The organism is Nonomuraea sp. NPDC049028 (genome assembly GCF_043197735.1).
Taxonomy (GTDB): domain Bacteria; phylum Actinomycetota; class Actinomycetes; order Streptosporangiales; family Streptosporangiaceae; genus Nonomuraea.
This window is the reverse complement of record NZ_JBICTR010000011.1, coordinates 1-56,739: the sequence shown is the minus strand read 5'-3', so window position 1 is coordinate 56,739 and position 56,739 is coordinate 1. Positions and strand designations below refer to the sequence as shown.

At 68.2% G+C, this 56,739-nt stretch carries 48 protein-coding genes, 1 other RNA gene and 5 pseudogenes (1 of these 54 only partly in view); 31 read left to right on the top strand and 23 right to left on the bottom strand.

The genetic code is table 11. From position 1 onward, the window contains the following. On the top strand, positions 1-1,554 hold the 3' portion of the coding sequence (locus ACGFJ2_RS39245) for an acetoacetate--CoA ligase (RefSeq protein WP_393477247.1). 408 nt of this gene lie to the left of the window's left edge; the window shows 1,554 of its 1,962 coding nt (coding positions 409-1,962); its start codon lies off the left edge, out of view; the stop codon is at positions 1,552-1,554. Positions 1,555-1,579: 25 nt separating this feature from the next. On the opposite strand, the gene ACGFJ2_RS39240 is transcribed toward ACGFJ2_RS39245, so the two are convergent. Further along, on the bottom strand, positions 1,580-2,140 hold the full coding sequence (locus ACGFJ2_RS39240) for an NADPH-dependent FMN reductase (RefSeq protein ID WP_393477244.1): 561 nt from the start codon (positions 2,138-2,140) through the stop codon (positions 1,580-1,582). Beyond that, the gene (locus ACGFJ2_RS39235) at positions 2,140-3,057 is read right to left on the bottom strand and encodes an NADP-dependent oxidoreductase (protein ID WP_358179884.1); all 918 of its coding nucleotides are present in this window, start codon (positions 3,055-3,057) and stop codon (positions 2,140-2,142) included. Before ACGFJ2_RS39235 ends, ACGFJ2_RS39240 begins: the two co-directional genes overlap by 1 nt. A 90-nt stretch (positions 3,058-3,147) precedes the next feature. Here ACGFJ2_RS39235 and ACGFJ2_RS39230 point away from each other — a divergent pair, with 90 nt between their 5' ends. From ACGFJ2_RS39230 to ACGFJ2_RS39220, 3 genes are all read left to right on the top strand, one after another. Beyond that, the gene (locus ACGFJ2_RS39230; protein ID WP_393477241.1) at positions 3,148-4,107 is read left to right on the top strand and encodes an AraC family transcriptional regulator; all 960 of its coding nucleotides are present in this window, start codon (positions 3,148-3,150) and stop codon (positions 4,105-4,107) included. 90 nt (positions 4,108-4,197) lie between these two features. After that, positions 4,198-6,219 carry a hydantoinase/oxoprolinase family protein gene (locus ACGFJ2_RS39225; protein WP_393477239.1) on the top strand — a complete coding sequence of 674 codons (2,022 nt, stop codon included), beginning with the start codon at positions 4,198-4,200 and terminating at the stop codon, positions 6,217-6,219. Continuing rightward, positions 6,216-7,850, top strand: coding sequence for a hydantoinase B/oxoprolinase family protein (locus tag ACGFJ2_RS39220; RefSeq protein ID WP_393477236.1), 1,635 nt, complete (start codon positions 6,216-6,218; stop codon positions 7,848-7,850). Before ACGFJ2_RS39225 ends, ACGFJ2_RS39220 begins: the two co-directional genes overlap by 4 nt. Here ACGFJ2_RS39220 and ACGFJ2_RS39215 read toward each other — a convergent pair. The 5 genes from ACGFJ2_RS39215 to ACGFJ2_RS39195 form a co-directional block, all read right to left on the bottom strand. Continuing rightward, positions 7,847-8,476 carry a GNAT family protein gene (locus ACGFJ2_RS39215; protein WP_357949170.1) on the bottom strand — a complete coding sequence of 210 codons (630 nt, stop codon included), beginning with the start codon at positions 8,474-8,476 and terminating at the stop codon, positions 7,847-7,849. The genes ACGFJ2_RS39220 and ACGFJ2_RS39215 overlap by 4 nt on opposite strands. A gap of 42 nt (positions 8,477-8,518) precedes the next feature. After that, positions 8,519-9,955, bottom strand: coding sequence for an FAD-binding oxidoreductase (locus tag ACGFJ2_RS39210; protein WP_393477233.1), 1,437 nt, complete (start codon positions 9,953-9,955; stop codon positions 8,519-8,521). 173 nt (positions 9,956-10,128) lie between these two features. After that, the gene (locus ACGFJ2_RS39205) at positions 10,129-11,607 is read right to left on the bottom strand and encodes an NADH-ubiquinone oxidoreductase-F iron-sulfur binding region domain-containing protein (protein ID WP_357949175.1); all 1,479 of its coding nucleotides are present in this window, start codon (positions 11,605-11,607) and stop codon (positions 10,129-10,131) included. A gap of 55 nt (positions 11,608-11,662) precedes the next feature. Beyond that, positions 11,663-12,442 (bottom strand): hypothetical protein, encoded by a 780-nt coding sequence (locus ACGFJ2_RS39200; protein WP_357949178.1) that lies wholly within the window; start codon positions 12,440-12,442, stop codon positions 11,663-11,665. A 54-nt stretch (positions 12,443-12,496) separates the two neighbouring features. Next, positions 12,497-13,627 carry a DUF1996 domain-containing protein gene (locus tag ACGFJ2_RS39195; RefSeq protein WP_357949180.1) on the bottom strand — a complete coding sequence of 377 codons (1,131 nt, stop codon included), beginning with the start codon at positions 13,625-13,627 and terminating at the stop codon, positions 12,497-12,499. 15 nt (positions 13,628-13,642) lie between these two features. On the opposite strand from ACGFJ2_RS39195, the gene ACGFJ2_RS39190 reads away from it, so the two are divergent. Continuing rightward, a complete protein-coding gene (locus ACGFJ2_RS39190) occupies positions 13,643-13,858 on the top strand; it encodes a hypothetical protein (protein WP_393477229.1) in 216 nt (71 codons plus the stop codon). 140 nt (positions 13,859-13,998) lie between these two features. Here the strand turns inward: ACGFJ2_RS39190 and ACGFJ2_RS39185 are convergent, their stop codons facing one another. Further along, a complete protein-coding gene (locus ACGFJ2_RS39185) occupies positions 13,999-14,610 on the bottom strand; it encodes a DUF4142 domain-containing protein (protein ID WP_393477852.1) in 612 nt (203 codons plus the stop codon). Positions 14,611-14,758: 148 nt separating this feature from the next. Between ACGFJ2_RS39185 and ACGFJ2_RS39180 the strand changes: the two genes are divergently transcribed. The 4 genes from ACGFJ2_RS39180 (at position 14,759) to ACGFJ2_RS39165 (ending at position 21,299) form a co-directional block, all read left to right on the top strand. After that, positions 14,759-15,304 (top strand): sigma-70 family RNA polymerase sigma factor, encoded by a 546-nt coding sequence (locus ACGFJ2_RS39180; protein ID WP_393477227.1) that lies wholly within the window; start codon positions 14,759-14,761, stop codon positions 15,302-15,304. Then, positions 15,304-15,501 (top strand): zf-HC2 domain-containing protein, encoded by a 198-nt coding sequence (locus ACGFJ2_RS39175; protein WP_225295840.1) that lies wholly within the window; start codon positions 15,304-15,306, stop codon positions 15,499-15,501. The genes ACGFJ2_RS39180 and ACGFJ2_RS39175 overlap by 1 nt, the downstream gene beginning before the upstream one ends. Positions 15,502-15,585: 84 nt before the next feature. Then, positions 15,586-16,389, top strand: coding sequence for a tryptophan 2,3-dioxygenase (locus ACGFJ2_RS39170; RefSeq protein ID WP_393477224.1), 804 nt, complete (start codon positions 15,586-15,588; stop codon positions 16,387-16,389). Between the two features lie 38 nt (positions 16,390-16,427). Continuing rightward, complete coding sequence (locus ACGFJ2_RS39165; RefSeq protein WP_357949196.1) at positions 16,428-21,299, top strand: NAD-glutamate dehydrogenase; 4,872 nt, start codon at positions 16,428-16,430, stop codon at positions 21,297-21,299. 171 nt (positions 21,300-21,470) lie between these two features. Here the strand turns inward: ACGFJ2_RS39165 and ACGFJ2_RS39160 are convergent, their stop codons facing one another. Continuing rightward, complete coding sequence (locus ACGFJ2_RS39160; protein ID WP_393477220.1) at positions 21,471-22,313, bottom strand: NAD(P)H-binding protein; 843 nt, start codon at positions 22,311-22,313, stop codon at positions 21,471-21,473. Positions 22,314-22,411: 98 nt separating this feature from the next. Here ACGFJ2_RS39160 and ACGFJ2_RS39155 point away from each other — a divergent pair, with 98 nt between their 5' ends. Next, complete coding sequence (locus tag ACGFJ2_RS39155; protein ID WP_357949201.1) at positions 22,412-23,215, top strand: helix-turn-helix transcriptional regulator; 804 nt, start codon at positions 22,412-22,414, stop codon at positions 23,213-23,215. Positions 23,216-23,453: 238 nt separating this feature from the next. Here the strand turns inward: ACGFJ2_RS39155 and ACGFJ2_RS39150 are convergent, their stop codons facing one another. Then, the gene (locus ACGFJ2_RS39150; protein WP_357949203.1) at positions 23,454-24,482 is read right to left on the bottom strand and encodes a hypothetical protein; all 1,029 of its coding nucleotides are present in this window, start codon (positions 24,480-24,482) and stop codon (positions 23,454-23,456) included. 47 nt (positions 24,483-24,529) lie between these two features. Here ACGFJ2_RS39150 and prfB point away from each other — a divergent pair, with 47 nt between their 5' ends. After that, positions 24,530-25,645, top strand: a complete 1,116-nt coding sequence (gene prfB / locus ACGFJ2_RS39145) for a peptide chain release factor 2 (protein ID WP_357949206.1) — start codon at positions 24,530-24,532, stop codon at positions 25,643-25,645. Here the strand turns inward: prfB and ACGFJ2_RS39140 are convergent. Continuing rightward, complete coding sequence (locus ACGFJ2_RS39140) at positions 25,631-25,822, bottom strand: hypothetical protein (protein WP_225295827.1); 192 nt, start codon at positions 25,820-25,822, stop codon at positions 25,631-25,633. The genes prfB and ACGFJ2_RS39140 overlap by 15 nt on opposite strands. Positions 25,823-26,025: 203 nt before the next feature. Here ACGFJ2_RS39140 and ftsE point away from each other — a divergent pair, with 203 nt between their 5' ends. The 5 genes from ftsE to ssrA all read left to right on the top strand — a co-directional run bounded on the left by ftsE (position 26,026) and on the right by ssrA (position 30,668). Continuing rightward, positions 26,026-26,715, top strand: coding sequence for a cell division ATP-binding protein FtsE (gene ftsE, locus ACGFJ2_RS39135; protein ID WP_049564761.1), 690 nt, complete (start codon positions 26,026-26,028; stop codon positions 26,713-26,715). Between the two features lie 20 nt (positions 26,716-26,735). After that, the gene (ftsX, locus tag ACGFJ2_RS39130) at positions 26,736-27,641 is read left to right on the top strand and encodes a permease-like cell division protein FtsX (RefSeq protein WP_357949209.1); all 906 of its coding nucleotides are present in this window, start codon (positions 26,736-26,738) and stop codon (positions 27,639-27,641) included. 23 nt (positions 27,642-27,664) lie between these two features. Then, complete coding sequence (gene smpB, locus ACGFJ2_RS39125; protein ID WP_357949212.1) at positions 27,665-28,132, top strand: SsrA-binding protein SmpB; 468 nt, start codon at positions 27,665-27,667, stop codon at positions 28,130-28,132. Beyond that, positions 28,129-30,003, top strand: a complete 1,875-nt coding sequence (locus ACGFJ2_RS39120) for a penicillin-binding transpeptidase domain-containing protein (protein WP_357949215.1) — start codon at positions 28,129-28,131, stop codon at positions 30,001-30,003. Before smpB ends, ACGFJ2_RS39120 begins: the two co-directional genes overlap by 4 nt. A 281-nt stretch (positions 30,004-30,284) precedes the next feature. Then, positions 30,285-30,668, top strand: a transfer-messenger RNA (tmRNA) gene (gene ssrA, locus ACGFJ2_RS39115). Positions 30,669-31,309: 641 nt separating this feature from the next. Here ssrA and ACGFJ2_RS39110 read toward each other — a convergent pair. The 3 genes from ACGFJ2_RS39110 to ACGFJ2_RS39100 form a co-directional block, all read right to left on the bottom strand. Next, positions 31,310-31,864 (bottom strand): hypothetical protein, encoded by a 555-nt coding sequence (locus ACGFJ2_RS39110; protein ID WP_393477212.1) that lies wholly within the window; start codon positions 31,862-31,864, stop codon positions 31,310-31,312. Next, positions 31,861-32,235, bottom strand: a complete 375-nt coding sequence (locus tag ACGFJ2_RS39105; protein ID WP_358179911.1) for a hypothetical protein — start codon at positions 32,233-32,235, stop codon at positions 31,861-31,863. Before ACGFJ2_RS39105 ends, ACGFJ2_RS39110 begins: the two co-directional genes overlap by 4 nt. 235 nt (positions 32,236-32,470) lie before the next feature. Continuing rightward, positions 32,471-33,559 carry an FAD-dependent monooxygenase gene (locus tag ACGFJ2_RS39100; RefSeq protein ID WP_393477208.1) on the bottom strand — a complete coding sequence of 363 codons (1,089 nt, stop codon included), beginning with the start codon at positions 33,557-33,559 and terminating at the stop codon, positions 32,471-32,473. A gap of 55 nt (positions 33,560-33,614) precedes the next feature. Here ACGFJ2_RS39100 and ACGFJ2_RS39095 point away from each other — a divergent pair, with 55 nt between their 5' ends. Further along, the gene (locus ACGFJ2_RS39095; protein ID WP_358179917.1) at positions 33,615-34,133 is read left to right on the top strand and encodes a TetR family transcriptional regulator; all 519 of its coding nucleotides are present in this window, start codon (positions 33,615-33,617) and stop codon (positions 34,131-34,133) included. A gap of 23 nt (positions 34,134-34,156) precedes the next feature. Here the strand turns inward: ACGFJ2_RS39095 and ACGFJ2_RS39090 are convergent, their stop codons facing one another. Beyond that, positions 34,157-35,029 (bottom strand): M55 family metallopeptidase, encoded by an 873-nt coding sequence (locus tag ACGFJ2_RS39090; RefSeq protein WP_393477204.1) that lies wholly within the window; start codon positions 35,027-35,029, stop codon positions 34,157-34,159. Positions 35,030-35,192: 163 nt separating this feature from the next. On the opposite strand from ACGFJ2_RS39090, the gene ACGFJ2_RS39085 reads away from it, so the two are divergent. The 3 genes and pseudogenes from ACGFJ2_RS39085 to ACGFJ2_RS39075 all read left to right on the top strand — a co-directional run. After that, entirely contained in the window at positions 35,193-35,444 is a 252-nt protein-coding gene (locus tag ACGFJ2_RS39085) for a hypothetical protein (RefSeq protein ID WP_358179923.1), read from the top strand. A gap of 35 nt (positions 35,445-35,479) precedes the next feature. After that, a complete protein-coding gene (locus ACGFJ2_RS39080) occupies positions 35,480-35,869 on the top strand; it encodes a type II toxin-antitoxin system VapC family toxin (RefSeq protein WP_393477202.1) in 390 nt (129 codons plus the stop codon). Positions 35,870-36,092: 223 nt separating this feature from the next. Next, positions 36,093-38,951 (top strand): annotated as a pseudogene (locus tag ACGFJ2_RS39075) (Tn3 family transposase); the annotation flags it as partial. 54 nt (positions 38,952-39,005) lie between these two features. Here the strand turns inward: ACGFJ2_RS39075 and ACGFJ2_RS39070 are convergent. Beyond that, entirely contained in the window at positions 39,006-40,634 is a 1,629-nt protein-coding gene (locus ACGFJ2_RS39070; RefSeq protein ID WP_393477199.1) for a carboxylesterase/lipase family protein, read from the bottom strand. After that, the gene (locus ACGFJ2_RS39065) at positions 40,631-40,864 is read right to left on the bottom strand and encodes a hypothetical protein (RefSeq protein ID WP_225302423.1); all 234 of its coding nucleotides are present in this window, start codon (positions 40,862-40,864) and stop codon (positions 40,631-40,633) included. Before ACGFJ2_RS39065 ends, ACGFJ2_RS39070 begins: the two co-directional genes overlap by 4 nt. Positions 40,865-40,956: 92 nt before the next feature. Here ACGFJ2_RS39065 and ACGFJ2_RS39060 point away from each other — a divergent pair, with 92 nt between their 5' ends. From ACGFJ2_RS39060 to ACGFJ2_RS39040, 5 genes and pseudogenes are all read left to right on the top strand, one after another. Beyond that, positions 40,957-41,598: a TetR/AcrR family transcriptional regulator gene (locus ACGFJ2_RS39060; RefSeq protein ID WP_357955414.1), complete on the top strand. Its 642-nt coding sequence runs from the start codon at positions 40,957-40,959 to the stop codon at positions 41,596-41,598. Between the two features lie 326 nt (positions 41,599-41,924). Continuing rightward, on the top strand, positions 41,925-42,860 hold the full coding sequence (locus ACGFJ2_RS39055) for a tyrosine-type recombinase/integrase (RefSeq protein ID WP_393477196.1): 936 nt from the start codon (positions 41,925-41,927) through the stop codon (positions 42,858-42,860). Positions 42,861-42,946: 86 nt separating this feature from the next. Further along, a pseudogene (locus ACGFJ2_RS39050) lies at positions 42,947-43,105 on the top strand (IS30 family transposase); the annotation flags it as partial. A gap of 77 nt (positions 43,106-43,182) precedes the next feature. Then, positions 43,183-43,989, top strand: a complete 807-nt coding sequence (locus ACGFJ2_RS39045) for an NmrA family NAD(P)-binding protein (protein WP_393477193.1) — start codon at positions 43,183-43,185, stop codon at positions 43,987-43,989. 275 nt (positions 43,990-44,264) lie between these two features. Continuing rightward, positions 44,265-44,630 (top strand): annotated as a pseudogene (locus ACGFJ2_RS39040) (transposase); the annotation flags it as partial. A gap of 506 nt (positions 44,631-45,136) precedes the next feature. Here ACGFJ2_RS39040 and ACGFJ2_RS39035 read toward each other — a convergent pair. The 3 genes from ACGFJ2_RS39035 to ACGFJ2_RS39025 form a co-directional block, all read right to left on the bottom strand. Next, positions 45,137-46,156, bottom strand: a complete 1,020-nt coding sequence (locus ACGFJ2_RS39035) for a recombinase family protein (protein ID WP_393477190.1) — start codon at positions 46,154-46,156, stop codon at positions 45,137-45,139. 145 nt (positions 46,157-46,301) lie between these two features. Further along, positions 46,302-46,523 (bottom strand): hypothetical protein, encoded by a 222-nt coding sequence (locus tag ACGFJ2_RS39030; RefSeq protein ID WP_393477187.1) that lies wholly within the window; start codon positions 46,521-46,523, stop codon positions 46,302-46,304. A gap of 175 nt (positions 46,524-46,698) precedes the next feature. Beyond that, entirely contained in the window at positions 46,699-47,112 is a 414-nt protein-coding gene (locus tag ACGFJ2_RS39025; protein WP_393477184.1) for a hypothetical protein, read from the bottom strand. Between the two features lie 233 nt (positions 47,113-47,345). Here ACGFJ2_RS39025 and ACGFJ2_RS39020 point away from each other — a divergent pair, with 233 nt between their 5' ends. Continuing rightward, positions 47,346-48,335 carry a hypothetical protein gene (locus ACGFJ2_RS39020; protein ID WP_393477181.1) on the top strand — a complete coding sequence of 330 codons (990 nt, stop codon included), beginning with the start codon at positions 47,346-47,348 and terminating at the stop codon, positions 48,333-48,335. Between the two features lie 325 nt (positions 48,336-48,660). On the opposite strand, the gene ACGFJ2_RS39015 is transcribed toward ACGFJ2_RS39020, so the two are convergent. Then, on the bottom strand, positions 48,661-49,683 hold the full coding sequence (locus ACGFJ2_RS39015; RefSeq protein ID WP_393477178.1) for an NAD(P)-dependent alcohol dehydrogenase: 1,023 nt from the start codon (positions 49,681-49,683) through the stop codon (positions 48,661-48,663). 116 nt (positions 49,684-49,799) lie between these two features. On the opposite strand from ACGFJ2_RS39015, the gene ACGFJ2_RS39010 reads away from it, so the two are divergent. From ACGFJ2_RS39010 to ACGFJ2_RS38990, 5 genes are all read left to right on the top strand, one after another. Beyond that, positions 49,800-50,630 (top strand): helix-turn-helix transcriptional regulator, encoded by an 831-nt coding sequence (locus ACGFJ2_RS39010; protein WP_393477175.1) that lies wholly within the window; start codon positions 49,800-49,802, stop codon positions 50,628-50,630. Positions 50,631-50,864: 234 nt separating this feature from the next. Next, complete coding sequence (locus tag ACGFJ2_RS39005; RefSeq protein WP_393477172.1) at positions 50,865-51,434, top strand: recombinase family protein; 570 nt, start codon at positions 50,865-50,867, stop codon at positions 51,432-51,434. A gap of 287 nt (positions 51,435-51,721) precedes the next feature. Further along, on the top strand, positions 51,722-52,435 hold the full coding sequence (locus ACGFJ2_RS39000) for an IS110 family transposase (RefSeq protein ID WP_393477168.1): 714 nt from the start codon (positions 51,722-51,724) through the stop codon (positions 52,433-52,435). A 186-nt stretch (positions 52,436-52,621) separates the two neighbouring features. Further along, on the top strand, positions 52,622-53,032 hold the full coding sequence (locus ACGFJ2_RS38995; protein WP_393477165.1) for a DUF4158 domain-containing protein: 411 nt from the start codon (positions 52,622-52,624) through the stop codon (positions 53,030-53,032). Continuing rightward, positions 53,029-55,020 (top strand): Tn3 family transposase, encoded by a 1,992-nt coding sequence (locus tag ACGFJ2_RS38990; protein WP_393477162.1) that lies wholly within the window; start codon positions 53,029-53,031, stop codon positions 55,018-55,020. Before ACGFJ2_RS38995 ends, ACGFJ2_RS38990 begins: the two co-directional genes overlap by 4 nt. Here ACGFJ2_RS38990 and ACGFJ2_RS38985 read toward each other — a convergent pair. Further along, positions 55,017-56,036, bottom strand: a pseudogene (locus ACGFJ2_RS38985) (transposase); the annotation flags it as partial. The gene ACGFJ2_RS38990 and the pseudogene ACGFJ2_RS38985 sit on opposite strands and share 4 nt — an antisense overlap. A 25-nt stretch (positions 56,037-56,061) precedes the next feature. Beyond that, positions 56,062-56,313: pseudogene (locus tag ACGFJ2_RS38980) on the bottom strand (IS701 family transposase); the annotation flags it as partial. Positions 56,314-56,739: the final 426 nt, after the last annotated feature.

The following is a 56,739-nucleotide window of genomic DNA, read 5'->3' as shown; positions in this document are numbered from 1 at the left end:
CGGGTGGCCGGCTACCTGCCGAACATCCCGCAGGCCCTGATCGCCTTCCTGGCCACCGCGTCCCTGGGCGCGATCTGGTCGGCCGGCTCCCCGGACTTCGGCGTGCCGAGCATCGTCGACCGGTTCAAGCAGATCGAGCCCAAGGTGCTGATCGCGGTCGACGGCTACCACTACAACGGCAAGAGCTACGACCGGTCGGCGGCCGTCAACGAGATCGCCGCCGAGCTGCCCACGCTCCGCGCGACCGTCTGGATCCCGTACCTTTCGGCGGCCGAGGAGGGGCAGCCGCCGCAGCAGGCCGAGCCCGGCGCCGCGCACACCGACTCCGTGCCGCACGGCGAGGTGATCGGCTGGGAGGGGCTGCGCGCGGAGGAAGGGCCGCTGGAGTTCGAGCGGGTGCCGTTCGGCCACCCGCTGTGGATCCTCTACTCCAGCGGTACGACCGGGCTGCCCAAGCCCATCGTGCACGGGCACGGGGGAGTGATCCTCGAACACCTCAAGTCGCTCTCCTTCCACCAGGATCTCGGCGAGGGGGATGTGTTCTTCTGGTACACCACCACGGGCTGGATGATGTGGAACTACCTCATCGGCGGCCTGCTGGTGGGCGCCACCCCGGTGCTGTACGACGGCTCGGCCGCCTACCCCTCCGCCGCGGTGCTGTGGCGGATCGCCGCCTCGGAAGGGGTGACCTACTTCGGGGTCGGCGCGCCGTACATCATGGCCTCGCTGAAGGCCGGGATCACGCCCGAGGGGCTGGAGGCGCTGCGCGGCATCGGCTCGACCGGGTCACCGCTGCCGCCCGAAGGGTTCGCCTGGGTGGCCGCGCAGCTGCCGGGGATCCCGCTCGGGTCGTTCTCCGGCGGCACCGACGTGTGCACCGGGTTCGTCGGCGCGACCGTGCTGCATCCGATCCGGGCGGGCATCATCCCCTGCCGGTCGCTGGGGGCGCGGGTGGAGTCGTTCAACCCCCTGGGCGAGCCGGTCGTGGGGGAGGTGGGCGAGCTCGTGCTCACGCAGCCGATGCCGTCGATGCCGGTCATGTTCTGGAACGACCCCGACGGTGACCGCTACCGCGAGAGCTACTTCGACGTCTACCCGGGCGTGTGGCGGCACGGCGACTGGATCAAGCTGAACGAGGACGGCAGCTGCGTGATCTACGGCCGCTCCGACTCGACGCTGAACCGGGGTGGCGTCCGGATGGGCACCAGCGAGTTCTACCGGGTCGTCGAGCGGTTCGACGAGATCGTCGACAGCCTCGTGATCGACACCGGCCAGCTCGGGCAGGAGGGGCGGCTGCTGCTCTACCTCACGCTGGCCGAGGGCGTCACGCTGTCGGACTCGCTGGTCGAGGCCCTGCGTACGGCCCTGCGGCAGGAGCTGTCCCCCCGGCACGTGCCCAACGAGATCCACGCGGTGCCCGGCATCCCGCGCACGCTGTCGGGCAAGAAGCTAGAGGTGCCGGTACGCAAGATCCTCCTCGGCACCCCGGTCGAGCAGGCGGCCAACCCCGACGCCATGGCCAACCCGGAGGTGCTGCGCCACTTCAAGCCTTGAGCCCGCTTCAAGCCTTGAGCCCGCTTCAGGCCGCCCTGAGCGGGCGCAGCGCGGTACCCCAGGAGACGATCTGGTCCAGCATCGTGGCGACCATCTCCTCGCGGTGCGCGGCGGGCTTGAAGTCGGTGAACCCCTCGAAGTCCGTGTGCAGCGAGAGCGTGACCTGAGCCGGCACGTCGGCGACCTTGACCCGGCCGAGCACCTGCCTGAGGTGTTCGGCCGCGCGGGCGCCGCCGTCGACTCCGTAGCTGACGAACCCGGCCGCCTTGTCCGCCCACTCGGCGTAGAGGAAGTCGATCGCGTTCTTCAGCACGCCCGAGGTGGAGCTGTTGTATTCCGGGGTCACGAACACAAAGCCGTCGAACGAGGCGATGCGCTCCGACCAGGCACGGGTGTGGGGGCGTTCGTACTGGCCGTAGGCCGCCGGGAACGCCTCGTCCAGGTGCGGCAGGTCGAAGTCCCGCAGGTCCACCACCTCGAACTCGGCGTCGCCGCGCTTGGCGGCCAGGTCGTGCACCCACTCGGCCACGGTGTCCGCGTTGCGGCCCGGCCGGGTGCTGCCGATGATGATGCCAATCTTGATCATTATTTATCCCCTTGAATGATGATTTTTCCGCGTGTCTGCCCGGCCTCGGCCCGGCGATGAACCTCGTCAAGGCCGGTCAGTGGGTATGTCTCGGCGATCTCCACCACGAGCTCGCCCTTGTCGATCAGCGCCACCAGCCGGGCCAGGTGCGCCGGGTCGTTGCGGGCCACGAAGTGGGTGGCTCGGGGCGCGTCGATCGGGGTGGCGATGGTGACGATCACCTCGCCCAGCGTGGCCAGCGTCGCCGCCTGCTCCGGCCCGATGGCCGCCAGGTTGAGCACCACGTCCATGCCGCCGGGCAACGGGGTCGAAGTAAGTGCTGACAAAGTGGTGTAGTCGACGACCTCGTCGGCGCCGTAGCGTCGTACCGCTGCCGCGCTGCGCGGACCGGCCGTCGCGATCACGGTCGCGCCCGCCAGCTTGGCCAGTTGCACGGCGAACAACCCCACCCCGCCGCCCGCCCCGTTGATCAGCACCCGCTGCCCCGGTTCGACGCGGGCGTGCTCGTGGACCGCCTGCCAGGCGGTGAGCCCGGCGACCGGGATGGCGGCGGCGTCCGCCAGCGGGAGCCGCTCCGGCGCCCTGACCAGCGAACTCGCCGCCGCCACCGTGTACTCGGCCGCCGCCCCCTCCACGAGGCCGATGACCCGGTCGCCGACGGCGGGCCCTTGTACGTCCGCGCCCACCTCGACGACCGTGCCGGCGAGGTCCAGGCCCAGCGTGTACGGCAGGGTGACCGGGAGCAGGTCCCGCAGGAACCCGGCCCGCAACCCCACCTCGGACGGGTTGAACGAGGTGGCGGCCACCTGGACCAGCACCTCCCCGGGCCCCGGCGAGGGCCGCGGGATCCGGTCGTAGCGGATCACGGACGCGTCGCCGTACTCGTGGATCCGGGCGGCGCTCATGGTTGGGCTCATGGGGAACAACGGTAGGAGCCCGGTGCGAGATGGCCAATGCTTGGGTATCTGCCTTTTATACGCGAGCGTCTCGCAGGCTAGACTTCGACCATGGACGTGCTCAGCGATGTGATCGCCATCATGCGCACCGGACAGCCCCGATCCGCGCTCGTCGAATGGCACGCCCCCTGGGGCCAGTTGTTCCCCTCGGCTCCCGGCTCGGCGGGCTTCCAGGTGATCATCCAAGGCTCCCCGTGGCTCATCCCGCCGGACGGCGACCCCGTCCAGCTGAGCGTCGGCGACGTGGTCTTCTTCCCGCACGGCCACGGCTACGCGATGGCCGACAGCCCGGCCACCCCGCTGGCCGACCCTGACTGCGACCCGCTGGAGGAGCGGGACCTGTTCGCCTCGGCCTCCATGGAGGGGCCCGGCGCGGCCACGGTCCTGCTCTGCGGCGGCTACCGGCTCGACCCCAGCCGGGCCCATCCGATCCTGCGCGACCTGCCCGACATGGTCCACCTGCCCGCCCGCCTCGGCCACCATCCCGAGCTCCGCGCGGCCGTCGACCTGCTCGGCAGCGAGATCGGCAGTCCGCGCCTGGGCGCCGACACCATCGTCACCTCGCTGCTCGACATGCTGCTGCTGTACATCCTGCGCGCCTGGCTCGACACCGGGCCCACGCAATGCGAGGTCGGCGGCTGGGCCACCGCCCTGGCCGACCCGTCGATCAGCGTGGCGCTCAATGCGATCCATCGCGATCCCGCGCATCCCTGGACGGTCGAGGCGCTCGGCGGCAAGGCCGGGCTCTCTCGCGCGGCCTTCTCCCGCCGCTTCACCTCCCTGATCGGCCAGCCGCCGCTCAGTTACGTCACGTGGTGGCGCCTGGCCACGGCCGCCCGCCTGCTCCGCGAGTCGGAGGACTCCCTGAGCGAGATCTCCGCGCGCGTCGGCTACACCTCCGAGTTCGCCTTCGCCAACGCCTTCAAGCGCGAGTACGGCACGCCGCCCGGCAGATACCGCCGCCAGGTCTGCCCGTCACCTGCGCCTGCCGGGATGGCACAAACGACTTAGCGCCCAGGGAGGTGCGAGACGCATGAGGTGGGCGCGCAAGCCGTGCATCCGGCACACCTGTGGACGGCCAGGACCGCATACGGTGCGGCCATGACTTTTCGTGTCGCCATGGACATCGGCGGTACCTTCACCGACGTGGTCTGCTACAACGAGCAGACCGGTGCCGTGCTGGCCTCGAAGGCGCCGACCACCCCCGGAGATCTCGCCGAGGGCGTCTTCGCCGCGCTCGGCCGCGTGGTCGACGACCCGACCCTCATCTCCTTCTTCGTGCACGGCACCACCCAGGGTCTCAACGCCCTGCTCGAACGCAAGGGCGCCAAGGTCCTGCTGCTGACCAGCGCCGGCGCGCGCGACGTCTACCAGATCGCCCGCGGCAACCGCGACCGCATGTTCGACCTGCGCTACCGCAAACCGACGCCGTTGGTGCCCCGTGCCGACGTCATGGAGGCGGCGGGCCGTCTCGACTGGCGCGGCGCGGAGCTCCAGCCGCTCGACGAGCAGGCCGTACGACGGGCCGCCCACCGCGCGAAGGCCGAGGGCTTCGACGCCGTCGCGGTCACGCTGCTGTTCTCCTTCGCCAACCCGGCCCACGAGCTCCGCGCGGGCGAGATCCTCAGGCAGGAGCTCGGCGACGACGTCCTGATCGTGCTCAGCCACGAGGTGGCCAGGGAGTGGCGCGAGTACGAGCGCACCTCCTCCGCCGTTCTCGAGGCCTACGCCGGACCGGTCGTGCGCACCTACCTGTCGCGGATCGAGCGGCGCTTCGCCGAGCGCGGCCTGGCCGTGCCCGTACACGTGATGCAGTCCTCCGGCGGCCTGGTCAACGCGGGTTTCGCGATGCGGCGGCCCCTGCAGACCCTGCTGTCCGGCCCCGTCGGCGGCACGATGGGCGGGGTCGCCGCGGCCCGCCTGCTCGGCCGCGAGAACGCCATCTGCGTGGACATGGGCGGCACCTCCTTCGACGTCTCCCTCGTCGTCAACGGCCGCCCGGACATCAGCGCCGAGGCGCACATCGAGGGCTTCCCCGTCCTGATGCCGATCGTGAACCTGCACACCATCGGCGCGGGCGGCGGCTCCATCGCCTACGCCGAGGCGGGCGCGCTGCGCGTCGGCCCCGAGTCGGCGGGGGCCGTGCCGGGGCCCGCCTGTTACGGCAGGGGCGGCGACCGGCCGACCGTGACCGACGCCAACGTGGTGCTGGGCCGCGTCGACCCCGCCTGGTTCGCCGGCGGTCTGATGGAGCTGGACGTCGAGGCGGCGGGGACGGCCGTCGCCACGCTCGCCGAGACCCTCGACATGGATCCGCTCCAGCTGGCCGAGGGCATATGTGACGTCGCCAACGCCAAGATGGCCCAGGCCATCCGTACGCTCACGGTCGAGCACGGCGTGGAGCCGCGCGAGTTCGCCCTGGTCGCCTTCGGCGGCGCGGGCGCCATGCACGCCGTCTTCATCGCCCGCGAGCTCGGGATCGGCGAGGTGGTCGTGCCGCGCTTCCCCGGCGCCTTCTCCGCGTGGGGGATGCTGGAGGCCGAGGTACGGCGCGACCTCACCCATCCGTACTTCCGCGCGCAGGACGACCTCGACGGCGAGCACTTGGCGGCGCGGCTGGCCGAGCTCGAACGCGACGCCATGGCCGCGCTCGACAGCCAGGGCGTCCCCCTCGACCGGCGGCGGGTCGAGCACGCGCTGGACATGCGTTACGAGGGGCAGGACTACACGCTCACGATCCCGCTCCTGGACGCCACCGAGCCCGCTGCGCCCGGCTTCCGCCAGGCCATCGCGCGGCGCTACGCCGAGGCCCACACCAGCAGATATGGCCATGCCACGCCCGAGGCGCCGGTCGAGTTCGTCATGCTGCGCAGCACCGGCTTCGGCACCTTCCCCAAGGCCGCCACCGCGGCTCCGGTGCGCGAGACGCACCCGCCCGCCGTACGCGATGTGATCTTCGACGGGCAGGTGCACCGCACCGCCGTCCTGCGCAGAAGCGCCCTGGACGGCGAGATCGAGGGGCCCGCCATCGTGGTGGAGGAGACGGCCACCACCGTCATCCCGCCCGGCTGCCTGGCCACCGTCGACGCCAACGGCTTCCTGATCATCAAGGTGACCTCATGATCGACCCCGTGACCACAGAGATCATCCGCTGCGCGCTCCTCCAGGCGGCGGAAGACATGAACACCACCCTCATCCGCTCCTCCTACACGCCGGTCATCTACGAGGCCAAGGACTGCGCCGTCGCGCTCATGGACCGCGACCACAACGTTCTCGGTCAGTCGAGCGGTCTGCCGATCTTCCTGGGCAACCTGGAGGTGTGCACCCGCGAGACCGAGCGGATGTTCGGCCGTGACGTCTGGCAGGAGGGCGACGTCTGGGTGCTCAACGACTCCTACATCGGCGGCACGCACCTCAACGACGTCACGGTCTACGGCCCGATCTTCGTCGGCGGCGAGCTCGTGGGGTTCGCCGCCTCGCGCGCCCACTGGCTCGACATGGGCTCCAAGGACCCCGGCGGCTCCATGGACTCCACCTCGATCTTCCAGGAGGGACTGCGCATGGGCCCGATGAAGATCTACGAGAACGGCGCGCCCTGCCGCGACCTGCACGAGGTCATCGCCCGGAACGTCCGCTTCCCCCACGCCACGCTCGGCGACATGCGCGCCCAGGTCGCCTGCGCGATGACCGGACAGCGCCGCCTGGCCGAGATCGTCGGGCGCTGGGGCGTGGCGACCGTGATGGCCGCCCGTGACGAGATCTTCGCCCAGACCGAGCGCCTCGAACGCCAGGCCGTCGCCGCCATCCCCGACGGCACCTACACCGCCGGCGGGTTCCTCGACAACGACGGCATCGACCTGGCCACCCCGCTGCCGGTCAACGTCACCGTGACCGTCGAGGGAGAGCGCGTCCACGTCGACCTCACCGACTGCGCCGACCAGGCGACCGGGCCGGTCAACTGCGGAGCGGCCCAGGCGGTCGCCGCCGTCCGCGTCGCGTACAAGCTGCTCATCAGCGCCGACGTGCCGCTCAACGGCGGCTCGTTCCGTCCCCTCGACGTGGCCACCAGGCCGGGCTCCATGCTGGCGGCCCAGTCGCCCGCCGCCTGCCAGTACTACTACTCCCACCTCGGCCTGCTCATCGACCTCGTCGTCAAGGCGCTGGCCCCGGTCGTGCCCGGCAAAGCCGCCGCGGCCTCCTACGGCGACTCCCTCATCGTCCAGTTCACCGGCACCGACCCGCGTACCGGCAAGCTGTACGTCTCGCAGGAGGCCACCGTCGGCGGCTGGGGCGCCTGGGAGGGTGGCGACGGCGAGACCTGCCTGATCAACAACGTGAACGGGTCGCTGCGCGACATGCCGATCGAGGTGCTCGAAACGCTCTTCCCGGTCCGCGTCACCCGCTACGAGGTCCGCCCCGACACCGGCGGCCAGGGACAGTGGCGCGGGGGCAACGGCGTGGTCCGCGAGTACGAGTTCATCGGCGACACCTCGTTGTCGCTGTGGTTCGAGCGCTCGGTCACTCCCGCGTGGGGTCTGGCCGGGGGCGCGGCCGGCGCGCCGCCGCGCGTCACGCTCAACCCCGGCACGCCGCGGCAGCGCGAGATGCTCAAGGTCAACGCGCTGCCGGTCAGTGCGGGAGATGTGCTGCGCTGCGAGTCGGGAGGCGGCGGTGGGTACGGGCAGGCGGACCTGCGCGATCCCGAGGCCGTCGCGGACGACCTCACCCAGGGGATGGTCACCGGCCCTTGCTAGAGACCGAAGAGGGGTAGGCAGGGGTCCAAGTTGTGGATTTCGATGCCGTTCATCGGCTTCCAGTCGGACCGGGGTAGGCGGAAGCGGCGGCCTGTTGCCACTGTGCCCTTGCGGTTGTGCAGGATGATGCCGTCCTCGTGGTAGCCGAGGCGGCGTGTCACCGCGAGTGAGGCGTGGTTGTCGTGGAAGGCTTCCGTCGTCGCGTACTCGGCGCCCAAACCCTCGAAGGCCAGGTGGAGTACGGCCGCGCGCATCTCCCTGCCGATGCCCCTGCCCTGGAAGCGTTTGCCGAGCCACGAACCCGTGCCGGCCTCCCGCGTGACCAGGAAGTCGGAGGCCATCAGTGCCTGCACGCCGACCACCTGGCCCTCCGAGACCACCGCGAACTCCAGCGTCCACTTCTCCCGGCTGAACTCGGCCCAGGTGCGGAAGTGGTAGCGGACGGTGGCCTTGGCCCGCTCCTGCGGCTCGGCGTCGGACCACGGGAACAGGAACGGCATGTAGCCCGGCTCGTGTACGCCTTCGGCCGCTCGGTCTCCGAGCTCGTCGAGGTCCGCGAGCGACGGTATACGGAGTTCGAGACGGGGGGTGGTCACGGATAGCCCGAAGAGCGGCCAGTTGCGCATGTTACCGATCTTCCCAGCTCACGGCCCGGTCCGGCGACCGATTTACACACCTTGGGGCAGGTGGAAGACCCGGCCGGGATCGTAGGCGGCCTTCACGGCGGCCAGGCGTGGCGCGTTGGCTCCGTAGTAGGCGGTCCGCCAGTCGGTCAGGTCCGGGTCGATGTAGTTCACGTACGCGTGATCGCCCAGATGCGCCCGCATGTCGCCGTGGATGCCGCGCAGCCAGGCCCGGCCGGTGCCTTTCGAGTAGTACTGGACGCCGAACAGCGCCGCCCGGTGCGGGAAGGCGGTGGCGTCCGGGCGGACCCGGGCGACCGCGCCGCCCAGCGCGTCCAGTTGTACGGTGTGCTCTCCCGCTCGGGCCACCCCGGCGACCAGCGCCCTGATCCCGGCCGCCGACAGCTTCTGGTAGGCCAGATGCGACTTGGCGGCGAAGGTGTCCCTGCTGAGGCGGCCCGCGGCGGTCTGGCCAGGTAGGTGGCACTGCGCGACCGAGAGTGAGGAGCAGCCCGCCATGACCATCATGGCGTGCGTGTAGGACGTCGTGGAGGCGTAGCGGGAGGAGGGGCGGCCGATCTGGGCGACGAGTGGCGCCAGGAGGCGGTCGAGCGCCGCCTTCCCGCCCAGGTACGTACCGCCGATCTGCACGTCCAGCCCGTTGTTCCGAGTCAGGTGCAGCGTGGACCACAGCTCGTCCGGCGCGGTGGGCGCCCAGGACTGCCAGGCCTTGACCGCCGCCTCGGCCTTGGCCCACGGCCAGTGCAGGAAGAACACGGTGGTGTCGCGGGTCTTGTGCGTGCGGAAGGTGAAGGACACCGCCACGCCGAAGTTCCCGCCGCCACCGCCCCTGCACGCCCAGTAGAGGTCGGGGTGGTGGTCGGCGTCGCAGGTCAGGAGGCGGCCGTCGGCCGTGACGATCCGTACGGACTCGAGCGTGTCGCAGGTCAGGCCGTACTTCCTGGAGACCACGCCGATCCCGCCGCCCAGCGCCAGGCCGCTCACTCCGACCGTGGGGCACGAACCGGCGGGGATGCTCACGCCGGCGCGGCCCAGCTTGTCGTAGACGTCGACCAGCTTGGCCCCGGCGCCCACGGTGGCGCGGCCGGCGGCGTGACTGACGGAGTTCATCCGGGAGACGTCGATCACCAGGCCGGTGCCGGTGGACCAGCCCGCGTAGGAGTGGCCGCCCGAGCGGGCGGTGACGGGCAGGTGGTTCGCGCGGACGAAGGACAGGCACGCGGAGACATCCGCGGGGGTCGCGCAATAGGCGACGCCGCCCGGCCTGATGCTGTCGAAGGCGGGATTGAACAGCCGCCGCGCCGCGCCGTACCCCGCGTCGGCCGGCAGGACGAGCTTGCCGGTGAGGCGGCGGCGTAACCCCGGCCAGTCGGGGGCGGAGGAGGCGAGCGCGGGCGGTACGGAGACCAGCCCCAGTACCGGTGCCAGCGTGGCGGCGCGGAGGAAGTCGCGGCGGTCCATGGTCGTCTCCTGGTGATCGTGGTGAACCGATCGGTGAGACGACCCCGGAAGCCGCCAGGTTGGTCACAAATGCGTAACCAGGCAAGCCCGGTGCCGGTGCCGGAGGGGCCCGGTCAGTACGAGAGGAGCCCGGTCCGTCCGCCTGAGCGCGCTCAGGCGGACGGACCGGGGGATTAACCCGCCGCCCGTACCGCTATGGACTCATTGAGGCGCAGGGCCAGCGCGGGGCACATGTCGACGGCCCGACGCGCCTCCTTCGCCATCCAGCCCGGCACGGTCTTGAAGGACGGGAAGCCGTATTCGTCCAGTTCCACGAATTCCGGCAGCAGGTGCGCGCACAGGCCGTGGCCCTCGCAACGGGTCCAGTCCACGTCCAGGCGGTACTCGGGCTCGTCCTCGTGCTCCGGGAGAGGCAGCACGCCGCGGACCGGCCGGCCGCAGGAGCCGTACTCCAGGTGAAGGGCGATGTCGCTCTCGAAGGCGTCCAGGGAGGAGAGGACGAACCTGGCGGTGCCGTCGGGGTGGAAGCAGGCGCCTCTTCGCTCGACGGCGCGTACGGTGCGGCGTACCGCGTCCGTGGACCCGGTGCCCTCGACCAGTGCGAGCAGTGCCCGCGCCACGTCGGGCAGCCCGAGGCGGCAGGGGCCGCACTGGCCCGAGGACTGGGCGGCGAGGTAGGCCGCCACCCGGGTGGTCTCGCCGAGTGGGCAGGTCGAGTCGCCGAGCGGGACGATGATCCCGGCACCCAGCTCGCTGCCCATCTTCTTCATGCCTTCGCGCGAGATCACCGCGGAGAGGGCGTTCTCGTAGCTCATCCAGGCGCCGTGGTAGCCGCCCATGAGGACGCCGTCGCCGATCTCCGCCTCGCACAGGTCGAGGACGTCGATCAGCGGGGTGCCCGTGGGCGCCTCCACGACGGCGGGGTTGGTGGCGCCGCCGCTCACGCTGAGCAGGACGGTGCCGGGTTCCTTGGCGGTGCCGTACTCGGCGTACCCTTCGGGGCCGAACTCGGCGAGCAGGGCGAGCTGGGCGAAGGTCTCCGTGTTCGACAGCAGCGTGGGCAGGCCGTCCACGCCGCTCTCGGCGGCGCGCTTCTTGCGGCCGTTGGGGATGGCCACGTCGCCGTTCACGCCGCGTACCAGCGCGCCGCCCTCGCCCGAGATGAACCGCTCCTCCAGGCCGACCACCCGGATCTTCACGTGGCTCTCCTGGCCGCCCGCCACATTGGCGGCGCGGCGCTCGGCCACGGCCGCGGAGACCGATGACTCGGCCACCTCGCCGCCGGATCCGATCGCCACGACGACCTCGCGCGCGTGCAGGGCCTCGGCGGCGAGGACCGCTCCGTCGAGCACGAGGTGCGGGTTGCGGATGAGCATCATGGTGTCCTTGAAGCTGGCCGGCTCGCCCTCCGAGCCGTTGACCAGCACGACACTCTCGCGTGCCCCGGCGGCGTCGGCGACGGCGCGCAGCTTGCGGCCGACGGGGAACGCCGCTCCGCCTCGGCCGCGCATGTCGACCTCGTTCACCTGGGCGATCAGCGTCTCGATATCGCGCAACACCGGCTCGCCGTGAAGCGTCCGGTGCGCCGGCAGATCGATCCGCCTGGTGTGCTCCAGCCCGGCGGTCAGCCGGGCCGGGCCCACGCGTAACACGCGTGGGACTCTATGCGGGATCACTCTGGCGCCTCCTGGGCATTCCTGTGCGGTCTCATCCCGCCTCCCGGTACTTCCTGCGCGCCGCGTCGAGGCTAACCGGCGCGTTGACGTCCACCGGCCGCTCGACCGGTGAGGTGTCGACCTCCATCGTCTTCACCCATTCCGGCTGGAGAGCCGGCCTGAGCGTGGTGGCGAGCACTCGGACGAGCAACGCCCCACCGACCGCCGCGAGGCAGGCGATGTAGGACCACGCCACCCAAGGCGCCGGAGGACGGCCCGCGGTCAGGCCATGCATGATGGCCACGGGCCAGGACAGGTACGCGGTGGCGTGGAGCGTCCGCCATATCCATGGCTTGGCCGTCACCGCGAACCGTCCTCGGACCATTCCCGACACAACGATGATCACCATCATGTCGAAGGCTACAGCGCCGAATCCCACATAGATACCGGCAATTGGGACCACTGTCGCGGCCAGTGGGGCATGCCCCAGACTGACCATGAGGGTGATGTGCGTGACCAGGTAGGCCATCCCGATCATCGCTGTGGCCCGGTGTGCCAGCTGTGCCCTGACCCTGTTGGACGGGGACAGGAAGACGCGTTCGGTGGTGAGCAGGCCGAGCCCGACCGTCGCACTCAGCAGCACCAGGGCGAACACGCCCGCGTAGAACTCGAGGAAAGCCACCCCTTGGCCGAGCACTGAGATCCCGCTGTCGGTCCTGGTCAGGGCGAACCCCGCCAGGACCAGCGCGGCCAGCACGGCGCTTACCCCGAACCGGACCCACCTGGAGTCCAGCTTGCTCGGAGCATGCCGGGGCAGTCTTCTGTGGAGCATCGATTCCCTCCATGGTCGTCGATTGAGGGTGCGACTCGGGAGGGCCGATCTACGTCAGCAACGACGTCCGCGGTTGATGCAGCTGACCACGAAGTTCATGAGCTGGTCAGACATCACGTTGGCGAAGTCTGCGTGATCGGTCACCGGATTGTGCTTCTGCTCAGGGAACGCGTCCACGGCGAAGGACGGTCCCTGTGGAACCGAGTACGTGAGGGACATACGCAGCTGTGGGACGGCCTTCGTTCCCTGCGGGCAGGCGCCACCCTGGCCCGGGAACACTATGTGCGTGCGGTGGTTGGCGCTGTCGGTGTTCTGTCCATCCCAGCAGCTTGGGAAATCTAGAATACGGACGACTTGGCTGCCGCGTGGGCAGAGTGGATATTTGTTATTAGTGATGCGGTTCTGGAAGCCGGTACACGTCCACGCGGCCTTCGCGTTCGCCCCGCCGTTCGTGGCCGCCTTCGCGTCACCGGTGATGATCCTCAGGAACCTCGGCATCGCGACCACCCTGGACGTGGCGTTGCCGCGGAACTGGAGGGTCACCTGGCGGGCCCGCAGGACCTGGCCGACGTTGCCGTCCTGGTCGTTGGTGTTGACATCCACCTTGCGGTCGCGGAGCACTGGCCAGAAGTAGGCCGACTTGTCGCCGAACCGGCAGGTGGTGCCTCCTGCGGCGAGACTCTGGTCTGTCGAGAACCCGTCCGTCGTCAGGTTGCCCACGTAGTCGTGCAGGTGGTGAGCGCCGTTGCTCACGCCCGGAGCGACGATGAAGTTGTCAGGGTTGTTGTGCTTGTTGCCGTTCGTCCCACAGGCGGAGACGAAGGTGCCCCTGGAGCCGTTCCTACCGAACTGGGGGTTGGCGAGCTGGCCGCGGCCGACCTGGCGGATGTCGACGAAGTCCTCGACGAACGGGCCTAGGTCGGCGCACTCGCCCTCGTCGTGGTCGCTCTCGGTGGGGGAGGGGGACGCGGACGGGCTCTTCGTCGGGTTCTGGTTGTTGTTGTTGCCCCGGCGGCGGAACTGCTGCTGCTGACCCTGGTCCTGTTGCTGCTGCTGGCCCTGGTCCTGCTGACCCTGCTGGTCCTGCTGCTGCTGATCCTGGTTGTTGTTGTTCTGGTCCTGGTTGTTGTTCTGCTGGTCCTGGCCGTTGCCGGTGTCCTGCGGCTCCGGGGTCGGCGCGGCCAAGAGGGCTCCGCCGCCTTGCTGCTGCTGTTGCTGACCCTGCTGCTGTTGCTGACCCTGGTCCTGCTGCTGGCCCTGCTGGTCCTGTTGCTGTTGCTGACCCTGGTCCTGCTGGCCCTGCTGGTCCTGTTGCTGCTGATCCTGGTTGTTGTCCTGCTGCTGGCCCTGGTCCTGCTGCTGTTGCTGGTCCTGGTTGTCCGGGGCCTGCTGCTGTCGCCTTTGTTGCGTCGGTGATTGAGACGGCTTGCCCTGCTGTGCCGGATCGCAATGGTCCGCAAGCGCCGGACCGACGCCGATCACGGCCGCGGACACCAGGCCGCTGGCCATCACGGCCAGGGCGGACACGGCCGCGGCCGTGCGTCTGGATCTCCTCATTACTGTCTCCTCGTATCGACCGCCGTTGCGACGGGTGGAACCGGTGAGGGCGTGGGGGGCTCGGGAAGGTCGCCGAAGTCGACCAGGCCAGTGCCTTCCAGCAGCGTCATGTGCTTCAGCACCACCGTGTTGGCGGTGTTGGCGAACTTCCTGATCTCGGTGTTGCGAGTCCCCGCCCGCACATCTGCCACGACGGCGAAGACCTTGCCGTGCGCGGCTCGCAACAGGTTGGCGAAGTCCTTGTCGAAGGCGGGACCCTTCTCCGCGGACAGCTGGGCCATCCAGCTCTGCTGATCGGCATTGGCCACGTCTGGGATGGGCACGCCGAGTTTCGCGGCGAGCGCGCGAGTCGCCTCGTCCAGCTTCGTGTGATCTTCGACCAGGTGCCTCCCGGTCTCCTTCACGCTCGCTGACTCGGCCCGTGTCTGGGCCCATTGGCCAACAGGAATCTCCCAGAGGCCTGCCTGGCGTACTCTGACTAGCAGGTCGCGGTCTGCCGGCCCGAGAGGACCGGCGGCCGACTGCGTGTACTGAGTGGATCCTGCGGAGCTCCCTGGTGGCAGGACCAGCAGGATCGTGACCGTGGCAGCCACTGCGAAGCCGCCGAACATGAGCAGTTCGCCGCGCAAAAGCCTGTGCATGATCGGAGGTACGCGGGCCTTCGGGGACCGGTTCACTCAAGGGGTCCAAATAGTCAGAAATGACTGGAGTTATCGGAGTGACTACCGGAGTGATAACGAAGGTGTAAAGATGTGCCCCGTGCTAGGTCATCTCGCCGGCAGGTTAGAGAGTGCGGATGCCGAGGCGGAACACCGCATTGCGGTGCTCTACCAGGAGTTCGGCGGCCCTCTGCTGCGCCACGTACGCAAGTCGACCGGGAACGATCTTCAATGGGCCGAAGACGTCGTTCAAGAGACGATCGTTAGAGCCTGGCGTCACTCGGCAAGACTGCAATGGGAGCCCAGCCTCATCTGGGCATGGCTACTGACAGTGGCCCGCCGTATCGTCATCGACGGTCGCCGGCGTAAGAGTGTTCGGCCTCACGAGGTCGAGCCGCCGGAAGTCGACATGCTGGCGGTGCCTGACGGCTCGGAGCGGGCGCTCTCGGCCATGGTGGTCGCTGACGCTCTGCGGAGCCTGTCCGACGAACACCGGGAAGTCATTGAGCAGACCTACCTTCGGGACCGTACGATAAGTGAAGCGGCGGAGATTCTGGGGATTCCGCCGGGCACGGTGAAGTCCAGGCTCTACTACGGGATCCGGGCTCTCCGTGTGCTTCTGCAGGACAAGGGGGTAGCCGGGTAATGCATGAAGGGGTGGCCGCCTACGTCCTCGGTGTCCTCGACGAAGAGGAACTAGAGGAGTTCGAGCGCCACCTCGACACATGCGCAAGGTGCCAGGCGGAGCTCCAGGACATGGCCGAGATTCCGAGCCGACTCGACGAGCTCAAACACCTGCCCTCAGCTGCTGAGGACGACCCGCCGATGTCGATGTCACGTTGACCTTTTTCCCCTTTTCGGGTGATATCGGTACGGCGAGGCGCATACGCCCGGTCGAGCAGACCGGGCGGCTTGGGGAGGTGTTCGGTGGGCATCGACGGTGATGCGGCCGTTCCTCCCGACAGGCGATTCGGCGAGGAGGGCGGCCGGCTCTCCTATGGCGGCTACCTTCGCCTGCCCGAATTGCTCGACCAGCAACGGCCTCAGTCCGAGGCGCCTGACGAGCTGCTGTTCATCACCATCCACCAGGTCTACGAGCTCTGGTTCAAGCTGCTGCTGCACGAGCTGGAGGCCGGCCGCGAGGCCATGTTCCAGGGCGAGCTCTGGCAGGCCAGGCACGTGTTCAAGCGGGTGCACGCGGTGGAGCGGGTGCTGATCGAGCAGGTCGACGTGCTGGAGACGATGACGCCCCAGGACTTTCTGGAGTTCCGGGCCAGGCTCGCCCCGGCGAGCGGTTTCCAGTCGGTGCAGTTTCGCGAGCTGGAGTTCCTGTCGGGGCTGAAGGATCCGAGCTACCTCGGCCGGCTCAGGGACGCCGACGACGCCGAGCTCACCAGGCTGCGCCGTCGGCTCGACGAGCCGACACTGTGGGATGCTTATCTCACCGCCCTTTCCCAGCGTGGGCTGCCGGTCTCCGACGACGAGATCATGGGCACGCTGCTGGCCGTGGCGAGGGACCGCGGGTCGCACGACGACCTGTGGCAACTGGCCGAAGATCTGCTGACCCACGACGAGACCGCCGCCCAGTGGCGGACCCGCCACGTGCAGATGGTCGAACGGCAGATCGGCACCAAATCGGGCACCGGCGGCTCGACGGGAGCCCCCTACCTGCGAGGCAGGACCCGCCTGCACTACTTCCCACTGTTGTGGGAACTAAGGGCCTGGCTATGACAAGCCATGGCGAACCCTCACAAAGGAGTGAGAGCGAAATGCCGCTCGACGAGGCCAAGGATGAGTTGCTCCAGCGAGCCGCGCAACGATGCGCGGCGGGCAGCGACCATGTGAGCCCCGAGGACGCGCTGGCCTTCCTGCGCGTCTACTACCGGCACATCGCGCCGGAGGACCTGCTCGACCGCAGCCCCGTTGACGTGTACGGCCCGGCGATGTCGCAGAAGCAGCTGGCCGAGGTACGCCCCCAGGGCCGGGCCATGGTCCGCGTCTACACGCCGACCCTCGAGGAGAACGGCTGGGACCCGGGTCACTCCGTGGTGGAGGTGGTCACCGACGACATGTCCTTCCTGGTCGACTCGGTGACGATGGAGCTCGCCAGGCATGACATCAACACCTACCTGGTGGTCCACCCGCAGATGCGGGTACGCCGTGACATGACCGGCAAGATGCTCGGCCGGGGCCAGGAGGACGTCACCGGCCAGATGCTGGTCGAGTCCTGGATGCACTTCGAGATCGACCGGCAGACCGACCCCGAGGTGCTCGGGCAGCTGGAGGCCGACCTTCAGCGGGTCCTGTCCGACGTACGGCAGGCGGTCGAGGACTTCAGGAAGATGCGGGGGGTGGCCGTACAGACCGCCGAGGACCTCACGCTGAACCCGCCGCCGCTGGAGCCCGCGGAGGTCGAGGACAGTCTCGACCTGCTGCGCTGGCTCGCCGACGGGCACTTCACCTTCCTCGGCTACCGCGAATACCGCCTGGAGCAGACCGACGAGGGCGACGCGCTGCGCGCGCTGCCCGGCGCGGCCCTGGGCATCCTGCGGGACGACAAGATCGGCTCGGAGAGCTTCTCCGTACTGCCCCCCGAGGTACGCGCCAAGGCGCGCGAGAAGCAACTGCTGATCATCACCAAGGCCAACTCCCGGGCGACCGTGCACCGCGCGGCCTACCTCGACTACATCGGGGTGAAGCTGTTCTCGCCGGAGGGCGAGGTGATCGGCGAGCGCCGGTTCCTCGGCCTGTTCACGCACGTGGCCTACAGCGAGTCGATCTCCAGGATCCCGGTGCTCAGGCGCAAGCTCGCCGACGTGCTGGAGCAGGCCGGGCTGGCTCCCGACAGCCACGACGGCAAGGACCTGATCGAGATCCTGGAGACCTTCCCGCGCGACGAGCTCTTCCAGACCTCGCTCGACCAGCTGCTGCCGATCGCGCTCGGCGTGCTGCGGCTGCGCGAGCGCAAGCAGGTCAAGCTGTTCCTGCGCCGCGACGACTACGGCCGCTACATCTCCTGCCTGATCTACCTGCCGCGCGACCGCTACACCACCCAGGTGCGCTACAAGATGCAGGAGCTCCTGCTCAAGGCGCTGGGCGGCAAGACGCTCGACTACAGCGCGATGATCGGCGAGTCCGCCCTGGCCCGGCTGCATGTGGTCATCCGCGGCGAGCGCGGCAGGCAGCTGCCGCCGCCGGGCGTCGACGTGCAGGAGCTGGAGTCGCGGCTGGCCGCGATCACCCGGTCGTGGGAGGACGACCTGGCCACGGCGCTGGCGGAGCAGACCTCCGAGGCGGAGGCCCCCAAGCTGACCAGGCGCTACCAGTCGGCCTTCCCCGAGGGCTACAAGGCCGACTTCCCTCCGGAGATGGCCGTGGTGGACCTGCGCCGCCTGGAGGAGCTGGTCGGCGCCGACGAGAACGAGATCGGCCTCAACCTCTACGAGCCGTACGACGCGGCCGAGGGCGAGCGGCGGCTGAAGATCTACAAGCTGGGCTCGCCCATCTCACTGTCGCGGGCGCTCCCGCTGATCCAGCGGCTCGGCGTCGAGGTCGTGGACGAGCGGCCGTACGAGATCGACAGGGACAACGACCCCGCCACCAAGAACGCCTGGATCTACGACTTCGGCCTGCGCTACACGCCGAACGACGAGGTCGACAGGAAGGACTTCAAGCGGCTCTTCCAGGACGGCCTCATCGCGCTGTGGAAGGGCGAGGTCCAGGCCGACAACTTCAACGCCCTCGTCCTGCGGGCCGGACTGACCTGGGAGCAGGTCGAGATCCTGCGCGTCTACGCCCAATACCTGCGCCAGGCGGGCTCCGCCTTCTCCCAGCGCTACATGGAGCGGGTGCTGACGGGCAATGTACGGCTGGCCCGGCTGCTGGTGCGGCTGTTCGAGGCGCGGCTCGACCCCCGGCGCGGCGACGACGTGCGGACCGACCTGGCCGACGCGCTCAACGAGGAGATCCTGGGCGCGCTCGACGAGGTCGCCTCGCTCGACGAGGACCGGATCCTGCGGGCGTACCTGGAGATGATCCAGGCGACGCTGCGTACCAACTACTTCCAGACCGTCGGCGGGCGCCGCAAGCCGTACATCTCGCTGAAGTTCGACCCGCAGGCGATCAGCGTGCTGCCGCTGCCGCGGCCGAAGTACGAGATCTTCGTCTACTCGGCCCGGGTCGAGGGCGTGCACCTGCGCTTCGGCAAGGTGGCCAGAGGCGGGTTGCGGTGGTCGGACCGGATGGAGGACTTCCGGACCGAGATCCTCGGGCTGGTCAAAGCCCAGATGGTGAAAAATACCGTTATCGTGCCCACTGGGTCCAAGGGCGGATTTGTCGTGAAGCGTCCGCCTGCGGGCGGAGGGCGCGAAGAGATGCTCGCCGAGGGCGTGGCCTGCTACCGGATGTTCATCTCCGGACTGCTCGACGTCACCGACAACCTGGTCGACGGCAAGGTCGTGCCCCCGCCGGACGTGGTCAGGCACGACGGCGACGACCCCTACCTGGTGGTCGCCGCCGACAAGGGCACCGCGACCTTCTCCGACATCGCCAACGGCGTGGCCAAGGAGTACGGCTTCTGGCTCGGCGACGCCTTCGCCTCCGGCGGCTCGATCGGCTACGACCACAAGGCGATGGGCATCACCGCGCGTGGCGCTTGGGAGTCGGTCAAGTACCACTTCCGCACGATCGGGACCGACATACAGACCACCGACTTCACCGTGGCCGGCATCGGCGACATGTCGGGCGACGTGTTCGGCAACGGCATGCTGCTGTCGCGGCACATCCGGCTGGTGGCCGCCTTCGACCACCGGCACATCTTCATCGACCCCGACCCCGACACCGCCCGCAGCTTCGCCGAGCGGCAACGGCTCTTCGACCTGCCACGCAGCTCCTGGGCGGACTACGACACCGAGCTGATCTCGGCGGGCGGCGGCGTCTACCCGCGTACGGCCAAGTCCATCAAGATCACGCCGCAGATCCGCGAGGCGCTCTCCATCCCCGCGGCGGTCACCTCGATGGCGCCGAACGACCTGATCAGCGCCATCCTCCGGGCCCCCGTGGACCTGCTGTGGAACGGCGGCATCGGCACCTACGTCAAGGCGGGCACCGAGTCCAACGCCGACGTGGGCGACAAGGCCAACGACCCGCTGCGGGTCGACGCCGGAGACCTGCGCTGCAAGGTCATCGGCGAGGGCGGCAACCTGGGGTTCACCCAGCTGGCCCGCATCGAGTTCGCGCGCGGCGGCGGGCTGGTCAACACCGACTTCATCGACAACTCGGCCGGGGTCGACACCTCCGACCACGAGGTGAACATCAAGATCCTGCTCGACCAGGTCGTCCGCGACGGCGAGCTGACCGACAAGCAGCGCAACCAGGTCTTCACCTCGATGACCGACGAGGTCGCCGACCTGGTGCTGCGTGACAACTACGCCCAGAACGTGGTGCTGGCCGCGACCCGCGCCCAGGCCCCCGAGATGCTCCACATCCACTCCCGCTACCTGCGGCGCCTGGAGCGTGACGGGCTGGTCAACCGGGAGCTGGAGTTCCTGCCCTCGGACAAGATCCTGGCCGAACGCCGCCAGGCCCGGCTGGGTCTGACGGCGCCCGAGTTCTCGGTGCTGCTGGCCTACACCAAGCTGGTGGCCGACGCCGAACTGCTCGCCTCCGACCTGCCCGACGACCCCTACCTGGCCTCGTGGCTGGTGTCGTACTTCCCGTCGGCGCTGCGCGAACGGTTCCGGCCGTACATGGACGCCCACCCGCTGCGCCGCGAGATCATCACCACCACGGTGGTGAACGAGCTGGTCAACTCGATGGGCACCACGTTCATGTTCCGCTTCAGCGAGGAGACCGGCGCCTCGACGCCCGACATCGTCCGCGCCTACCTCGTCGCCCGCGAGGTGTTCGACCTGGCCAGCTTCCACCGCGCGGTGGAAGCGCTGGACAACAAGGCCGACACGTCGATCCAGATCGCGATGCTGCTGGAGGCCAGGAAACTGGCCGAGCGCGGCACGCGCTGGCTGCTCGGCAACCGCCGCCCGCCGCTCGACCTGGCCGGCTCGGTGAGCTTCTTCGTCAAGGGTGTGAACGGCCTGCTCGCCCACATCCCGAAGCTGCTCGCCGGGCCCGACCTGGCGGCCTTCGAGGAGCGCCGCGACTCCTTCGCGGCCCGCGGCGTGCCGATGGAGCTGGCGGAGCGGGTGGCGGCCATGGTGCCCGCCTATTCGACGTTCGACCTGGTGGAGATCTCGTCGCTTACGGGGCGTCCGGTCAACGAGGCGGCGGAGGTGTACTTCGACCTCGCCGACCGCCTCCAGCTGGCCCTCCTCAGGGAGCGGGTGATCGCGCTGCCGCGTGACAACCGCTGGAACTCGATGGCGCGGGCGGCACTCAGGGACGACCTGTACGCGGCCCACGCCTCGCTGACCCGGGATGTGCTGGCCCACAGCACGCCTGGGCTGTCTCCGGAGGAACGCCTGGCCCGCTGGACGGAAGCGAACTCGGCGGCGGTCCACAGGGCCCGTCAGACGCTCTCGGAGATCTGGGAAAGCGACAACTTCGACCTGGCGACGCTTTCCGTGGCCCTCCGCGCGATCCGCACGCTAGTCGCCTCAAGCAGCCTCCCCCACACCGAAGGCTGATCGCTTTTACAACCTTTTCGATCCTTTACGGCAGGCCCGGTGGGCCCCAGTCGCCGCACGGCGCTGGGGCCTGTCCAGGGGCACGCTCCTCCGGTGGAGGTGGCTGGGCGCCGTGACGTGCGTCTTCTTGGCCCCGGCCGTGGTCGCGCCTTGCCCTGGCCAGGGGCCTTCTCAGCCCTCGGCCTCTGGTTGGTTTGTGGCTGTGAAGGCGTGCTTGTGGTCTTCTGTCCACTGGGCGAAGGTTCTTGGGCGTTTGCCGGTTAGATCAGAGAATGTGGTTGATGGCGTTTCTGGGTTGTTTATGGCCTCTATGGAGTTTTGGACGAGTGAATCCACTACTTCCGGTGAGCCCCAGCGGGACAGAGTCTGGCGGTGGGCTTCCAAGTCCTGTAGGCGCCACTCGATCGGCTTGCCGATCACTCGCGCGATCGTGTTCATCTGGTCGCGTTGGGTGAGGGAATCGGGGCCGGTCAACTTGTAGACGGCGTTCTCGTGGCCATCTTCTGTCAGGGCTTTCAGTGCGATTTCGGCTATGTCGGCTTCGTGGATGGGGGCCGAGTGGGTGTCAGGGAATGGACTGGTGACCTTGCCTTCCGCGATGATCTCCGGCGCCCATCCGAGGGTATTGGTGGCGAAGGCGCCGGGCCGCAGGACGGTCCAGGAGAGCCCTGAGGCGGTCACCGACTCTTCCGCCACGCCGTGCATGCGGGCGATCGCGTCCGTGGCCGCAGGGTCCGCCAGAGCGGCCGACAGGAGGACGACGTGGCGCACTCCGGCCTCGCGGGCCTTCGCCAGGAAGGCGTCCAGCCCCTGCCGGTCGGCGTAGAGGAACATCCGGTCGACGCCGGCCAGCGCGAGTGCCGCACTGCCCGCGTCGACCACGTCCACGCCGGCGGGCAGGTGGGTGGCGGCGGGATCTTTGCTGGCGGCGCGGACCTGCCGGCCGGCCGCCAGGAGCTGCCGTATGAGACTCCGGGCCACGTGTCCGCGGGCCCCGGTTACCAGGATCGTCATGCGGACATGCTGATCCGGGGCCGTATCGGGCGGGTAGGCACCGCCAGGGCTGGGACTCGCGGTACCAGCCCTGGGCGGGCTGGGTCATCATGGTTGGGATGAACAGGGAGGAACTCGGCGGCTTTCTGCGTAGCCGGAGGAGCCGGATCCAGCCTGCGGAGGTGGGGCTGGCGCCCGGCCCGCGCCGGCAGACCCCTGGGCTGCGCCGCGAGGAGGTCGCGCTGCTGGCGGGCATCTCCGTCGACTACTACATCAGGCTGGAACAGGGCCGCGGCCCGCACCCGTCGGACCAGGTTCTCACCGCGCTCGGCCGGGTGTTGCGGCTGACGGGCGACGAGCACGACTACCTGCTCCGGTTGGCCGACCACTCCCCGGCCCGCCCCGAGCCGGCGCGCGAGGTGCCCGCCAACGTCCGGCGCCTGCTGGACCGCCTCACTGACGTCCCGGCCATGGTGATCAACGCCGGCTATGACGTACTCGCCTGGAACCGCATGCTGGTCGCCCTGATCGGCGACCTGTCAGAGACGCCATCCCGAGAACGCAACACGCTGCGCTGGCTCTTCGGCAATCAGGCCACGCCGGCCGACAAGCTCCAACTCGCCCGCAAATGCGTGGCCGACCTCCGAGCCACCGGCCGCTACCCAGGGGACGCCGACATCAGATCCCTGGTCGACGACCTGAAAGAGCGCAGCCCCCTCTTCGCCGAGCTGTGGGCGACCCGTGACATCGAGGTCCAGCGCACCCTGACGAAGCACATGACCCACCCCATCGCAGGCCCGATCGAACTCGACTGCGACTTCCTCCCCATAGCCGGCGCGGACCAACGCCTGGTCCTCTACACCGCCGCCCCCGGAACCCCCTCCCACAAGGCCCTCCAACGCCTACGAGAGACCGACGCGTAGCCATCACCACTGTGGCCGGCCATTGCCAAGAAAACGCACGTCACGGCGCTCGGCCATCTCCACCGGAGCAGCGTGTCCCGGCTCCGTGCGGTGGGTCAGGGACGACCACGGCCGGGGCCAAGAATGCGCACGTCACGGCGCCCAGCCACCTCCACCGGAGGAGCGTGCCCCTGGACAGGGCCCAGCCCCGTACGGCGGGTGGGGCCCACCGTGCCTGCCGTAAAAGAAGGAAATGGGTTTAGGGGTCGCCGCCTACGGCCTTGGTGAGGGCGCCGGTGTGGGCGATGATGGCGGCCGGGGTCGGGGTGCCGGACGGTGGGACGACCGTCGCGTACTGGTTGATCTCCGTCGTCTTCAGGAAGCGGCGCGCCCTGTCGTTGTGATAGAGCCAGCGGGCCGACTCAGGCACCGGGACGAAATCCGCCTTGTCCGTCTCCACCGTGGTCGTCGTCGTGCGCGTCATCGCGTATTGGATCAGCGCCCCGCCGCCCACCATGCGCAGCGCGTAGACCGGGTAGTCGCCGGCGCTGAAGATCGAGTCGTAGCTGAACCCGCCGATCTTGGCGCGTTCCCGGTCGGTGGTGATCTGCTCCGCCACGTCCGTGGTGTAGGGGCCCCGTTCGAGCAGGCCGGCCGCCACGCCCGTCTCGCCCGCCTCCGCCACCGTGGCGTGCAGCGGGCCCATGAACTGCGGACTGATGGTGATGCTCTTGTCGTCGGGCGCCAGCACCGTCGCGTAGCCCTCCGCGTCGAGCTGGATGCGGGGCGGGTCCTGCCCCGGCAGCAGCTGCGTCGCCGAGCTGAGCCGCCAGTCGTCGCTCTTGGCGTCGGCATTGGCGAACGTCAGCAGCGTCGGATGGCCGTTGCGCGTGGCCAGCACCGTGAACCAGACCGCCGTCTCACTCTGCTTGAACCGCGGGACGAACAGCGTCGGCGCGCCCCACGTGTAGCGCGGCGGCCGGTTGCCCGTCGACAGGAACGCGGACGAGGTGAGCTGCGCCTCCGCGTCGCGGGTCAGCTCCATTGCCAGCCGCAGGTCGCCCCCGGCGCGCAGCAGGTCGTCCGTGGCGGTGAACGTGGCGAACGCCTTGGCCGCGTCGGCCGGCGTGATCAGCGGGGTCTCCGCCGAGGGCGTCGGGGTCACGGACTTCGCCGTGGTCGCCGCCACCTGACTGGGCTCGGGTTGTGGCGCGGCCGAGCAGCCGACCGCCGCGGCCAGCAGGCCGGCGGCGAGCGCCAGCACCTTCCGCCGACCGTAACTACGCACGTGGCCATGTTATTCGGGCCCGCGAGGGTCGCGTACCCTAAGGAAACGTGGCAGGTATCGATCCAGCAGAAGAGATCAACGAGCTCGCGGGCACCCTGCGGAGCATCCAGGACGTGCTCGACCTCGGCGCCATGCGCAAGCAGATCGAGGAGCTGGAGGGGCAGGTAGCCGCGCCCGACCTGTGGGATGACCCTGAGCAGGCCCAGAAGGTCACCAGCAAGCTCTCGCACATGCAGGGTGAGCTCAACCGCGTCGAAGGGCTGGTGCGCCGCCTCGACGACCTCAGCGTCCTCTACGAGCTGGCCGCCGAGGAGGGCGACGAGGACACCAGGACCGAGGCCGACAAGGAGCTGGCCTCGCTCCGGTCCGACATCGGCGCGCTGGAGGTCCGCACCCTCCTGTCCGGCCCCTACGACGCGCGCGAGGCGCTGCTCACCATCAACTCGCAGGCCGGTGGCGTCGACGCCGCCGACTGGGCGGAGATGCTGCTGCGGATGTACTTGCGGTGGGCCGAGCGCAAGGGCTTCCCGACCGAGGTCTACGACACCTCCTACGCGGAAGAGGCCGGCATCAAGTCGGCCACCTTCACGATCAAGTCCCCCTACGCCTACGGCACGCTTCGTGGCGAGCACGGCACCCACCGTCTGGTCCGCATCAGCCCGTTCGACAACCAGGGCCGCCGCCAGACCTCGTTCGCCGGGGTCGACATCGTGCCGGTCGTCGAGCAGACCGACCACATCGACATCAACGAGGACGAGCTCCGCATCGACGTCTACCGCTCGTCGGGACCCGGCGGCCAGGGCGTCAACACGACCGACTCGGCGGTTCGCATCACCCACCTGCCGACCGGCATCGTGGTCTCCTGCCAGAACGAGCGCTCGCAGCTCCAGAACCGCGCCTCGGCGATGAACGTGCTGCAGGCCAAGCTGCTGGAACGCAAGCGGCAGGAGGAGGCTGAGCGCATGTCCGAGCTGCGGGGCGCCTCGACCACGTCATGGGGCACGCAGATCCGCAACTATGTGCTGCACCCCTACCAGATCGTGAAGGATCTGCGCACGGGCACGGAGGCGGGCAACCCGACCGCCGTTCTCGACGGCGACATCGATGAGTTCATCGAGTCGGAGATCCGCTGGATGCGCCGGCAGGAATCAGAGCCCGCTTAGGTGCTTGAGCACCAGGGCCAGGAAGAGCAGCACGACCAGCAGTAGCAGGATAAGGGCGGGTGACAGCCCGGCGAAGCCGTGGTTGTGCATCCGCTCGCGGTTGGCACGGCACAGGGGGCAGCGGCCCTCGATCACGGGGTGGGCGCACTGCGCGCATACGAGGTGTTGGCAACTCATGTCAGCCCCAAGTCTAGCCGCACAATCGTTTTGTTTCCGTTATGGACGTTCCATGCCAGTCTTCCCCCTAGACTGTGCTCTGGCCAATCGGAACGTCGATCATCAGTAAAGAAAGCCGTCCCCGATAGGCGTGTGGCGGGAAGTGGGCATGTGCCACCCTCGCTTCCGTCCTGACCCCTAGACTGGCATGCCGTGATGCTCTCGTGATCCATTTCGATAATGTCACCAAGGTCTACACGAACCAGAACCGGCCCGCTCTCGACCATGTCTCCGTTGACGTGGACAAGGGCGAGTTCGTGTTCCTCGTCGGTCCTTCGGGATCAGGCAAGTCCACCTTCCTGCGTCTGGTTCTGAAGGAGGAGCGGCCCAACTCCGGGGCGATTCACGTCGCCGGCAAGGATCTGGCCCGCCTGTCCAACTTCAAGGTGCCGCACCTGCGCCGCCGCATCGGCTGCGTGTTCCAGGACTTCAGGCTGCTCCCGAACAAGAACGTCTACGAGAATGTGGCGTTCGCGCTCGAGGTCATCGGTAAACCACGGCGGTTCATCCGCAAGGTGGTGCCCGAGGTCATCGAGCTGGTCGGCCTGGAAGGCAAGGCCCACCGGATGCCCGACGAGCTGTCAGGCGGCGAGCAGCAGCGCGTCGCCATGGCCCGCGCCTTCGTCAACCGGCCCATGATCCTGCTGGCCGACGAGCCGACGGGCAACATCGACCCCGCGACGAGCATCGGCATCATGAAGGTGCTCGACCGGATCAACAGGACTGGCACTACGGTCGTCATGGCCACGCACGACGCGGCCATCGTCGACTCCATGCGCAAGCGTGTCGTGGAGCTGGAGGACGGCAAGATCGTCCGCGACCAGTCGCGTGGCGTGTACGGCCAGGCGTACTGACAGGGAGCAGTAGACAGAACATGCGGGCGAACTTCATCTTCTCCGAGGTCTGGATCGGCCTCCGTCGCAACCTCACCATGACGATCGCGGTGGTCATCACCGTGGCCGTCGGCATGGCGATGCTGGGCATCGGCCTGATGATCAACGCCCAGGTCACGATGATGCAGGGCTTCTGGTACGACAAGGTCGAGGTATCGGTCTTCTTGTGCGGAAAGAACCCCACCATGCCCAGCTGCAAGGGCAAGCCGATCAGCGCCCAGCAGACCAAGGAACTCCAGGGCGAGATCCAGGGCATGGCCGGCGTCGAACAGGTCATCTACGAGAACCAGGCCGACGCCTACGCCAACTTCCAGAAGTCCTATGCCGCCAACAAGCTGCTCGTCGAAGCGACCAAGGTCGACGACATGCCCACGTCCTTCCGCGTCAAGCTGAAGGACCCCAACAACTATCAACCGATAGTGCAGGCGCTGCAGGGCAAGCCCGGCGTGTCGCAGGTGACGAACCAGAAGGACCTGGTCAACCAGTTCTTCGGGCTGCTCGACAAGCTCAGATCCGGTGCGCTGGCGGTGGCCATCGTCCTTGTGCTGGCGGCGGCGTTGCTGATCGGCAACACCGTCCGGCTGTCGGCCTTCAACCGCCGTCGAGAAACCGGGATCATGCGGCTGGTGGGGGCGTCGAACCTCTATATCCAGCTGCCCTTCGTCATGGAGGGCGTGATCTCCGGGCTGATGGGCGGGGTGATCGCCGCCGTGATGCTGATCGTCGCGAAGGTCTTCCTGTTCGAGGAGATCGCGCGTTATTTCGCGTTCGGCAGTCAGCTCGGCTGGGACTCGGTGGCCTCGGTGATCACGCTGACCATGGTGATCGGTGTGTTCATCTGTGTGCTGGCATCGTTCGTCACGCTCCGCCGCTACCTCAGGGTCTGACGAATCGCCGGTAAGGTCGGAGCATGCCACGTGAGACCGGGCGGAAGGTCGTCGCCCAGAACAAACGTGCCCGGCACGACTACCACGTCGAGGACACCTTCGAGGCGGGGCTCGTGCTGCAGGGCACCGAGGTGAAGTCGTTGCGTGAGGGACGGGCGTCCCTCACCGACGGCTACGCCTCCATCGATGATGGCGAAGCGTGGTTGCTGAACGTCCACATCCCCGAATACACCCAGGGGACGTGGACGAACCACGCCGCCCGTCGCAAGCGCAAGCTCCTGCTCCACCGCAAGGAGATCGACAAGCTCGCCGCCAAGACCAAGGAGGGCGGGCTGACGATCGTGCCGCTGTCGCTCTACTTCAAGGACGGCCGGGCCAAGATCGAGATCGGCATCGCCCGCGGTAAGAAGGACTGGGACAAGCGGCAGACGCTGGCGGAGCAGCAGGCCAAGCGCGAGATGGCCCGGGCAGTGCGGCATCGCAACCGATGAGCCGTCCCGTACGCCTGGGCCGCGTACGCCGCGGCCTGGCCGCGACCGTCACGCTGGCCGTCGCGAGCATGTCGCTGACCGCCTGCTTCGAGGAGTCCTCCCCGCACGATGCCGTGCGGGACTTCCTGGTGGGCTGGCAGTCGGAGGACTACGACCTGGCCGCCGGCCGTACCGACGGTGACCGGGCGACCGTACGCAAGGCGCTGTCGGACGCGAAGGCGGAGCTCGACGCGGCCTCGTTCCGATTCAAGATCAAAAGCATCAGCCTGGCCGGCGACCAGACGCGGGCCGACTTCCGCGCCGAGGTCGACCTGGGGGAGAACAACCCCCTCTGGGGCTACGACGGCGTACTCCCGCTGCACCTGGTGAACGGCCGGTGGAAGGTGCGCTGGTCGCCTTCCGTGCTGCACCCGCAGTTGAAGGACGGCCAGCGGTTCGCCGTGTCCACCGACCCGAACCCCCGCCAATCGGTCGTCGACCGCAACGGCACGCCGCTGCAGCGCCCCCAGTTCCTCTACGTGGTCCGCGTCACCCCGTCGCAGCTCGGTGACCAGGCGGAGGAGGTTGTTGAGCAGCTCTCGGCGATCACCGGGTTCGCCCAGGACCGGCTGCTGAGCCGGATCAGGTCGTCGCCGCCGAAGCAGTTCGTCCAGCTCGCCAACTTCGGCGCCGTACGCTACCGCGAGCTGAAGGACAAGCTCGACAAGATCCCGCAGCTCTCCATCCAGCAGCAGAAGCAGCCTGTCGCGCCCGACGACCCCAAGGACATCGTCGGAAAGGTCAGCGCGCTGACCCCGGAGACCGAGCAGAAACTCGGCGGCCCGCAGCGGGCGGGCGACTCCTACGGACAGAGCGGGCTCCAGCGGGCCTATCAGGACTATCTCACCGGATCCACGCAGACCAGGGTGATCATCCTCGACATCAAGACCGACAACGAGGTCGCGCAGCTCAAGGAGTGGCCCGGCCGCAAGAACGTACCCGTACGCACCACGATCGACAGCGCCAAGCAGCGCGCCGCCGAAGCCGCCGTGGCGCAGGCGGAGACCAGCGCGCTGGTAGCGGTCGACCGGTCGACCGGCGAGATCCTGGCGGTGGGCACGAAGGGCCTCAACCAGGAGAAGGACGCCCTCGCCGGCAAGTTCCCGGCCGGCACCGCCTTCTCGATCGTGGCCGCCGACGCGCTGCTCACAGCCGGGATGAAGACCAAGCAGAAGCTCGCCTGCCCGGCCGAGCGCACAGTGGGCGGCGCGCACTTCGTGACGGCGAGCCAGGTCATCGGCGCCTCCCCGACGTTCAAGGACAACTTCGCCAAGGGCTGCGTCACCGCCCTGGCCTCGCTCGCCCGGCGCGTCGACGCCACGGCCCTGAAAAAGAGTGCCGAGGCACTCGGCATCGGGAAGGACTGGCGGCTGCCGCTCAAGTCGTTCAGCGGCTCGCTGCCCGAGTTGACCAGCGACGCCGACAAGGCCAGGGCCATCGCGGGCCAGAACGTCGAGGTCAGCCCGCTCAGCATGGCCCTCGTCGCGGGGGCGATCGCCTCGGGCACCTGGCACCCGCCGGTGCTGGTGACCGACCCCAAGACGCCCGACCCCTCGACGGAGACGGTCGCGGTCAAGCCGCCGCAACCGGTCGCCGTCGACCCCAAGGTGCGCACGGCACTGACCGGCATGATGCTCGCCGGCGCCACCGGCTCGCCCGCCCAGGCCGGCCGCGGCCAGGTCTACGGCGTGACGGCCGCGGGCGACCAGGAGAAGCGGATGGGCTGGTTCGTGGGCTGGCAGGGTGACGTGGCGATAGCCGTGATGGCCAAGAACTACGACCCCGCGGCCGTCGCGGGCGACTTCTTCTCCGGCCTGCGCGACGCTAAGTGATTTCTTGTCACTCTAGGCAACCGTTCGGGCGGCCGGCTGCGTCTTACTCAGTGACTGCCCCGCTCGGGGGGTTGCGGGTGCAGTCGCCGTGATGAGTTCAGGACTTCATCTCGGGGGAAGTCCTGCCGTCCGGACCGGCTCGACCCTGCCGGTCGGCCCCCGGGAACGCCTACGCGTTTCCGGGGGTTTCGGCGTCTAGGGAATCAAGTTGACGCCGCAGGTGTTGGAGCATGTAAGGTCATGTTGCTCGGCTCTTCGGGGCCGTGTTGACAACTGCACATGGGGGTGACTGGCTTCGACTTCGACTTTGCAAGTCAGGTGAAGCGGGCCGAGGACTGCGGACATAACCTCGTTAACACTGTGACCGCAAACAACAAGTGCCAATTCTAAGCGCACTGTGGTCGGCCAGGGTTCCCTGGCCCTCGCTGCCTAAGTAGCGTAGCCACTGTCAGCCCGGGAGTGCCTTCGGCCCGGGATCTGGCATCGTTAGAAGGCTCAACCGCTCAACCCGGCCACGGGGGAGAGCGGGAAATCAAACAGTGGCTGAGCCCGTCGGCGACACGCCTGCGTGATTGCCGGGGCTGAGAAAAGCACAGCAGGCTGCGCCCGGAGAAGCCCTGTCTTGGGGTTGAAGGACGCGGGTTCGATTCCCGCCACCTCCACTGTTGATCATGATGCGGCGGCACCCGATGTGGGTGCCGCCGTTTTCGCGTCAAAGGGCTTCATCGGGGCGCTTCGCGCTTGAGGGCTTCAGGCGCTGTCTCCGGTCGCGCCGGAGCCGCGACCCCTGAAGGGCCTCCGCTTCGCTCCGGGCGTTTGTCTTTGGCGCGGGCTTCGCCCGCGCGTCCCCATTGACTGATCGAGCAGTCCAGGAGTCCAGCATTGGGCCGTTGATCATTGGTGATCCATGGAGGAAGGCTCGATGGTTAGAGGTTCAGCCGATGCACCTCCAATTGGTAGAGGCGTGGAACGCCACGATCGCTGAGCCTGAGGTGGCAGTGGGCTGGGTTTCCGCAGCTCGCCGGCGGAACCCGGAAGGAGCACATCTGGTGATCAGCGTCGGCGGCGGGACCGGCCTGCCGGGGTAAGCCCGGGGGTCGTCCGCGAACCCTCGCGGGAGCGGGCCGGGACATCGAGCGTGAGCGATCACGACAAGGCGTCCCGGTCCACCGTGCGGCGCTGCCGGTGGTGGACGGCGAGTCGACCGGTCGCGGTGCATGCATGGGCAAAGGCGCAGACGACCCACGGCTCGACGCCTGAGGGAATAGACGCCGCAGGTCAACTAGGGCATCCGTATCTCGTTTACTCAGCTGTTCCTGATCATGCGGTCGCCACCGAGGGCGAGCAGGCAGAACATGTCGAATTGATGAAGGTCGGCCTTGTCCACACGCTTGATGGCCTCGATGCCGGAGCGAGCCGTATTGATGTGACCGAGTGTGTCCAGGCGGGTTGCATCGAAGGCAGGGTCGTGGTCCGCGCCATGTCTGGCTTCCAGAAGCTCGTTGAACGCGCTGGCCAGCACTTCCAGATCCACCGGAACGCGCCAGGAAGCGGAATCAACCAGAAGAAGCCGAACCGGACTCGGTGGCGTACGGCCGGCCGCGATGTCCTCCACCCATCGGGCGACCTTCTTGAAGTTGCCATGGGCATACCAGCGGCCGATGGCTTGCTGATGCTCGACCGGCCCATTCCTGGCCGCGCGCCTCGCGCCATGCTGTACGAGCTCGTGGAAGAGCGCATAGTAGGCCGTTGAGGTAGCACGCCTCAAGTAGGCGGTCCGAGGACGTCCGCGCCCGGCGGTACGGCCTGCGAGGGTGTCGGCCAGATGGAGGTAGTCGTCTGCCTTGAAGTCTCGCCTCACGGCCAGTCCTGCTGGTCCCTGGTCAGGGCCTGGTCAATAACGCCTGTGCTGTTGTCTTCGAGCGGCTCGTCGACGTCTTCCCGGGCTTGGAATTCTTCCGGGGTGAACAGCTTGACGTAGACGTGCTCATCGATCTGGCGTTGAGCGGCAAGCTTGTTCACCTCCCTACGCAACGCATGGGTAAATTCGGCTGGCCACCCGTTCTCGTCGGGCGTGTCCATAATGATCACAGCTCGGAGTGCTGCCTCGCCATCGGCATCAAGGTACGGCTCAACCGAAGCCTCCTGGATGTGCGGCGCGTCTGGAATTCGCATGTCGCGGATCGCCATGGCCAGTTCGTTCAAGACTTCGCCCTGCCGCTTCATGCTCATGATGACCATCTTCGCATTTCCCGACTTCGACCAGAGGGTAGGCGAGGGTGCGTCACCAGAGGATCCTGTTCCGACCGAACTTCTTCGTGGTCAAGCCGACACCCAGCGTAGCGGCCCTGGTGGCCCAGGGACGGTGAAACCGTCGTGGTAGCGGCGTTCGTGAGTTCGCCCCGCCTGTCCTTGATGTGGACGACGCCGCCGGTCAGAGCTTGAGTCGTCGGCAGACGGGGGCGGTTTAAGTTGTGTGCGGTTCGGAGCCCGCCGAGGTGGCGTGCCCTCCGAACATTGCCGCGGCTTGCCGGCCTTTCACCTGGTTCTCCGTGACATAAGGCCGCAGTTCCCCCTCGTACGCGGCGAAGGCGGTCCTGTGGTCGCCGTCCGCCTCGGCCAGGCCGCGGGCCAGCGTCCATGCTCCGATCAGTGCCTGTGAGGTGCCCATGCCGCTGGTGGGCGCGGCGCAGTAGCCCGCGTCGCCGACCAGCGTGACCCGGCCGTGGGACCAGTGGTCCAGGTGGACCTGACAGGAGGAACCGAAGTAGAAGTCGTCGGCTTCGCTCATCGCCTTCAGCAGCCGGGGCGCCTCCCAGCCGTGCTCGGCGAAGGCGGCCCGCACGGCCTGTTCCTGTTCCTGGCGGTCGCGGCGGTCCAGCGCGGGGGAGGTGGTGGCGAAGGAAAGACTGACCGTGAGAGGGGCCGCCGCGTCGAGGCCGAACAGGTAAATCGCCGTGTTCGGGGTCTGCTGGAGCAGTCCGGTGCGGTCGAGCCCGAGGTAGTTGGGGGTGCTGAACCCGGCTCCGGAAAGGCCCAGGTGCCGCAGCGCGTCGGCGTGCGGGCCGAAGGTCAGCCGTCGGACCTTGGAGTAGACGCCGTCGGCGCCGATCACAAGGTCGAAGTCGCGGGTGGCGCCGCGTTCGAACTCGACCGTGACGCCGGACTCGTGCTGAGTCAGCGCGCTGATGGAGTCGTCGAACACGTACGCCACGTTGTCCGCGGTGATGCGGTGCAGGATCCGGGTCAGTTCCTGCTTGGGCACCTCCAGCTCGCCGGCGAACGCCTCCGCGGGCAGTTGGCCGACCTCGGCGCCGGTCTCGTTCACCAGCGTGGTGCCGCGCATCTTCGTGTCGTGCGCCCGGACCTCGGCGAGGATGCCCATCTCCTCCAGTACGCCGAGTGCCTGGCCGCGGAAGTCCACCGCGTAGCCGCTGTCGCGCAGGTGCGGGGCGCGCTCGATCACGGTCACCTCGTACCCGTCGCGGTGCAGGAAGTAGGCGAGGGCGGGCCCGGCCACGCTGGCGCCCGAGATCAGAACCGTCGTCTTGGTCATGGAGATGACCGTAAACGCGTCTTGCCCATTTGGTCAAACCAAATGGATAGACCGTTTGGGCAAGTTCTTCGGTATGCTGAGCCGTATGGGAAACCGAGAGGATCTGCTGGCCGGCGCCAAGCGATGCCTGATCGAACGCGGCTGGGCTCGCACGACCGTCCGGGACATCGCCTCGGCCGCTGGAGTGAGTCACGCCGCCATCGGCTACCACTTCGGCTCCAAAGATGCCCTGCTCACCCAGGCCCTGGTGGAGGCGGTTGACGAACTCGGCGCCGAACTCGCCCGTCGCACCCCCTCCGACGAGCCGGAAGAACGCTGGCAGACGCTGATCGACAGCTTCACCACTCATCGGGCGTTGTGGGTGGCCCAACTCGAGGCCGTAGTGCAGGCCGAGCGATCACCAGAGGTACGTGAACACCTCGCCAAAGGGCAACGCCAGGGACGCGAAGGGCTCGGCGGTTCCGTGCCGCTCGCGTTGCTGACCGGTCTGATGCTGCAGTGGCTGGTGGACCCGGATCACGCGCCCACCGGAGCAGATGTGATCAGCGAGCTCCGATCACTCCGTAACCTCTGAATATTCATCGGCTCGGATCGATATCAGACGGCGCCGAGCGTGGCGATGAGTTCAATGACCTGGTACGCGGTCGGGAAGTCCGGTGCCGCGTAGCGCAGCGTGCAGCCGTTTTCGAGCTCCATTCCCGGCACCAGCAGCGCGTGCTCGGTCATCCGCGGCCGGTGCACCCGTACTTCCAACCGCACCGGGCCGTCGAAACGCAGCGGACGGACGGCCCCCCGGCCGGCCAGCGCCTCAGGTATCGCCTGTTCGATCCTGTCGCATGCCTCGTCGGGGTGCAGCAGCGCGGCGGCGCGAGCGCCCAGCGCGTGCTTGACCACCACTGAGCGGATGCCCGGAGCAACATCGGCCGCCTCTGCCGCCACGCTGTCATCGCCGCTCACCAGCACCGGCGGTACGCCGCTGTGCGCCGCGAGCGCGGTGTTCAAGCCGATCTCGCCGAGGGAGCGGCCATTGCAGCGCACGTCGGCGATCACTCCGCCAGAGACGGTGTGAGCCATGACCGAGCGGGGCGTTCCCGCCTTGCCGTGATAGCCGATGAACAGTACCGCGTCGATAGTGTCCGCCAGTCCGGCCATCATTCCGCCGGGTTTGGGCGCGCCACGCAGTAACTCGGCACGCCGGTCCAGCAGTTCGGGGAGAAGATTGCGGAAACGCGCGTGGGCCTCGGTGACCAGCACCTGGGCGCCTGCCTCGTAGGCGTGGACGCCGCGGACGGCTGCGCTGGCCTCCGCCGTGAGCAGTTTGCGGTTGCGCTCGTATTCGCTGTGGCCGGGAATGACATCATCGCCATCGACCACCCCGGCGATTCCCTCCATGTCCACCGAGACGAGCACCCGCATCTCGATCACGCCTTTCCAGGTCGTTCGCACGTACGCCTGCGGCTGAAGCGTCATGGTATCTAGCGCTTTGCGGTCTCTCGGGGGTGTGGACGGCTGGCATGTGGATCGTGTCCGACTGGATCCCGGTTACCTGTACATATAATCCGTAGTACGCCGTGGTACGTAGGGGTACAATTGAGCCATGGATGCTCCGATGCCTCGACCGACCGAGGTGAGCGTGCGCCAGTTCGTCAATGACTCTGGAAGCGTCACGCGGGGCCTTCGCGAGGGAAAGCGATACATACTGACGATCAACGGCGAGCCGCTGGCCGAAGTGAAGCCGATCAAGCGCCGCCGGTTCGTTCCCACAGCTGAGGCGCAGGCCGTTTTCGCCACCGCCCCGGCTATTGACTGGGACGAGGTACGGGCTGATCTGGACACGATGATCGATGACGAGCTACGCGATCCGTTCGGCGGGACCGGCCTGTGACCCGGCATGAGCGGGGCGTTCTCGACACCAGCATCGTGGCCGCCTTCAAGCTCTTTGATCCCGCCGAACTGCCCGCGGAGTCAGCGATCACCGCCGTCACGCTTGGCGAGCTGTCGCGTGGCCCATACGCCACGGATGATCCGGTCAGGCGCGCGGGAAGGGTCGCGGTGCTCCAGTATGCCGAAGCGGCATTTGGTGACCCACTGCCGTACGACGCCGACGCCGCCCGCATGTTCGGGCAGATCTGCGCTGTCGTGTACGCGCAGGGCCGACAGCCACGAAGCCGGACCGCCGACTTGATGATCGCCGCGACAGCCGCCAGTAACGAGTTGCCCTTGTTCACCGCGAACCCCAAGGACTTTGACGGCCTGGAACGGCTCGTGAGCGTGGTCGCCGTGGCGCGACCTGATGGCGCGACGGGTTAGCCTCAGGAGCGGAATGAACATGATCGACAGTCTCGTCAGGCCGGCCGGGGAAGATGACACATATCCCACCGCCTCCAGTGGCGCGAAGGAACATCCGTAGCTCACTGGGACACCCGCAGCTTCCGTGGCATGCAGACGCCCCCGCGCCCATGGCGGGCGCGGGGGCGTTGCGCTTCCCAGCTGTGGGTCAGACCCGGAATGGCAGGTCGGCCATGTCTACACCGAGCACGCGTGGATGATCCGGGACGCCTACGGTTACCACACCTTCGATGACACCAACAGCTGGAGCGAGCGGCAGCTGACGCGCCAGTTCCGGACTTTCCTGCACGGCAGGGCGTGGACGCACGCCGAGGGGCCGGTGGCGTTGTTCGAGCAGTCGGTGGCGTGGCTGCGGCGGCATCGGGTGTTGCTGCCCGGGGTGACCGTGCTGGAGCGGCTGGTTGGCAGCGTGCGGGAACGGGCCGATGTCCGCATGTACACGGTGGTGACCAAGCAGGTCCGCCGTGCCGATCCGCACCTGCCGACCGCGTTGTCGGATCTGCTGGTAGTGCCCGAGGGATCGCGCATCTCGGAGCTGGAGAAGCTGCGGCAGGCGCCCAAGCGCACGTCAGGGACGGAGATGGTGCGGGCGCTGCAGCGGGTGGACAACCTGGCCGCCTTCGGGTTGAGCCGGGTCGCGGTGTCGAAGGTTCCGGTGCGGCGGATGAAGACCCTGGCCAAGTACGGGGCGGGCAGCAAGGCGCCGGCGCTGGACCGGCTGGTCGAGCCGCGCCGAACGGCGACGCTGCTGGCGGTCACGCGAAGTCTAGAGGCCGAGGCGATCGACGACGCTTTGGATCTGTTCGCGCTGTTGATGGCGACCCGGTTGATCAGCCCGGCCCGCCGCAAGTCCGCCGACGAACGGCTGCGGATGCTGCCCCGGCTGGAGCGGGCCTTCAAGCTGGTGGCCAAGGCCGGCCGCGTGCTGGTCGACCAGCTCGACTTGGTCGACCAGGAGGGTGCCGACCTCGATGTGGCGGCGATGTGGGCCGCGGTGGCCGAGATCGCCGACGTGAGCAAGGAGCAGGTCCGTGCGGCGCTGCAGGTGGTGGAGGAGCTGGTCCCTGAGGAGGACGGCGCGGCCGAGGCGGCGATGCGGGCCGCGCTGGTGGAGAAGTACCACACGGTGCGCCCGTTCCTGCGGCTGCTGGGCGAGTTGAAGGCACTGTCGGCGGCGCAGGGCGGGCGGCGCGTGCTGGCCGCGGTGCGCCGCTTGCCGGAGCTGTCGCGTCGGCAGGTGAGCAAGAAGCCGCTGTTGCCCAGGGAGATCGACGCCGCGCTGGTGACCGCGTCGTGGAAGCGGGCGGTGTATGCCAACCCGGACCTGCCGCAGGGCGCGGTCGATCGTGACGCGTACGTGGTGTGCGTGCTGGAGCACCTGCTACGGGCCCTGACGATCAGGGACGTGTTCGCCACGCCGTCGCTGCGCTGGGCCGACCCGCGCGCGCACCTGCTGGCCGGGGCGCGGTGGGAGTCGATCGCCGAGGATGTGCTGGCATCCTTGTCGCTCACCGACCCAGTCCAGGAGCACCTGAACGGCAAAGTCCTGGCCCTGGACGCGGCCTGGAAGCAGATGGACACCCGGCTGGAGGAGGCGGGCGAGGACGCGCTGGTCTCGGTGGTAACCCCGGCCGGGGGCGGGCGGGCCCGGCTGTCGGTGGAGAAACTCGGCGCGCTCGGCGAGAGCGAGTCCCTGGCGTGGCTGAGGGCCGCCTGCCAGGCCATGCTGCCCCGCATCGACCTGCCAGAACTGCTGCTGGAGGTGCACGCCTGGACCGGGTTTCTGGACGCCTACGTGCACCTGGCCGACATCTCCACCCGCATGAACCACCTGCCGACATCGCTGGTGGCGCTGCTGATCAGCGAGGCCTGCAACGTCGGACTGACCCCTGTGATCAAGGCGGGGGAAGAGGCGCTGACCCGTGGCCGGCTGTCCCACGTGGATCAGAATTACGTGCGCGCCGAGACGCACGCCGCGGCCAACGCGATCCTGATCGCACACCAGGGCAAGGTGCCGATCGTCGCCTCGTGGGGCGGCGGCTTGCTGGCCTCGGTAGACGGGCTGCGGTTCGTCGTCCCGGTCAAGACGATCAACGCCGGACCTTCACCCAAGTACTACGGCTACAAGCGCGGTATCACCTGGCTCAACGCAGTAAATGATCAGGTGGTGGGGATCGGGCAGATGGTGGTGCCGGGCACTCCCCGCGATTCGCTCTACATCCTGGACTGCCTGATCAACCTGGACGCCGGGCCGAAACCCGAGCTGGTCACGACGGACCAGGCCAGCGACAGCGACATGGTGTTCGGGATCTTCTCCATGCTCGGCTACCGGTTCGCGCCCCGCTTCGCCGACCTGGGCGACCAGCGGTTCTGGCGCGCCGAGCTGCCCGACGGCACCACCAGCGCATACGGGGTGCTGGAGGCGATCGCCCGGAACAAGCTGAACACCAAGAAGGTGATCGCCCAGTGGCCGGACATGCTCCGCGTCGCCGGATCGCTGGTGACCAACCAGGTGCGCGCCTACGATCTGCTGCGCATGTTCGCCCGCCAGGGTTCTCCGACGCCGCTGGGGCAGGCGTTCGCCGAGTACGGCCGTATCGACAAGACGATGCACCTGCTGAGCATGCTGGACCCGATGGATTCCAGCTACCGTCGGAGCCTGGGTAAGCAGTTGTCGGTCCAGGAGTCCCGGCACCGCCTGGCCCGCAAGATCTGCCACGGCAACTCGGGCCGGATCCGACAGGCATATCGGGAAGGCCAGGAGGATCAACTCGCGGCTCTTGGACTTGTCGTCAATGCCGTCGTGTTGTGGAACTCACGGTATCTGTCGGCGATCGTGGACCAGTTGCGCGCCCAGGGTGTGCCGGTCAAGGACGAGTTCGTGGCACGGTTGTCCCCGCTGGGCCACGCCCACCTCAACTGCCTGGGCCGCTACGCGATTGCTTCCTCGGCCCCGGACAAGGGCCTGCGGCCGCTCGGCGCGGCGGCGCTGCCCGAGGTCGGTGCCGCCAGTGCCGCTGTCGTGGACGATGACGGTGTCTGAACCGCTGACCGATGGCCGTCTGAATGACGGCTCAGCTCATGGGCTGGAGCTGTTTCACTTGCGTGTGTCCCAAAAGCGGCAGTGGTGTTCGGTGGAGCCGTCGCCATTGCTTCGGGCCGAGGAAAGGGAGCGGACGCGGTTCGCGCTCTTGCTGGTCAGGGGCTTCCATTGGGGCAGGCTCGGGTCGTTGGGATTGCCGGTGGCGGCGAAGCGGGTCCAGTAGGCGATCATCTGGTCGGCCAGCCGGCGTTGGCTTGTCGAGAGGGGCTGGGCGGTGGCGGCGCCGGGGCCGTCGAAGAGGTAGGGCAGTTCTCCGCCGTGGTAGGCACCCAGAGGGAAGGCGGCGGGGATGGGAAACCCGGATGGTCTGGGGGCGGGATCGTCGGCGAATTCGTATTGGTAGACGGGGGTCTTGCGGGCGAGCAGGCGGTTGCCCGCCTGGGTGGGGCAGGTCCAGCCGCGGTCGGTGGCGATGGCGGCCCATGCCAGGGAGGGGGAGCCGTGTGCGCTGAGGGGATACCTGGCCGCGACCCGCCGGGCGTCGGTGCCGAAGGCGGTGCGCAGGAACTGCTGATAGGTCTGCCGGGTCAGAGGCTGGCCGGGACCGTCGAAGTACATGGCCACGAAGTATCGGGCCTCGTGCGCGGTGGTGCCGGCCATGAGCGGCACCGGGTGGAGGCGTCCCTCGGCCACCGCCCGGCGCGGGTCGAGCGGCAGCGTGTCGCTTCCGTACGAGGGCGCCCAGGTGGCGGGCATCTTCTGCTGCGCGGCGAGCAGGGCCGGGACCGGGGCCTGGCGCAGGCAGGCCATCGTCTGGGCGGCGTCGGTGCATCCGATCTGTTCGGCGGCGGCTGCGGCGATCTGTTCGCCGGACTGCCGTGATGGCCACACGGTGTCGCCGCCGGCGGGGTCGATGCCCATCTGGCGCATCGAGCATGTGCCGCTTTGGATGATCGCCTTGTCGAACAGCCCCGCCGCCGTGGGGGATGTCAGCTGGGCGCAGGTGCTGAACGCGCCCGCGGACTCGCCGAGCAGGGTGATGTTGCGCGGGTCGCCGCCGAAGGCCGCCGCGTTGTGCCGTATCCAGCGCAGCGCGGCCTGCTGGTCGAGCAGGCCGAATGCGCCCGAGCCGGGCAGGGCGGGGTGGCCAAGGAAGCCGAAGATGCCCAGCCGGTAGTTGACGGTCACGACGACCACGCCCGCCTTCGCCAGCCGCTGGGTGTCGTAGTCGCCGCCGGCGCCCTGGGTGAAGCCGCCGCCGTGCAGCCAGACCATCACAGGCAGCCGTTGTCCGGCGGGCACGGTCCGGGGGGCGGTGACGTTCAGGTACAGGCAGTCCTCGGTGGTGCTGGCCGGGTTGGAGTCGGCGGGATTGGCGTTCTGCGGGCAGCGCGGGGCCGTGCGGGTGCCGTCCTTGACGCCTTTCCACGCTTGGACGGGCTGGGGCGGCTGCCAGCGCAGCGTTCCGGTCGGTGGCGCGGCATAGGGGATGGCGTTGAACCGCTGCACGTCCCGGCCGATGTGAGCGCCGGTGACGGCGCCGGACGAGGTGTGCGCGACAGACTGGCGCGAGCTCGATGCGGGGCCGGTGGCGCTCGCGCAGGCCGCGACGACGGACAGACCGGCCACCGCCGTGACCAGCCGCACGCGCGCCGTCCTGCGCGCCGTTCCTCGGGGTCTCATCGGCGCACCGCCCGATACGTCGCGATGAGCAGGAACGCGGCTCCGAGGGTGCCCAGGGCGAGATCGGCCCAGCCGGGGACGCCGACGGCGCGCAGGATGCCGGCGATTCCGAAGCTGGTGTCCCACTGCGCCTCGGTGATCGCCGAGCCGAACCCCTGCACGGTGAACAGAGCTCCGGCCAGCCACAGCGCCTTATCGGCTGTGCGGTTGCGTGTTTGCGAACGACTCATGGCGTCCTCCCTTGTTCCGATGCGTACGCATCAAATAAACCGGAAAAGTTGATACGATGCAACCGCATCGAAATGCTGTCGGAAGGAACCCCATGCCCAAGCAGGTCGACTACGAGACGCGACGCCGCCACATCGCCGAAGCGGTCTGCGACCTGATCGACCGGCACGGCCCCGAAGGCGCGACCCTCCGGGACGTGGCGCAGCAGGCTGGGGTGTCCATGGGAGCAGTGCAGCGATGCTTCGCCACCAAGGACGAGATGCTCGCCTTCGCACTGCACCACATCACCGAACGCATCACCGCGCAGGGCCAGGAGGAGATCGACGCCTCCGCCGCCAAGGAGTCGGCGGTGACCCTGCTCACCGCCACCCTGCGTACGCTCACCCTGATCGAGCCGCACCAGCGACGCGACGCCAGGATCCTGGCGGCCTTCACCGCCCACGCCACGGCCATCCCGTCCCTGGCGGAAATCCTGCGCCAGGCCCACGCCAAAACGCGCGACCTGCTGGTCTGGCTGATCCGCTATGGCCAGCGAACCGGCGAGTTCCGCGACGACCTCGACGCCGACCTGGAGGCCGAGACCCTCCTGCCACTCGTCGAAGGGCTGACCTCACTCGCCCTGCTCGGACACCGCCCCACCGTGCCCGCCCACGACACGCTGACTCGTCGTATCGACGGCCTGCTCATGCAGCCATCCCGGCCAAGCCGACCGGCCTCATCGACCGCAATCACCTGAGGGTGCCTTGCGAGCGCGGCACCAGCGCTGCGTCCGTCACACCACGTACGCCAAGACGCCTTCCAGAGGCGCCAGACGTTCACCGTCACGCTTGGCGTGTGATGTTCTTCACCGCCGGCGTCCGCAGCGACCCTCAGCCGGTTGCTCTATGCGAGCGGGCCTTGCGGTGCGAATCAGCAGGATGGAGACCAATGATTGCGGGATAACCTTTGTTATCTGGCAAGATAGCGATCACAGACCAGGCGCGAGCTGGGCGGAGCGCTTCCGGCACTCAGGCTTCGTTTCCCGGTTATCTGGCAACTACACAGGCGATGGAGGACGACGGCGTGAACGAGGTGATCGCCGAGCAGCTCGGCCGCGGCCATCCACTCGCCACGCACCTGGACGACTTCCTCACCGACAAGCGCAACGCCGGCGCCTCCGGCCAGACGATCCGCGCCTACCGCGGCGACCTGATCCAGTTCACCGCCCACGTCGACGGCGAGCTCGCCGAGTTGACCGCCGCGCCCATCCGGGCCTTCCTCGCCGACCTCGGCCAGTTGTCGGCCGCCACCCGCAAGCGCAAGCGGGCCGCGATCGCCTCCTTCTGCCGCTGGGCCGTCAGGCACGACCTGCTCGACGCCAACCCCATGGACCGCATCGACACCATCAAGGTGCCCAAGACGCTGCCCCGCCCGGCCGCGGCCGCCGACGTCGCCAAGGTCCTGGCCGCGATCTGCTCGCGGCGGCCGCGAAAAGACCTGCCACTGGACCGGCTGCGCGACCGGGCGCTGTTCGAGACCGCCTACGTCTGCGGCGCCCGCGCCGCCGAAGTGTGCGGCCTGTACGTCGAAGACCTCGACCTGCGTATGGACGACGAACACGTCCGCATCCACGGCAAAGGCGGCAGCGTGCGCACCGTCCTGTTGGACGACCGCGGCTACGTCGCCCTGCTCAAGTTCTACCTAGCCCGCGCCGACTACACCGCCGGGCCGCTGTTTCGCGCCTCCATCAACGGCTACGGCGGGCCCCTGTCCTACGACGCCGCCCACCACCGCTGGCAGGGCTACTGCACCGCCGCACGCGTCGAGATCGACATCCACCAGCTGCGCCACGCCCACGCCACCGAACTCATCAACGCCGGGGTGTCCATCGAGGCCGTCCGCCGCCGCCTCGGCCACGCCTCCACCGAAACCACCCAGCTGTACGCGTTGCTCGACGATAAGGTCGCCGACGCCGAGATCCGCGCCGCCCGCCGACGCCGCGACCGGGCAACGCGCTGAAGAACCTTCACGACCAAGAGCGACCTCACTCGCTGCGACCAAGATCCTTCTCAGCGCCAACGGCTGTCCGCCGGTTCCTCACCCCCGTACTCCGCCAGTACTTCCCCAAGGGCACCGATCTGTCCGTCCACACCCGCGACCAGCTCGACGCCGTGGCCGCTGAGCTGAACTCCAGGCCTCGCAAGACGCTCGCTTGGGACACCCCGGCCGAACGCCTCGCGGAACTCCTGGCGGCGTGTGCCTGACCTAGGAGTCGGGTGGGCTTGTTGACCTCAAGCGCGGTTGAGTTTCTAGGGTCGTCGGTGACGAAAGGAGCTCGACTGTGACGACATTGGTGACGGGTGCGACGGGGAACACCGGCCGGCACGTTGTGGCAGAGCTGGTCCGCCGAGGAGAGCGTGTCCGGGCACTGACGCGGAATCCGGCTGCGACTGCGGGAAGGTTTCCGGCCGAGGTGGAGCTGGTGGCCGGCACGCACAATGAACCGGGCACGTTGGACGCCGCACTTGATGACGTCAGCCGGTTGCATATCACGGTGACGGCGGGGCTCGCCGAGGTCGGTCACGAGTTGGTCCAGCGGGCAGTCGCCGCAGGGGTTCGGCGCATCACCGTGCTGTGGGGCGGTTGGGTGGGCCCGGTCGAGCAGGCCGTGGTGGACTCGGGCGTGGAATGGACACGTCTGGAAGCACAAGAGTTCATGTCCAACACGTTGACCTGGGCCGAATCGATTCGAGCAGACGGGGTGGTCCGGGAGCCGTACGACTTTCCCAGTGCGCTGGTGCATGAGGCCGACATCGCGGCCGTGGCAGCCGTTGCGCTGCTCGACGATGGCCATGCGGGGCGTTCCTACAACCTCACCGGACCGGAATCGCTGACTCCGAGGGAACGGATCGCGATCCTGTCCCGGGCGACCCGCCGCGACATCACTTTCGAGCCGATCACGCACGAACAGGCCATCGACAGGCTGATGACCACCGGTGTGTCCCCCGCGGACGCCGAGTATGTCGTCGGCTGGTATGCCGCACCCAGCGATTCCTCCACGACCGTGGACGACACTGTCGAACGGGTGACCGGCCGTCCGGCGCGCACGTTCACTCAGTGGGTGGCCGAGCACACAGAACGCTTTTAGGCCGGGATGACATGCCTGTCGGCTAGACACGCTGGCCGTCTGCCTGGTTCAGAGCTATGGGTTTCCGCGTTCCCCGAAACATGAGGTAACGCGGAAACCCAGGTGCTCGCTATGCTGACTGCCGCCAGCGACTGATCACCGTGTTGCGACGACCCCTAGAAAGCACCAGAAGTGATCATGGGCCGTTTCTGTATTGAGTGGGCATTCCGGTTGTTGATCAATGGACTCCGTAGCAGGCTAGAGGGTACCTGGGGCCGCGAGATCGGAGTCTTCCCATGTCTCTGCGGCCCCGCTCCTACTCTCAGGTGCCTGAGGAAACCGCTCGGGTAGCGCGAGCGGCTTTCCCGGGCGGAAGTCCGGCCATCCGGATCCGCGACGCCCTCGGAGTCATCTACGAAGACGAGCAGTTCGAGGACCTGTTCCCATCGCGGGGGCAGCCCGCGCTGTCGCCGGGGCGCCTGGCAATGGTGTTGGTGATGCAGTTCAGCGAGGGCTTGCCTGACCGGCAGGCCGCTGAGGCGGTACGGGCGCGCATCGATTGGAAGTACGCTCTCGGCCTCGACTTGGCCGATCCGGGCTTCGACTTCTCGGTGCTGAGCGAGTTCCGGACCCGACTGGTGGCCGGGAACTGCGAACAGCAGATCCTGGACACCGTGCTGGAGCGGGCGGCGGAAGCCGGACTGCTCAAGACCGCAGGGCGTGCCCGGACCGATTCCACCCACGTGCTGGCGGCTATCCGTGACCTCAACCGGCTGGAGTTGGCCGGCGAGACGCTGCGGGCCGCGCTCAACGCGCTGGCCGCGGCTGCGCCCGACTGGCTGACCAGCGTGGCCGACCCTGACTGGCATGACCGGTATGACCGCCGGATCGAGGATTTCCGGCTGCCCAAGGCGCTGCCCGCGCGCATCGAACAGGCCGAGGTTTTCGGTGCCGACGGCATCGCTCTACTCAAGGCGGTCCATGACGCTTCGGCGCCGGCGTGGCTGCGCCTGATCCCCATGGTGCAGAGGCTGCGGCAGGTGTGGGTGCAGCAGTTCCACACCGTCGATGACGTGGTGCGCTGGCGGCACCCCAAAGACCTTCCCCCGAGCAGCGCGCGGCTGGTCTCGCCCTATGAGGCTCAAGCTCGCATCCTTCGGTTCGATCGTCACAGTGCGTCGTGGTGGATCTTCCAGGAGAACTCGGTGTCGGCGACCAGTTCCACGACGGCTTGGTTGCGGGTTCGCCGCATGCCCGGGGTGCGCGTGACCTCGGTGCCGCTACGGCGGCGGGCCTTCCATCCATGGCGGGCTGGGCCGACAGTGCCCAGCAGCTCACCGGCGATGATGACGTGGTAGACGCCGTCACCGCGGCCGGTCGCCACGACCTGGACGGCGTCGAGCTCGGCGTCGGTGTACCAGCGCGGCCGCCGGGTCGGGTCGGCCTCGGACGTCCACGGCCGCGTGCCCTCGGCAGGCTCGGGAGCCGAGCCGCTCGCCGAGCTCGGCGAGCTCGTTGCCGGGGCGGCGGGCCGGTCGACGGCAGCCGCCGCGGTGGTGTCGGCGGCCGCGCCGGGCGAGTCGTCCTCTTCCAGCGCCCGGTACAGGGTCGAGCGGCCGACGCGGAGCTCGCGAGCGATCTGCGTGACCGACTGGCCGCGCTCGCGGCGGGCTCGGGCGGCGGCGAGCACATCCTCGGTCACCGCGACCGGGCGGCCGCCCGTACGGCCGGCGGCGCGGGCGGCGGCCAGGCCGTCCAAGGTGCGCTCCTGGATGAGGTCGCGCTCCATCTCGGCGGCCATCGCCGCGACCAGGAACAGCATCTTGTCCCCCATCGTCTGGCCGTTCGGGCGGTGGATGCCGGCGCAGATGCCGGTCAGGATGTGCAGGTTGATGCCGCGCGGCGCGAGCTGGTCTTCCAGGAAGACCAGCAGCTCCTTGACGCTGCGGGCCACCCGGTCGGGCTTGGTGATGACCAGCGTGTCGCCCGGCTTCATGCTGGCCATGGTCGCGGTGAGCTTGGGCCGCTCGGCGCGGCGGGTCGAGATGGTCTCCTCAACGATCTCGCGGCAGTCGGCGCCGCCCAGCAACTCCAGCTGCGCCGCGTGGTCCTGGGCGCGGGTGGAGATCCGGGCGTAGCCGACGCGGATCGCGTTCGCCAGCCCCCGGCGCTCCGCCGTCTCGGTCATGATGCTCCGTTCAAAGATCAGGACGCCCGTGCACGCGAGTTCGGACATCCGTGCAGAGGACTTCGGAAAGTGCAGAGGACTTCGGACATCCGGCAAGGTGAGGCGGCGGGTGCCCCTGGTGGTGGGTCGCCCGCCGCCGGCCAGGTCAGTCGGTGCCGATGCCCGCCGCCTGCCACTTGCGCAGGGTCGCCAGGAACTCCGGCGTGGGGGTGATCTCGATCGGGACGCCAATGCCTTCGATCTGCACCGCGGCGGCGAGCGTGGCCTGGATGGTCGCGGGGCCGTCGTCGGTGATGACGTCCCAGCTCTCGACCTTGCCGCCGTCGTCGTTGTAACGGGCGATGTCGCGGATCTGGTTGATCTTCATGAGCGGCCTCTCCTCAGTGGGCTTACTCACAATGTCCCGAAAACCGTCCCGAAACACAAGCACCCCCGGAAGTTTCTGGGACGAGTTTCGGGACGGGCGTTCCTGCGGAAACACTGGCGTCCGGAGTCCCAGGACGACTCCATGGGCGCCTACACGGCCGTCCATCTAACGACCGTTATTGGGACGGCTTCTCACCAGGGCCAATCCAGACGTGGCAGTGGGCACACCAGTCGCGGGCGGTGGCCAGGTCGGGGAAGGTCCGGTACGGGCCGTAGATTTCCTTGGGCCAGCGCCGCTCGTGCTCGGAGGCGTGCTGGTCCGGGGTCTGGGTGTCGGCGATCGACTTGGTGTGGGCGTCCTTGGCTCGGTAGGTGGCGGCCTGCTTGCGCGCGGCGGCGGCGGCCTTCTTGGCGTCCCGGGTGGCGTGCGGGCCGGCCGCGATCCGCTTCCCGTGCCGCGCGGCGGCCGTCTCCAGCGTCGCGTGCTCGGCGTCGGACAGGCGGAGGTTGACGCGTTTGCCGCGCTGTCCCTGGCCGCGTTCCCGGGGCCGCCGGCGGCGTGCCGGTGGCAGCTTCTCAGCATCCGTCACGTCCGCCTCCTCAGCGTTTGGGGAACCCAAAGCACTATCTTGCTCCGTCGGCAGCGCGGACGCGGCGATGCCGTTGAGAGCAGGGCTGTCGGTTGCATATGAAGCTGTCGGTGTCCGAATGTTGTTGTCGGTGCTCGTGTCGGTGCTCAGGTTGAGTCGTCGGATTCTGCCTTCGGCTGCCGGTTCCCGCCGCCCTTATGGCGGCTTCACGAGGAGTGGCCGATCATGGGGCGATGGCGGGAAATAGGTTGCTCAGGCTCACTCCAGTCTTCGGAGCGGCTGTCGTCGCCATCTACCTGATCGGCTACGGGCAGATGCGGTTCGTCACTGTTCCGACCGTGTTCCTCCCGGGCGAGGACGACACCGAATTCCTGAACATCGTCACGGAGATCGTGGCGGGACCTATCGCATTCGCCTGCGTGTTCTTCACGCTAGCGACGTTCGCCTTCTGGCGCCTGGCCGCGGCTCGGCCCACCGCCCGCGTGCTGCTCGTGGCGGGCCTGCTCACGCCGCCCTACCTGCTCGGCCTGTATCTCGTGGGCGACGCCAATCCGGCGCACCACCTGATGTGGCTCGAACCCGATGCCTACACAGGCCGTGAGGTCAGCCCCGAGGAGTTCAACCTCGACTGGAGCCCTCCCACGCTCACCGCGGTCCTGGCAGCGGCGGCGATCGCACAGATCTGGGGCGTGCTGCGACTGGCCCGCGGTCTGGAGGTCCCGCCCTCGCCGCACGCGGCCCGTCTGCTGCTCCTGCAGCCGGTCTGGTATGCCGCCTACCTCGCGGTGTGCTCGTTCGATATCTGGTTCACCTCGGTCACGGCACGTCCTGCGACTCCGGACGAAGTGGCCTGGGGCGGCATGCCGGAGGGCCTGGTACGGGACGCGTGGAGCCTACTCCCCGCTGTCGCGATCACCATGGCGGTCATGAGCGCCGCGATTGTTGCCATGGGCGTGGCGGCACGCCGTGGCAGCGCGCGATTGCGGGTGCTTACGGCTATGGTGACCCCGTTCAACATGCTGGGGCTCACGGTTCTCGCAGTTGCGGGCCCGCTGGGGCCAGTCGGGCCGTACCCGGGGGTGGCGGCCGAGATCCGGCCCTTCTGGCACGTCCCCTTGCTCACCGCGCTCGCCGGCGGCGCCATGGTCTCCTACCTGTACGCGGTGAGGCGTTCCGCGATGAGCCGGCAGAGCCTCTCGGTCCCGGTAGGCGGATCCAACTAATCTGGACATTCGAGCCCATCATTGGCAATGAGACCTGAACAACTTCACTCGAAACCGTCCAGGCCAGGGTGTCGTGCCACAGGTCAGCACGTGTCCCTTCCGCCAACTTCGGTCATGCTTGTGGATTCACATGATCATCGGGAAGGTACACCCCTTCCCGATGATCCACAGATCTCAAGCATTGCTCCGGGGAGGCCAGTTGCCAGGCGTCCGTTGATCTGTGACTGGGCGGCGAGGAGCCCACCCGCGAGGAATATGAGCGGTGTCGGCGTACGGCTACCAGTGCAGAGCCGGGTTCAAGCAGATGTACAGAGGCTGGTGGGAGTCAGGTGGTGGTGATCACGACCTTGCCGAAGGCGCCGCGTTCGAGGTGGGCGAGGGCGGAGGGGAGGTCCTGCAGGGCGTACTCGGCCGCGATCACCGGGTGCAGGGCGATGCGGTCGACCGCGCGGACGAGATCCTCCAGCGCTCGCCGGTGACCGACCTGCAGGCCGTCGATGCGTAGCTTCTTGCGGGCCAGGTGAGCGACATGGCCGGAGATCTCATACCTCTGGAGAATGCCGATGAGCGAGATGTGGCCGCCGACCGCTGCCGCCTCGATCGAGCGGGCGAGGTGGTGCGCACCGATGGTCTCCAGGATGTGGTCGGCCCCACGGTCGCGGGTTGCTTCGTAGACAGCCTTGACCCAGTCCTGGGTCGCCCTGTTGATCAGATGGGCGGCACCTAGATCCTCGGCTCGGGCGAGTTTGGCGTCGTCGCCGGAGACCACGATGACCTCGGCGCCGTGGGCCGCGGCGATCTGCAGGCCGAACAGGGCGACCCCACCGGTGCCCAGGACGACCACCGTCTGGCCCGCATGTACCCGGCCCTGCTCGACCAGGGCGGTCCAGGCCGACAGGGCGGCCATCGGCAGCGTGCTCGCCTCGACGTCGCTGAGCCTGGCCGGTGCCCGCACGGCCCACTCCTGATCGAGGGCAACATACTCGGACAAGACCCCGGGGTAGTGACCGCTCCCGAGAGCCTCCGGTCCCCCCATCCGGGCATTGCCCGGGCCCGCCCCGTCGACCCAGCCTGGCAGGCAGGCGGAGATGACGCGATCCCCGGGCGCGAAGCGGTCTACTCCCGTCCCCACGGCCACGACCTCGCCCGCCATGTCGGAGCCGGGCACGAACAGGCCGTTGTCGGGGAAGGCCATAGTCAGCCCCTCGTCGATGGCGAGCCTGTCGCGGTAGTTGAGCGCGACCGACGACACCTTGACCAGAATCTCTCCGGGCGCGGGATCCGGAATGGGGCCCTCGATGAGTTCCAGGTTGGCACGGCCGGTCGTCTTCATCGTCCATTGCTTCATGGCCTCCAGACTCGCCACCGTCCGCGGCCGCCTCCAGACCCTGGCGTGGCTGGTCAGCAGCTGCCTGGCACAGCCAGGGTCAGGCAGCGGGGTGGCCCGCGCGGCACACTGGAGACATGGCAGACACCACCACGCTCGGGGAGTTCCTACGCATCCGGCGCGGCAGGCTCAAGCCGCAGGACGTGGGCATCGCCTCCTACGGTGAGCGCCGGGTGCCGGGGCTGCGCCGTGAGGAACTGGCCCAGCTCGCGGGGGTGAGCGTTACCTACTACACGCGGCTGGAGCAGGGCCAGAGTCACCAGGCGTCGGAATCGGTCATCGAGGCGCTGGCCCGAGCGCTGGAGCTCAGCGACGATGAGCGCACCTACCTGCACAATCTCGCCAGGCCCAGTACGGCACGCCCGCGCATCGCCGTACCAGCGACGGTGCGACGGGGCACCCGACAGCTCATCGACTCCCTGGAGTGGCCCGTCGTCGTGATCGGGCTGCGCACCGAGGTGCTGGCGTGGAACTCCCCGGGGCATCGGCTCCTGGCAGGGCACCTCGACCGGGACGCACCCGATCACGTCGAGCAGCGCCCCAACCTGACCAGGATGCTGTTCCCGGATCCGCACCACCGTGACCTCTACCCGCGCTGGGCCACCTCGGCATCATGTGCCGTCGCATCGCTGAGACTCACCGTCAGCCGACATCCCGACGACCCCGAGTTGGCCGCGCTGATCGGCGAGCTGGCCATGAAGAGCGAGGAGTTCGCCGCGCTGTGGTCCGCACATCCGGTCGCCGAACACGCCTCCGGCCCTCGTCACCTGCGGCATCCCGAGATCGGCGAACTCGATCTGGACCTGGAGACACTACTGCTGGCCGACGAGCCCGACCATCGCCTGCTCATCTACAGCGCCGTAGAGGGAAGCCCGTCCCAGGCCGCGCTGCGACTGCTGTGGGTCTGACCAAGGACATGGGCCTCAGTTATTCGCAGCAGACCCCGCTGCACTTCTTCCAGCCGGCGACCGGTGCGTTCATCTAACGCGTTTGATGAACGCAACTAGGGCACTCGGACGAACCAGGGCCTGCGGGCGCCGTGTCCGATTTCGATGTTCATTTTGCCGTTCATCTTCGCCTGTTCTCTGCTACCGTTCGGATACCTCGAACGAGACGTTTGATGAACGGAGGCGTGCTTCACGATGGCGCTCATCGGCCTGGTCCGGGTCAGCACCGACAAGCAGAAGACCCAGCGGCAGCACGACGCTCTCGATCCGATCTGCCTGAAGGTCATCGAGGAGAAGGCCAGCGGCAAGCTCACCACCGCGGACCGGCCCGACCTCCTCACCGCGTTGTCCTACATCCGCGAAGGCGACCTGCTGACCGTCCAGGAAGTCGACCGGCTCGGCCGCAACCTCCTGGAAGGACTGATCGTCCTCAACGACCTGTTCCAGCAAGGCATCGGCGTCAAGGTCCTGGAGGGCATCGCCGTCGGCGAGCACACCGAACGCTCCTTCATCCTCGACCTGGCCCTCGCCCTAGCCGAGGACCGCCGCCGCGACATCGTCCGCAAGACCAAGAACGGACTGGAGACCGCCCGAAAGCAAGGCAAGGTCGGAGGCCGCCGCCCCGTGGTCGACGACGACAAACGCGCCGCGATCCTCGACCGCCGCCGACGCGGGGAATCCATCCGCATCATCGCCGCCGGAGTCAAAGTCTCGGTCGGCGTCGTGCACAAAACCCTGGCCGACGCCAGGGAACAGCAACCGTAGCCATTCCGCCGATCCACCGGCTCGAGTACACAGCGTTACTAATCACTCTTAACGAGTCCAGCCGCTCCGGCAGACTCGGGCCTGGACAGCCGCCGGTGGGTGAGCACTCATAGCTACTGGACCTTGAGTCCCGCCCAAAGATCGTGCCCCCACTGGTCGGCCGGGAGAGTTGATCGCCGCTGGGATGTCGTGCCCATCCGTAGGGGTGTGAGCACTGCTTGATTAGTTCGCTGACGGTTCTCCCGCAGGCTGTTGAAATCGATCGGCATCGGAAAACGGGAGAAGCGTTGCGCCTGTTCGTGGGAGATGACTGGGCCGAACAGCATCACGACGTCGAGCTGATGGACGCCTCGGGGCGCAGGCTGGCCAAGGCCCGCCTGCCCGAGGGAATAGCCGGGATGACCAAACTGCACGCGATGATCGCTGAGCAGGTTGGTCAGGACGTGGAGGCCGCCGACGTCGAAGTGCTGGTGGGGATCGAAACCGACCGCGGCCCGTGGGTGCAGGCGCTGCTGGCGGCCGGATACACGGTGCTGGCGGTCAATCCGCTGCAGGCGGCACGGTATCGGGAACGCCTGAGCGTATCGGGCGCCAAAAGCGACGCGGCCGATGCGCACATGCTGGCCGACATGGTCCGCACCGACTCCCACCAGCTGCGTCCGGTGGCCGGCGATAGCGCCGAAGCCGAGGCGATCAAGGTGGTGACACGGGCGCACAAGACACTGATCTGGGAACGGACCCGCCATGCTCAGCGGTTGCGGCACGCGCTGCGCGACTACTTCCCCGCAGCCCTGGAGGCGTTCGAGGACCTGGCCGCAACCGACACCCTGGAGTTGCTGGCCAAGGCCCCTGATCCCGCGTCGGCGGCCAAGCTGACCATCGGCCAGATCACCGCCGCGCTCAAACGAGCTCGCCGCCGGGGCATTGCCGACAAGGCCGCCGCGATCCAGGCGGCGCTGCGCACCGAGCACCTGGGGCAGCCAGCAGCCGTGACGGCCTGAACCTCCTGTAGCTACGGCGAGCCGCCACCCTGACCGGCCCTGCGAACTAATCGGGCGATATGCGGACAGTGAGATATCGGTTCCAGTACGTAGCGATCTCAAGTAGTGCATACCTTCCGGTAACCCCTCGGCTCCCACGACTGTGATCGGGCCGTCTAGAGCATGGATCGGGGAGGGAACTCCGTCGTGCGTATCGACTGGGAACAGGATGAGCTGATCAGCGCGTGGACGCTGGTCGAGGGGGATTGGGACCTGGTCGGCGAAAAGGCGGGGGCCGGCAGGCTCGGGTTCGCGTTGATCTTGAAGTTTTACGAGATCGAGGGACGGTTTCCCGCCTATCCCGAAGAGATCCCGGCGGCCGCGGTGGAGTACGTGGCGTCGCTGGTGAAGGTCGAGACGGAGCTGCTGGCGAAGTACTCCTGGCGGAGCCGGACCATCGAGCGCCACCGGGCGCAGATCCGCAAGCGCTTTGGCACCGCCCGGCGACCGAGGACGATGAGGAGCGGCTGGCCCAGTGACTGGCCGACAAGGTGTGCCCGATCGAGACGAATCGTGATCGCCTGGCCGAGGCGGTGCGGGAGCGGCGCCGGAGTATGAGCATCGAACCGCCGACCAGCGGCCAGGTGGAACGGGTCGTGAACTCCGCAGGCCGCCGCTTTGAGGAGGTTTTCGCCGAGCAGGCGATGGCGCGGCTCGGGCCGATCGTGTGCGCTCGCCTTGAGAAACTGCTTGGACGGCCGCACGTGCTGGCCGAGCTGAAGTCCGACCCCGGGCCGCTGGGGCTGGACACCCTGCTCACGGAGATTGGGAAACTGGCGACGGCGCGCTCCCTGGGGCTGGGTGAGGCGGTGTTCAACGAGACCTCCGATCAGATCGTGGCGGCGTGGCGAGGCCGGGCGATGCGGATGTATCCCTCCGACTTCGCGGCCTGCCCGCCGCCGGTGCGCTACACGCTGCTGGCGGCGCTGTGCTGGACGCGCCAGGCCGAGCTCGTGGACGGGCTGGTGGAGCTGTTGATCGGGTTGATCCACCGGATCAATGCCCGCGCCGAGCGGCGGGTGGAAAAGGAGCTGATCGGGCAGCTCGCCGCGGTGCCCGGCAAGCGCGGCATCTTCACCAAGATGGTCAACGCCGCGCTGAGCAAGCCCGATGAGACGGTTCGGCAGGTGGTCTTTCCCGCGGTGCCGGGCGGGGAGAAGACGCTGCGGGCACTGGCCCAGGAGCTGATAGCCACTGAGCGCGTGGTCGCCGAGCGGATCCGCTACCAGCTGCGGGGTTCCTACTCGCACTACTACCGGCGGATGCTGGCGCCGCTGCTGGCCGCGCTGGAGTTCAAGTGCCACAACACCGCCTACCGGCCGGTGATGGACGCGATCGAACTGCTGGCCCATTACGCGGGCGTCGATTCCGACCAGCGGCACTACGCCGCAGCCGAGACGGTGCCGATCGACGGCGTGGTGCCCAAGGCGTGGCTGGACGGCGTCGTCGATGCTGGCAGCGGCCGGGTGGAGCGCATCCCGTACGAGCTATGCGTGCTGATCGCGCTGAAGGACGCGCTGCGCCGCCGCGAAATCTACGTCGAGGGTGCCGGCCGATGGCGCGATCCCGATGAGGACCTGCCCGGCGACTTCGAGGACAATCGGGACGTGCACTACGCGGCGCTGGCCAAACCGCTGGATGCCACGGAGTTCATCACCGGCCTGAAGACGCGGATGCGGGCCGCCCTGGACAAGCTGAACACCGGCCTGACCGCCGGCAGTACCGGCGGGGTGCGGATCATCACCCGGGCCGGCAAACCGTGGGTGAGCGTCCCCAAGCTCGACAAGCTGCCCGAGCCGAAGAACCTCGGCAAGCTGAAGGCCGAGGTCCAGCGCCGGTGGGGCACCATCGACCTGCTCGACATCCTCAAGGACACCGCCTTCCTCACCGACTTCACCGACGCCTTCACCTCGGTGGCCACCCGCGAGGTCCTAGACCGTCAGACGCTGAACCGCCGGCTGCTGCTCGTGCTCTTCGCGCTTGGCACGAACATGGGGATCCGGCAGATGGCCGCGACCGGCGACCACGGCCAGGACGAGGCCGCGCTGCGGCACGTGCGCGCGACCTACGTCACCCGCCAGAACCTGCGCGCGGCGATCGTCGCGGTGGTCAACGCCACCCTGGAGGCCCGCGATCCTGCGTGGTGGGGTGAGGCGACCAGCACCGCCTCAGACTCCAAACGGTTCGCCTCCTGGGACTCCAATCTGATGACCGAGTTCCATGCCCGCTACGGCGGTTACGGCGTCATGATCTACTGGCAGTGCGACCTGAAAGCCGCACAATTCGAGCAAATGTCAGAAAGGAGCTATCGACATTTTCGACCTGTGACCAATTGGTCGATTCCTCAGCCAGCGTGCGGAGGGAGTAATCCCTCGGTGCGAAGCCTGGCCAACAGACCGAAGGCCGAAACGACCGCTGGATCGGCACGGGTCAGAGGAAAGTCTGGACGGATGAACACAAGTGAACCCTTGACGAGGACTCGTAAAGATCACCCGCCTCAGTGGGAGCAGTCGAGGCGGTCTAGTACGGCAGCCGCCATTCGTTAGCTGAGCTGCTTGTATGCGGTGGTCAGGCGGGCGCGGCGGTGGAACCATCGGGCGCGTGCTTGGTGGCGGCGGCGCCAGGCTGACCAGTGCACGGTGTGTTCCAACGACAGGCTGTGCGCGGTGGCGGCGTTGAACAGGCGCTTGATCTCGGCGACCGTCAGCGGAATCATGCCGGGCTCGGCAGGCGGCTGTTGGTCGGGGCTGATGGGTGGTGGGGCTTGGGTGTCGGTGCGGCACCGGGCCGTTGCGGCGGTGACCGCGCAGATAGCCAGGGCTGCCATGACGAGCACGGTGTGGCGCAGGATCGCCTCATAGAGGCGGACCTGGGACTGATCCAGGCCGAACAGATCCTTTCCCAACTCGAAAGTCTCCTCCACCGGCCATCTCAGCCCGGCGGCCGATATCAGGCGGGCCATGGTTGCGGGCTGACCTTCGGGCACGAAGCAGTAGTGGAAGGCCAGCTCACCGGTTGTGCGGTGCTTGCGGATCAGCAGAAAGTGGGTCGGGCTGGCGGTGGCGATCCAGGCCCATGCGTAGGTGCGCTCGCCCTTGGAGCCGTCCGCGGCCGAGCGGATGGTCCACTTGCGTTTCTGCTTCAGGTGCCTGGTCACCACTTGTTCGCAGGTCAGGCAGGTGCCGACGCCGAGGGTGAGGATGAAGGTGGAGCGGATGCGCAGCACGTAGGCCTGGGCGTGCGCGTGTAGGAAGGCGCGCAGTTTCGTGCATGCGCCGTAGACCTCGTCGCCGGCCACGAAGTCCAGGCGCACGCCATCATGGAAGGCATCGCGCAGCAGGTCGATGGCCAGTTCGCCTTTGGTGGCGAAGGTCAGCTGCAGCGGCAGCGCGGTGGTGATCGCCGTGACCGGGTCGCTGATTTGCTCGGCGGAGATCCATTGCCGCGCGGCGATCAGCGCGTGCCCGGCGTCGGCGCGGACGTAGGCGAGGTGGACCGTGTTGATGCCGTTGTCGATGCCGCCCGCGCAGCCCATGTACTGGCCGCTTGACCCCGGCGGTGGCGGTGCCTTTTTTCTCCTGGCCGGTCTCGTCCAGCGCGCCCACCCTCAAGGCGGCTGGCGGGGCCGCGGCGTCCAGACGAGTGACGGCGAAGCGCCGCACGATGCTCATCGCGCCCGCGGTGTCCCAGCTGGCGCGGTTGAGCAGGCGCTGGGTAGCGTCGGGGCTGTGGTCGCCTGCCCACTCAGCGATCGTCCAGCCGTTGCGTTTGGGCAGGTCGGACATCAGGGCTCGGACGTACTTGACGGCTTGCAGCCGTGGTTCGATCCGGGCGAACATCGGAGCCAGCGCGGTCGTCAGGTCCTCGGAGTTTCGCCGTACCCGCGCGGCCTCTACGATGAGCGCGGCAGCCGCTCTCGATTTTGTTCTCGTCACACAGACATGATCACGAGCGGCTGCTCTCGTTGTGCTGGATCGCCGTCACAAGACCGCATCGATCAACGGCGTATCATCCCAGCTCACATAGCGAATGGCGGCTGCCGTACTAGGAGCTACCGGGTGAGAACCCCAGCGCGACTCTTGGCTGGCTGCCAAGGCCGGAGTAGGTCACCGCGGCTTCCGGGTCAGAGAGGGCATCCACCCCAGACGCATCTCGCATGTGCGGAACAGAGAAACCCCGTAGCGGTCCCCTTGGGGTAGACCGGAGGTAACGAAGGTTCAATTCCCCTGCGGGTAAAGGATGGTCCGAGAAGCGAAAGCCGCCAC

Excerpts from the sequence above, each read along its gene's own strand:
- ACGFJ2_RS39220 (WP_393477236.1), top strand. The coding sequence starts at position 6,216 with ATGATCGACCCCGTGACCACAGAGATCATCCGCTGCGCGCTCCTCCAG.
- ACGFJ2_RS39035 (WP_393477190.1), bottom strand. The coding sequence starts at position 46,156 with ATGACCGAGACGGCGGAGCGCCGGGGGCTGGCGAACGCGATCCGCGTC.
- ACGFJ2_RS39100 (WP_393477208.1), bottom strand. The coding sequence starts at position 33,559 with ATGACCAAGACGACGGTTCTGATCTCGGGCGCCAGCGTGGCCGGGCCC.
- ACGFJ2_RS39185 (WP_393477852.1), bottom strand. The coding sequence starts at position 14,610 with ATGTTCGGCGGCTTCGCAGTGGCTGCCACGGTCACGATCCTGCTGGTC.
- ACGFJ2_RS39175 (WP_225295840.1), top strand. The coding sequence starts at position 15,304 with ATGCATGAAGGGGTGGCCGCCTACGTCCTCGGTGTCCTCGACGAAGAG.
- ACGFJ2_RS39060 (WP_357955414.1), top strand. The coding sequence starts at position 40,957 with ATGCCCAAGCAGGTCGACTACGAGACGCGACGCCGCCACATCGCCGAA.
- ftsX (WP_357949209.1), top strand. The coding sequence starts at position 26,736 with ATGCGGGCGAACTTCATCTTCTCCGAGGTCTGGATCGGCCTCCGTCGC.
- ACGFJ2_RS39160 (WP_393477220.1), bottom strand. The coding sequence starts at position 22,313 with ATGACGATCCTGGTAACCGGGGCCCGCGGACACGTGGCCCGGAGTCTC.
- ACGFJ2_RS39240 (WP_393477244.1), bottom strand. The coding sequence starts at position 2,140 with ATGATCAAGATTGGCATCATCATCGGCAGCACCCGGCCGGGCCGCAAC.
- ACGFJ2_RS39010 (WP_393477175.1), top strand. The coding sequence starts at position 49,800 with ATGGCAGACACCACCACGCTCGGGGAGTTCCTACGCATCCGGCGCGGC.
- ACGFJ2_RS39155 (WP_357949201.1), top strand. The coding sequence starts at position 22,412 with ATGAACAGGGAGGAACTCGGCGGCTTTCTGCGTAGCCGGAGGAGCCGG.
- ACGFJ2_RS39065 (WP_225302423.1), bottom strand. The coding sequence starts at position 40,864 with ATGAGTCGTTCGCAAACACGCAACCGCACAGCCGATAAGGCGCTGTGG.
- ACGFJ2_RS39225 (WP_393477239.1), top strand. The coding sequence starts at position 4,198 with ATGACTTTTCGTGTCGCCATGGACATCGGCGGTACCTTCACCGACGTG.
- ACGFJ2_RS39230 (WP_393477241.1), top strand. The coding sequence starts at position 3,148 with ATGGACGTGCTCAGCGATGTGATCGCCATCATGCGCACCGGACAGCCC.
- ACGFJ2_RS39105 (WP_358179911.1), bottom strand. The coding sequence starts at position 32,235 with ATGAGCATGAAGCGGCAGGGCGAAGTCTTGAACGAACTGGCCATGGCG.
- ACGFJ2_RS38990 (WP_393477162.1), top strand. The coding sequence starts at position 53,029 with ATGAGCATCGAACCGCCGACCAGCGGCCAGGTGGAACGGGTCGTGAAC.
- ACGFJ2_RS39070 (WP_393477199.1), bottom strand. The coding sequence starts at position 40,634 with ATGAGACCCCGAGGAACGGCGCGCAGGACGGCGCGCGTGCGGCTGGTC.
- ACGFJ2_RS39015 (WP_393477178.1), bottom strand. The coding sequence starts at position 49,683 with ATGAAGCAATGGACGATGAAGACGACCGGCCGTGCCAACCTGGAACTC.
- ACGFJ2_RS39120 (WP_357949215.1), top strand. The coding sequence starts at position 28,129 with ATGAGCCGTCCCGTACGCCTGGGCCGCGTACGCCGCGGCCTGGCCGCG.
- ACGFJ2_RS39215 (WP_357949170.1), bottom strand. The coding sequence starts at position 8,476 with ATGCGCAACTGGCCGCTCTTCGGGCTATCCGTGACCACCCCCCGTCTC.
- ACGFJ2_RS39165 (WP_357949196.1), top strand. The coding sequence starts at position 16,428 with ATGCCGCTCGACGAGGCCAAGGATGAGTTGCTCCAGCGAGCCGCGCAA.
- ACGFJ2_RS39200 (WP_357949178.1), bottom strand. The coding sequence starts at position 12,442 with ATGCTCCACAGAAGACTGCCCCGGCATGCTCCGAGCAAGCTGGACTCC.
- ACGFJ2_RS39020 (WP_393477181.1), top strand. The coding sequence starts at position 47,346 with ATGGCGGGAAATAGGTTGCTCAGGCTCACTCCAGTCTTCGGAGCGGCT.
- ACGFJ2_RS39030 (WP_393477187.1), bottom strand. The coding sequence starts at position 46,523 with ATGAAGATCAACCAGATCCGCGACATCGCCCGTTACAACGACGACGGC.
- ACGFJ2_RS39235 (WP_358179884.1), bottom strand. The coding sequence starts at position 3,057 with ATGAGCCCAACCATGAGCGCCGCCCGGATCCACGAGTACGGCGACGCG.
- ACGFJ2_RS39140 (WP_225295827.1), bottom strand. The coding sequence starts at position 25,822 with ATGAGTTGCCAACACCTCGTATGCGCGCAGTGCGCCCACCCCGTGATC.
- ACGFJ2_RS39090 (WP_393477204.1), bottom strand. The coding sequence starts at position 35,029 with ATGACGCTTCAGCCGCAGGCGTACGTGCGAACGACCTGGAAAGGCGTG.
- ACGFJ2_RS39210 (WP_393477233.1), bottom strand. The coding sequence starts at position 9,955 with ATGGACCGCCGCGACTTCCTCCGCGCCGCCACGCTGGCACCGGTACTG.
- ACGFJ2_RS39005 (WP_393477172.1), top strand. The coding sequence starts at position 50,865 with ATGGCGCTCATCGGCCTGGTCCGGGTCAGCACCGACAAGCAGAAGACC.
- smpB (WP_357949212.1), top strand. The coding sequence starts at position 27,665 with ATGCCACGTGAGACCGGGCGGAAGGTCGTCGCCCAGAACAAACGTGCC.